Source organism: Novosphingobium sp. NPDC080210, from assembly GCF_050281025.1.
In the GTDB taxonomy this organism is placed as follows: Bacteria; Pseudomonadota; Alphaproteobacteria; order Sphingomonadales; family Sphingomonadaceae; genus Novosphingobium.
The window spans coordinates 1-43208 of sequence record NZ_JBNNWL010000009.1; the positions used below are offsets into that span (position 1 = coordinate 1).

Annotated in this window: 54 protein-coding genes and 3 tRNA genes; 12 read left to right on the plus strand and 45 right to left on the minus strand. The window is 61.7% G+C overall.

What is annotated here, in order from left to right; all coding sequences use genetic code 11:
* Positions 1-141 precede the first annotated feature (141 nt).
* The 12 genes from ACQKOE_RS15795 to ACQKOE_RS15850 all read right to left on the minus strand — a co-directional run bounded on the left by ACQKOE_RS15795 (position 142) and on the right by ACQKOE_RS15850 (position 11439).
* Complete coding sequence (locus tag ACQKOE_RS15795) at positions 142-1005, minus strand: tail fiber domain-containing protein (protein WP_427513671.1); 864 nt, start codon at positions 1003-1005, stop codon at positions 142-144.
* Entirely contained in the window at positions 1005-2546 is a 1542-nt protein-coding gene (locus ACQKOE_RS15800) for a hypothetical protein (RefSeq protein WP_427513672.1), read from the minus strand. Before ACQKOE_RS15800 ends, ACQKOE_RS15795 begins: the two co-directional genes overlap by 1 nt.
* The gene (locus tag ACQKOE_RS15805) at positions 2546-2806 is read right to left on the minus strand and encodes a hypothetical protein (protein ID WP_427513673.1); all 261 of its coding nucleotides are present in this window, start codon (positions 2804-2806) and stop codon (positions 2546-2548) included. The genes ACQKOE_RS15800 and ACQKOE_RS15805 overlap by 1 nt, the downstream gene beginning before the upstream one ends.
* Positions 2803-3114, minus strand: coding sequence for a hypothetical protein (locus ACQKOE_RS15810; protein ID WP_427513674.1), 312 nt, complete (start codon positions 3112-3114; stop codon positions 2803-2805). The genes ACQKOE_RS15805 and ACQKOE_RS15810 overlap by 4 nt, the downstream gene beginning before the upstream one ends.
* 55 nt (positions 3115-3169) lie before the next feature.
* The gene (locus ACQKOE_RS15815) at positions 3170-3364 is read right to left on the minus strand and encodes a hypothetical protein (RefSeq protein WP_427513675.1); all 195 of its coding nucleotides are present in this window, start codon (positions 3362-3364) and stop codon (positions 3170-3172) included.
* An 81-nt stretch (positions 3365-3445) separates the two neighbouring features.
* Positions 3446-3985: a TIGR02594 family protein gene (locus ACQKOE_RS15820; protein WP_427513676.1), complete on the minus strand. Its 540-nt coding sequence runs from the start codon at positions 3983-3985 to the stop codon at positions 3446-3448.
* Positions 3986-4108: 123 nt separating this feature from the next.
* Positions 4109-4324, minus strand: a complete 216-nt coding sequence (locus ACQKOE_RS15825; RefSeq protein WP_427513677.1) for a hypothetical protein — start codon at positions 4322-4324, stop codon at positions 4109-4111.
* A complete protein-coding gene (locus ACQKOE_RS15830) occupies positions 4317-5447 on the minus strand; it encodes a tail fiber domain-containing protein (RefSeq protein WP_427513678.1) in 1131 nt (376 codons plus the stop codon). Before ACQKOE_RS15830 ends, ACQKOE_RS15825 begins: the two co-directional genes overlap by 8 nt.
* A 43-nt stretch (positions 5448-5490) precedes the next feature.
* Positions 5491-6384 carry a hypothetical protein gene (locus ACQKOE_RS15835; RefSeq protein WP_427513679.1) on the minus strand — a complete coding sequence of 298 codons (894 nt, stop codon included), beginning with the start codon at positions 6382-6384 and terminating at the stop codon, positions 5491-5493.
* A complete protein-coding gene (locus tag ACQKOE_RS15840; protein WP_427513680.1) occupies positions 6381-10571 on the minus strand; it encodes a phage tail length tape measure family protein in 4191 nt (1396 codons plus the stop codon). Before ACQKOE_RS15840 ends, ACQKOE_RS15835 begins: the two co-directional genes overlap by 4 nt.
* Positions 10568-10915, minus strand: coding sequence for a phage tail assembly chaperone (locus ACQKOE_RS15845; RefSeq protein ID WP_427513681.1), 348 nt, complete (start codon positions 10913-10915; stop codon positions 10568-10570). The genes ACQKOE_RS15840 and ACQKOE_RS15845 overlap by 4 nt, the downstream gene beginning before the upstream one ends.
* Before the next feature lie 107 nt (positions 10916-11022).
* Positions 11023-11439, minus strand: coding sequence for a hypothetical protein (locus ACQKOE_RS15850; protein WP_427513682.1), 417 nt, complete (start codon positions 11437-11439; stop codon positions 11023-11025).
* A gap of 50 nt (positions 11440-11489) precedes the next feature.
* Between ACQKOE_RS15850 and ACQKOE_RS15855 the strand changes: the two genes are divergently transcribed.
* Together ACQKOE_RS15855 and ACQKOE_RS15860 are read left to right on the plus strand one after the other, a co-directional pair.
* Positions 11490-11574 (plus strand) — tRNA-Leu (locus ACQKOE_RS15855).
* Between the two features lie 15 nt (positions 11575-11589).
* Positions 11590-11675, plus strand: a tRNA-Leu gene (locus ACQKOE_RS15860).
* A 7-nt stretch (positions 11676-11682) separates the two neighbouring features.
* On the opposite strand, the gene ACQKOE_RS15865 is transcribed toward ACQKOE_RS15860, so the two are convergent.
* From ACQKOE_RS15865 to ACQKOE_RS15915, 11 genes are read right to left on the minus strand one after another with little or no spacing between them, the layout of a single operon-like run.
* Positions 11683-12144, minus strand: a complete 462-nt coding sequence (locus tag ACQKOE_RS15865; protein WP_427513683.1) for a hypothetical protein — start codon at positions 12142-12144, stop codon at positions 11683-11685.
* 28 nt (positions 12145-12172) lie between these two features.
* Positions 12173-12577, minus strand: coding sequence for a tail completion protein gp17 (gene gp17, locus ACQKOE_RS15870; RefSeq protein WP_427513684.1), 405 nt, complete (start codon positions 12575-12577; stop codon positions 12173-12175).
* A complete protein-coding gene (locus ACQKOE_RS15875) occupies positions 12574-13137 on the minus strand; it encodes an HK97-gp10 family putative phage morphogenesis protein (RefSeq protein ID WP_427513685.1) in 564 nt (187 codons plus the stop codon). Before ACQKOE_RS15875 ends, gp17 begins: the two co-directional genes overlap by 4 nt.
* On the minus strand, positions 13134-13481 hold the full coding sequence (locus tag ACQKOE_RS15880) for a phage head closure protein (RefSeq protein WP_427513686.1): 348 nt from the start codon (positions 13479-13481) through the stop codon (positions 13134-13136). Before ACQKOE_RS15880 ends, ACQKOE_RS15875 begins: the two co-directional genes overlap by 4 nt.
* Positions 13472-14014, minus strand: a complete 543-nt coding sequence (locus ACQKOE_RS15885; protein ID WP_427513687.1) for a head-tail connector protein — start codon at positions 14012-14014, stop codon at positions 13472-13474. The genes ACQKOE_RS15880 and ACQKOE_RS15885 overlap by 10 nt, the downstream gene beginning before the upstream one ends.
* The gene (locus tag ACQKOE_RS15890) at positions 14014-14259 is read right to left on the minus strand and encodes a hypothetical protein (RefSeq protein ID WP_427513688.1); all 246 of its coding nucleotides are present in this window, start codon (positions 14257-14259) and stop codon (positions 14014-14016) included. Before ACQKOE_RS15890 ends, ACQKOE_RS15885 begins: the two co-directional genes overlap by 1 nt.
* A gap of 60 nt (positions 14260-14319) precedes the next feature.
* A complete protein-coding gene (locus ACQKOE_RS15895) occupies positions 14320-15651 on the minus strand; it encodes a phage major capsid protein (RefSeq protein ID WP_427513689.1) in 1332 nt (443 codons plus the stop codon).
* 26 nt (positions 15652-15677) lie between these two features.
* Positions 15678-16304: an HK97 family phage prohead protease gene (locus tag ACQKOE_RS15900; RefSeq protein WP_427513690.1), complete on the minus strand. Its 627-nt coding sequence runs from the start codon at positions 16302-16304 to the stop codon at positions 15678-15680.
* Entirely contained in the window at positions 16301-17554 is a 1254-nt protein-coding gene (locus tag ACQKOE_RS15905; RefSeq protein ID WP_427513691.1) for a phage portal protein, read from the minus strand. The genes ACQKOE_RS15900 and ACQKOE_RS15905 overlap by 4 nt, the downstream gene beginning before the upstream one ends.
* Positions 17551-19278, minus strand: coding sequence for a terminase large subunit (locus ACQKOE_RS15910; protein WP_427513692.1), 1728 nt, complete (start codon positions 19276-19278; stop codon positions 17551-17553). The genes ACQKOE_RS15905 and ACQKOE_RS15910 overlap by 4 nt, the downstream gene beginning before the upstream one ends.
* Before the next feature lie 25 nt (positions 19279-19303).
* A complete protein-coding gene (locus ACQKOE_RS15915) occupies positions 19304-19906 on the minus strand; it encodes a phage terminase small subunit P27 family (RefSeq protein WP_427513693.1) in 603 nt (200 codons plus the stop codon).
* Between ACQKOE_RS15915 and ACQKOE_RS15920 the strand changes: the two genes are divergently transcribed.
* Positions 19842-20354 (plus strand): thermonuclease family protein, encoded by a 513-nt coding sequence (locus tag ACQKOE_RS15920; protein ID WP_427513694.1) that lies wholly within the window; start codon positions 19842-19844, stop codon positions 20352-20354. The two genes, ACQKOE_RS15915 and ACQKOE_RS15920, sit on opposite strands and share 65 nt — an antisense overlap.
* On the opposite strand, the gene ACQKOE_RS15925 is transcribed toward ACQKOE_RS15920, so the two are convergent.
* Complete coding sequence (locus tag ACQKOE_RS15925; protein ID WP_427513695.1) at positions 20351-22471, minus strand: DNA methyltransferase; 2121 nt, start codon at positions 22469-22471, stop codon at positions 20351-20353. The two genes, ACQKOE_RS15920 and ACQKOE_RS15925, sit on opposite strands and share 4 nt — an antisense overlap.
* A gap of 91 nt (positions 22472-22562) precedes the next feature.
* Here ACQKOE_RS15925 and ACQKOE_RS15930 point away from each other — a divergent pair.
* Positions 22563-22639 (plus strand) — tRNA-Ile (locus ACQKOE_RS15930).
* A 27-nt stretch (positions 22640-22666) separates the two neighbouring features.
* Here the strand turns inward: ACQKOE_RS15930 and ACQKOE_RS15935 are convergent.
* The 11 genes from ACQKOE_RS15935 to ACQKOE_RS15985 form a co-directional block, all read right to left on the minus strand.
* Positions 22667-23203 carry a hypothetical protein gene (locus tag ACQKOE_RS15935; RefSeq protein WP_427513696.1) on the minus strand — a complete coding sequence of 179 codons (537 nt, stop codon included), beginning with the start codon at positions 23201-23203 and terminating at the stop codon, positions 22667-22669.
* Between the two features lie 118 nt (positions 23204-23321).
* Positions 23322-23849, minus strand: a complete 528-nt coding sequence (locus tag ACQKOE_RS15940; RefSeq protein ID WP_427513697.1) for a hypothetical protein — start codon at positions 23847-23849, stop codon at positions 23322-23324.
* Between the two features lie 33 nt (positions 23850-23882).
* Positions 23883-24107, minus strand: a complete 225-nt coding sequence (locus ACQKOE_RS15945) for a hypothetical protein (protein ID WP_427513698.1) — start codon at positions 24105-24107, stop codon at positions 23883-23885.
* A complete protein-coding gene (locus tag ACQKOE_RS15950) occupies positions 24104-24466 on the minus strand; it encodes a hypothetical protein (RefSeq protein WP_427513699.1) in 363 nt (120 codons plus the stop codon). The genes ACQKOE_RS15945 and ACQKOE_RS15950 overlap by 4 nt, the downstream gene beginning before the upstream one ends.
* Before the next feature lie 163 nt (positions 24467-24629).
* Positions 24630-25124, minus strand: coding sequence for an HNH endonuclease (locus ACQKOE_RS15955; protein WP_427513700.1), 495 nt, complete (start codon positions 25122-25124; stop codon positions 24630-24632).
* Between the two features lie 281 nt (positions 25125-25405).
* Entirely contained in the window at positions 25406-25672 is a 267-nt protein-coding gene (locus ACQKOE_RS15960) for an HNH endonuclease (protein ID WP_427513701.1), read from the minus strand.
* Positions 25673-25689: 17 nt separating this feature from the next.
* Complete coding sequence (locus tag ACQKOE_RS15965; protein WP_427513702.1) at positions 25690-25857, minus strand: hypothetical protein; 168 nt, start codon at positions 25855-25857, stop codon at positions 25690-25692.
* Between the two features lie 212 nt (positions 25858-26069).
* Positions 26070-26651 carry a hypothetical protein gene (locus ACQKOE_RS15970; protein ID WP_427513703.1) on the minus strand — a complete coding sequence of 194 codons (582 nt, stop codon included), beginning with the start codon at positions 26649-26651 and terminating at the stop codon, positions 26070-26072.
* Entirely contained in the window at positions 26635-26823 is a 189-nt protein-coding gene (locus tag ACQKOE_RS15975) for a hypothetical protein (RefSeq protein ID WP_427513704.1), read from the minus strand. Before ACQKOE_RS15975 ends, ACQKOE_RS15970 begins: the two co-directional genes overlap by 17 nt.
* Positions 26820-27077 carry a DUF6378 domain-containing protein gene (locus ACQKOE_RS15980; RefSeq protein ID WP_427513705.1) on the minus strand — a complete coding sequence of 86 codons (258 nt, stop codon included), beginning with the start codon at positions 27075-27077 and terminating at the stop codon, positions 26820-26822. Before ACQKOE_RS15980 ends, ACQKOE_RS15975 begins: the two co-directional genes overlap by 4 nt.
* Complete coding sequence (locus ACQKOE_RS15985) at positions 27074-27544, minus strand: crossover junction endodeoxyribonuclease RuvC (protein ID WP_427513706.1); 471 nt, start codon at positions 27542-27544, stop codon at positions 27074-27076. Before ACQKOE_RS15985 ends, ACQKOE_RS15980 begins: the two co-directional genes overlap by 4 nt.
* Before the next feature lie 561 nt (positions 27545-28105).
* Between ACQKOE_RS15985 and ACQKOE_RS15990 the strand changes: the two genes are divergently transcribed.
* Both ACQKOE_RS15990 and ACQKOE_RS15995 read left to right on the plus strand, forming a co-directional pair.
* On the plus strand, positions 28106-28321 hold the full coding sequence (locus tag ACQKOE_RS15990; protein WP_427513707.1) for a helix-turn-helix domain-containing protein: 216 nt from the start codon (positions 28106-28108) through the stop codon (positions 28319-28321).
* A 2-nt stretch (positions 28322-28323) separates the two neighbouring features.
* Positions 28324-29649 (plus strand): type II toxin-antitoxin system HipA family toxin, encoded by a 1326-nt coding sequence (locus tag ACQKOE_RS15995; protein ID WP_427513708.1) that lies wholly within the window; start codon positions 28324-28326, stop codon positions 29647-29649.
* A 227-nt stretch (positions 29650-29876) separates the two neighbouring features.
* On the opposite strand, the gene ACQKOE_RS16000 is transcribed toward ACQKOE_RS15995, so the two are convergent.
* From ACQKOE_RS16000 to ACQKOE_RS16045, 10 genes are all read right to left on the minus strand, one after another.
* On the minus strand, positions 29877-30146 hold the full coding sequence (locus ACQKOE_RS16000; RefSeq protein ID WP_427513709.1) for a hypothetical protein: 270 nt from the start codon (positions 30144-30146) through the stop codon (positions 29877-29879).
* An 11-nt stretch (positions 30147-30157) separates the two neighbouring features.
* On the minus strand, positions 30158-32557 hold the full coding sequence (locus ACQKOE_RS16005) for a DUF3987 domain-containing protein (protein ID WP_427513710.1): 2400 nt from the start codon (positions 32555-32557) through the stop codon (positions 30158-30160).
* Positions 32557-32748 carry a DUF6511 domain-containing protein gene (locus tag ACQKOE_RS16010; RefSeq protein ID WP_427513711.1) on the minus strand — a complete coding sequence of 64 codons (192 nt, stop codon included), beginning with the start codon at positions 32746-32748 and terminating at the stop codon, positions 32557-32559. Before ACQKOE_RS16010 ends, ACQKOE_RS16005 begins: the two co-directional genes overlap by 1 nt.
* Before the next feature lie 134 nt (positions 32749-32882).
* The gene (locus tag ACQKOE_RS16015) at positions 32883-34487 is read right to left on the minus strand and encodes a DEAD/DEAH box helicase family protein (protein ID WP_427513712.1); all 1605 of its coding nucleotides are present in this window, start codon (positions 34485-34487) and stop codon (positions 32883-32885) included.
* Positions 34484-35587, minus strand: coding sequence for a hypothetical protein (locus tag ACQKOE_RS16020; RefSeq protein ID WP_427513713.1), 1104 nt, complete (start codon positions 35585-35587; stop codon positions 34484-34486). The genes ACQKOE_RS16015 and ACQKOE_RS16020 overlap by 4 nt, the downstream gene beginning before the upstream one ends.
* 76 nt (positions 35588-35663) lie before the next feature.
* Positions 35664-36188, minus strand: a complete 525-nt coding sequence (locus ACQKOE_RS16025; RefSeq protein WP_427513714.1) for a DUF669 domain-containing protein — start codon at positions 36186-36188, stop codon at positions 35664-35666.
* 30 nt (positions 36189-36218) lie between these two features.
* The gene (locus tag ACQKOE_RS16030) at positions 36219-37013 is read right to left on the minus strand and encodes an ATP-binding protein (RefSeq protein ID WP_427513715.1); all 795 of its coding nucleotides are present in this window, start codon (positions 37011-37013) and stop codon (positions 36219-36221) included.
* The gene (locus ACQKOE_RS16035; protein WP_427513716.1) at positions 37013-37459 is read right to left on the minus strand and encodes a hypothetical protein; all 447 of its coding nucleotides are present in this window, start codon (positions 37457-37459) and stop codon (positions 37013-37015) included. The genes ACQKOE_RS16030 and ACQKOE_RS16035 overlap by 1 nt, the downstream gene beginning before the upstream one ends.
* 133 nt (positions 37460-37592) lie before the next feature.
* On the minus strand, positions 37593-37937 hold the full coding sequence (locus ACQKOE_RS16040) for a hypothetical protein (RefSeq protein ID WP_427513717.1): 345 nt from the start codon (positions 37935-37937) through the stop codon (positions 37593-37595).
* Positions 37930-38157 carry a hypothetical protein gene (locus ACQKOE_RS16045; protein WP_427513718.1) on the minus strand — a complete coding sequence of 76 codons (228 nt, stop codon included), beginning with the start codon at positions 38155-38157 and terminating at the stop codon, positions 37930-37932. Before ACQKOE_RS16045 ends, ACQKOE_RS16040 begins: the two co-directional genes overlap by 8 nt.
* Positions 38158-38251: 94 nt before the next feature.
* On the opposite strand from ACQKOE_RS16045, the gene ACQKOE_RS16050 reads away from it, so the two are divergent.
* The 6 genes from ACQKOE_RS16050 to ACQKOE_RS16075 all read left to right on the plus strand — a co-directional run bounded on the left by ACQKOE_RS16050 (position 38252) and on the right by ACQKOE_RS16075 (position 43148).
* Positions 38252-38974: a LexA family protein gene (locus ACQKOE_RS16050; protein ID WP_427513719.1), complete on the plus strand. Its 723-nt coding sequence runs from the start codon at positions 38252-38254 to the stop codon at positions 38972-38974.
* Between the two features lie 353 nt (positions 38975-39327).
* Positions 39328-39789: a DUF2924 domain-containing protein gene (locus ACQKOE_RS16055; protein WP_427513720.1), complete on the plus strand. Its 462-nt coding sequence runs from the start codon at positions 39328-39330 to the stop codon at positions 39787-39789.
* Positions 39786-41093 carry a recombinase family protein gene (locus tag ACQKOE_RS16060; RefSeq protein ID WP_427513721.1) on the plus strand — a complete coding sequence of 436 codons (1308 nt, stop codon included), beginning with the start codon at positions 39786-39788 and terminating at the stop codon, positions 41091-41093. The genes ACQKOE_RS16055 and ACQKOE_RS16060 overlap by 4 nt, the downstream gene beginning before the upstream one ends.
* Positions 41090-41476, plus strand: a complete 387-nt coding sequence (locus ACQKOE_RS16065) for a hypothetical protein (protein WP_427513722.1) — start codon at positions 41090-41092, stop codon at positions 41474-41476. The genes ACQKOE_RS16060 and ACQKOE_RS16065 overlap by 4 nt, the downstream gene beginning before the upstream one ends.
* 104 nt (positions 41477-41580) lie before the next feature.
* Positions 41581-42789: a DUF262 domain-containing protein gene (locus ACQKOE_RS16070; protein ID WP_427513723.1), complete on the plus strand. Its 1209-nt coding sequence runs from the start codon at positions 41581-41583 to the stop codon at positions 42787-42789.
* Positions 42786-43148 (plus strand): hypothetical protein, encoded by a 363-nt coding sequence (locus ACQKOE_RS16075; RefSeq protein WP_427513724.1) that lies wholly within the window; start codon positions 42786-42788, stop codon positions 43146-43148. Before ACQKOE_RS16070 ends, ACQKOE_RS16075 begins: the two co-directional genes overlap by 4 nt.
* Positions 43149-43208 lie beyond the last annotated feature (60 nt).

The window sequence follows — 43208 nt, forward strand, 5'->3', positions numbered from 1 at the left end:
CTCCGGTTCCGCTTCGCTCCACCTGCGGTCACCCATGGCGCCGGAGGCAATCTTGCACTAACAATTAACGCGGACCACTCAGTGGGGGCCGGTCAAGTGCTGCCGGCGCACGGAACGCGTGCCAGTTCACGCAAATCGACCTCATTTGACCATATCCTCGAGCTGCTCAACCTTACCGGAGAGCTCCTTCACAGCTTCGATAAGAACACCGACGAGGTTGCCATAGGCAACAGACAAGAGCCCATCATCGTTGGCCTGCACAGCCTCAGGTACAACCGCGGCCAATTCCTGGGCGATCACACCGATGCCGCGATTGCCACTAGCGATGCGCTTGAATGACACACCGCGCAGGCTGTTCACCAAACCCAGCGCATTCGAGATCGTGGCAACATCGGTTTTGAGCGAGGCATCGGAATAGGCCGTGATGTCACCAGTTGCTGTAATAGTGCCCACAACTGAGATCGAGCCAGTGAAGCTCTCGCCTGCTTTGTTGGCAGGGGCGTAGCCCAGCGCCCCGGTTACATCCGCCGAGGCAAGCGACGCGCCAGTCGTGACCCGACCTTTCGCGTCGACTGTCACCTTTGTGTAGGTGCCCGCTGCAACACCGCTGTTGGCCAGCGTTGCCGCAAACGACAGGGCAGCAGATCCATCGAATGCCGTGCTGGTTCCCGTCACATCGCCGGTCAGCGCAATTGTACGGCCGGTCACCCACCTGGTCGCAGTGGCCGCATTGCCCGTGCAGGAGCCAGACGATCCGCTGATCGATCCGCTGGCCGTGATGTAGCCGCTCGGATTGGTTGAATTGTATGGCGTGAAGCCAAGCGCGGTCATCACCATGGCCGACGTCAGATTGCCAAAACCCACCTGCACGACGGTGCCGCTTGCGGTTTTCGAATAGAGCTTCTGGTCAGCCAGGTTGACCGCCAGTTCGCCCGCCTGCAGCGATGCGGCAGCAGGGACGCTGGACGCAGTTGAAGACCGTTTGAGCAGGATGGTGTTCGGCATCAGAAGGTTCCACCGTCCAGCGTCACGCCATCAATCGAGCCACCGGTGATGGCGACGTTGCTCGCTGCCTGCGTTGACATGGTGCCAAGGCCAGAAATGTCAGTATTGGGAATGGTCGCGGACGCCGTGAACGCCGCCGTGCCGTTGCCCTTGAGGTAGCCGGTGAGCGTGGTCGCGCCCGAGCCGCCCTTGGCCACGCCGAGCGTGCCGCCGATATTGCCCAGCGTCAGGTTGGCTTCGTTGACATCGACGGTAGGGTTGCCCGCCACACCATCGCCATTGGTGACTGCGATCTTGGTCGAACCGGCAGTCAGCGTGCGCGCTGCCACAGTCCCAGCGGCCGTGCGGGCGATAATCCCGTTGGTGCCAAGGTTGTGGAGCGCCAGCGCCTGACCGGTCAGTGCGACAGCGTCAGCGGCCACAGCAATGCCTGTGCCGGCCCCCACGTCGATCGTGTTGCCGGTCTTGGTGAGGCCATTGCCGGCAACGATCTGGCCTGCGCCATTGAACTGGACGAAAGTGATGGCTGTTGTGCCCAGCGTCCCACCAGCATCGACCGTGCAGAGGTAGCCCACATCGGCGTTCACTGTGCCCTGTTCGACAAACAGGTAAGCCGAGACATGCTCATCCCATGTCGAGAGATCGATCGCGCGCACCCAGGCGCCAGAGGCAACGACATAGACGCCGTTTTGGGATGGCGTAGTCTGGTCCTTCACCAGCACGCGGTCGCCCGCGGCTAGCGCCACGCCGTCGATGGTCATTGTGCCTGACAGCGAGGCAATATTGGCAGTCGATGCGGCTTTCACCGAAGCCTTGGGATCGAGCCCCTGAACGGTCAGATCGACGTAGTTCTTGGTGGCTGCGTCTTGGGCAGCCGTAGGGTCAGCAAGGCCGGTGATGCGCTGGCTGTTGAAGTCCACCGCAGCGGCAGGTGCAGCCAACTGGTCGACCCGGTTGGCGCGAACCCGGGCATCGGTGAAGTAGAGATTGGTGCCTTCAGAGACGTCGCTGGTGGAGAGCGTGATGGCACCGGTACGACCAGCCACCGAAGTCACCGGGAACGTGATGGCCACATTGCTGGCGGCCGTGACCCGCCCCTTAGCGTCTACCGTTACCTGGCCGACCTGTGTCGCAGAACCATAGGAGCCAGCAGTGACCCCACTATTCGCGAGCGTCGCCGTAATCGTCGCATTGGCTGTGCCGTTGAACGATGCGGAACCAGTCACATCGCCGGACAGGCCAAGCGAACGCGCCGTTGCCAGCGCGGTTGCAGTCCCGGCATTGCCCGAAATCGAACCCGCAATCGTGCTCGAGAAGGTCTTGATCCCGGCGACGGTCTGGTCGCCCGAGAGCCCGACGAAGGCGCCCGGGCCGCCAATCGCAATGACGGAAGTCGCCGTCCCGCCAGCACCGCCCGTGCCCGTGCCGTAGTAAAGCGTGTTATCCTGTTCGTTGAACGCGAGCTCAGCGTTGGCGAGAGACGCGGGGGCGCCTGCCGCACCGCCTGCGGCCCGGCGCTTGATACGAAGAGTATTGGCCATCAGAAATTACCTCCATCGACCAGCCTGGCCGAATTCGTGTTGGTCCACCGGTTGTCGGGAGACGAAAAAATGAGGACGTCGCCGCCCTCGGGCTGAGCCAGCTCGACATCCGAGAGATCATTGAGTGCGCTAAGCGGCCCGGGCGGACCTTGCGGCCCCTGTGGGCCGGTCGCGCCGGTTTCTCCGCGGGGGCCGGCAATGCCTTGGGGCTCGACGACGATGGTCTGTACCGTCTCGAGGATCTGGACGGTGCTGGTCATTCGACATCAAACGTGAAGGCCGGCAGGACCTCACGCTCCCCTTCACCATTTTCGAGGCCAATGATCAGCCAGACCCGCCCGGCCCCCGGTTTGAGGTGCGCGGTCTGTTCATCGCTCCAGATCACCTCAATCTCGCCAGCGCTTGGCGGGCTACGGACAGTGATAGCTGGAACCGCAATGTTGGGGCTCTGGTCGACCACGAGAGCGGAAAGCGCCGTGAGATCCCGGCGCAGCCCTGCGGCAAGGTTCGCAAACAAGGTGGCGCGCAGGCGCCGGGTGCCGCCGCGGCGGATAGTCAGCCTGGTCATGGGTGCACCTGTTGGAATGTGGATGGCGGGAGCCGCAGCTCCCGCCCATGTCGCGTCAGCCGATGCGGGCGGTTGCCGTTTTGCGGAACAAGACGCCGCCAATGCCGGTGAGAGCCAGCACGACAGTCAGGACATCGCTCTGCTCTAGGCCTTGCGGCAGAATGCCAAGCGTCCCGGCAATACCCCAGAGGCTGCCGATGACGCCGGTCCAGATGGCTTTCGAGGTCCACCACGGCTTCAAGTTTTCCATGTCACTTCTCCAATAAAAAAACCCGCCGGAAGCGGCGGGCGGCTGATCCGGCTGCTTGGGAACAGCGGATGGCTGGTGATGTCAGGATTCGTTCAGCGACAGAGCGCCGGTCGCGGCGAGTTCGACTGGCTTCGCGGTTGCAGGCGCGGCCTTGTAGACCGGCCGACGTACGGCGATGCAGCGATCCCTGGCGATACGGGTGATGGTCACGCCGTCGGACTGGTTGCCTCCCAGCACATGAAAGGCGCCGTAGTCCTCGCCGATGTAGATCCCGACATGGCCAGAGGTCTCCCCGCGGCGAAACACCAGCACATCGCCAAGCTGCGGCCTGGCGCTGCCGTCTTTGCCGAAATTAACCCAACTGCGCGCCCAGAGCGGCTGGGTGGGCAGCGCCTTGCCGGCGCGCTTGGCGACGATGGCCACGAACAGTCCGCACCATGGGATCTCGTCATGGTTGTAGACCTTGGCGAGCCCCAGCTCCTTGGCCCAGCCCAGGATCACGGGATTATCGCCAGATCCTTCGACCTCTGCGGTGCCGTAAAGCTTGCGGGCTTCTGCTACCATTCTGGGCAGCGGCTGCAGATCATCGATCCAGCGATAGGCCGGAGGAAGCGAGTTCATATAAATCTCCACTTGGTTACTTGACAAAGGAAGGATCGGACACCATCTGCGCCCTGCCTTTCAGGCATCCTCTCCCAAAACTTTCACGAGGCCGGCGCTGAGCAATCGCGCTGGCCTCTTTTTTTAGCGACCCGAGAAGCCCTTGAGTGCGGCAGTGAGCACCGCGAGTGCAGCAACCAAAGTCGAGAGCCATTTGACGAAGCGGACAACGCCAGTGGCGGTGTTCCAGGCATCGAGCAGGTCCTTGAGCTCCTTGCGCACAGCCTTGAGCTCCTCCTGAACGGCTTCGAGGTCAGCCCGAATGAGGGCCATTTCGACGGCGGGATCCTGCTCAGACATTGGCGCCTCCACCGCTGACCAGCGCCTGCCCAGCTGCGCGAAGGCCATCCACTTCTTGCTTGAGTTCAGCGATGGCCTGGAACGCGAGGGCCGCCAACTTGGCGTAGTCCACCGCAAGGAAGCCATCGGGCCGCATGCGCACGGCGAGCGGGAAGACCTGCTCTACATCCTGCGCAATCACCCCGAAGTCAGCCTTGCGCACGAACAAGCCATCTTCTCCGCCGCGGGCCTGCAGATGCGTTTCGTTCCAATCGAACGCCTTGCCGCCGATCGCGAGTACGATGCCGAGCGCTCCCTCGATCGGGCGGATATTTTCTTTGAGCCTGGCATCAGAGGCGAAGAAGGCAGTGACATCACCGGTGCTGCGGATTTCACCGGCCACGCCCGAAGCCGCAGTGCCGACCCCGAGCGAGCCCAGCTGATAATTGCCCGAAGTATTGAGCGCATTGGCAGTACCCGCAACCGTGGCGGTGGTTGCGGTGTTGGCGCTTGCGGCATTGCCGCTGATCGAGATCCCCCAGGTGCCTGATGCGCCAACACCGCTGCGTGAGGGAACATCGAGATTGGTGCGGGCATCTGCGCCTGTGGCAGCTCCCGTGCCGCCGGCAGCAATCGTGATTGTGCCGATAAGTTTGGAAGCAGAAAGCGAGGTGAGCCATGCTGGGTCAGCGTAACTCGAGGTTGAGAGCAGTGCCGCGCTCGACTGAGAGGGGGCGCTAAGGCCGATCGTCCAGGCGGCATATGTTCCGCTCCCGCCAACAGCGGTCACATTGACCGTGAGCGCGCCGGTGCCACTGGTGTAGGCGGTGATCTGGCCGTGCATCCAGTTGGCCGGCGTAGCCGTGCTTGTCACCGTCACCCATTGCCCGACCACAAACGCCTTGCCGGTCTGGACGGTCAGCGCCTTTGTGCCGGTGCCGATCGCGAGCGAGGTCGTGCTGGTAGCGCTGGTACCGGGCGCATTGGTCGCCGTTGCCGCGCTTGCTGCAGCATTGCTGGCATAGCCGTTTACTTCGCTGGCCAGCGAATTGGCTTCCGTAGCAAAGGTTGGCAGCGCCGAAAGGAAGGCATCAGCGCGCGCATTGAAGTTCGTCGCGTCCGACCGGGTGGGCGGCGCGGGCAAGGCCGTGATAGGCATGGCAGATCCTGCGCTGAGGGATGAAAGGTTAAGTGAGGCCTTCGATGGTCAGGCTGCAGTAGCTGACCGTCGGATAGGCAAGGTCGATCGAGAATTCTTTGTAGAAGCCAAAGACGGTGAGGCTCTCGAAGCTCTCCGAGCCAATCCACAGCACCGGCGTCGCGCGGATCGAAGCAAGCGTACGATACACATCATCGAGCGCATCGGTTTGCATGACGACCCGGGCTGACATGCGCTTGGCGAAGGCGCGCTCCACGACCGAAGTCACCCCGAACTGGTCGGTCTCTTTGCGCGAATAGTCGATGATCCCGAGATCCACCCCGTGCTCGGTATCGCCAATGTCAAACTGACGGCCAACCAGAAGGGTCCCGCATTTGACGGCGTCGGCCGGATTGTCCCGCGTCAGGGTCACAGTCAGGACCCCCGTCTCGTAAACGGGCACATCGAGGAACAGCAGCCCGGTCCTTTTGCCAAGCGGCTCGAAGAACCAGGCAAACCAGGTGTCGATCGCATTCCCGCCGATGTTGAGGCTCTGCGTCCGGTTGTAGATCTGATTACCAGAGACCGTAAGCGTAACGCTGGCACTTTCCGCCTCGATATCGATCAGCGCGAGACCATCAGCAGCGCCCGGAGCAAGCACGACCTGCAGCGAACCGGTACGTGTTGTTGCAGTGCCCACGCGCGCATCGAACATGGCCCAGCGGTTGGTCGGCCCCAAGTCGAGCCACTTGGTCGGATCAGTGGCCGGGTTCACGCCCGTAGATGCCGCGAGCGCTTCGTACTTGCGGTGCGTCGAGGTCAGGATGACCCGGGCGCCGACAGCATAGGCCGTACCTGAAGCCCAGACAGCATAATCGTTCTCCGGAGCCGTGCTGCTGGTCAGCATGGCGTCAGTCAGCGTGGTCGGCCGGATCAGTTTCATGCCGCAGTCCTCACTGCCAGAGCGTCACCATCCGGGGTCACGCGCTCGAGGATGCGGGCGGTCTTGCTCGTTCCGGAGGCAATGGTGGCAGAGGCAATCCGCTGCTCGTCGCGAAGGTCGGAGAGCTCCTGTTTGAGCGACGCCAGCCCTTCGATCAACACGGTCGCGCTGTCATTGGCCGAGGTGGTCGCTGTCGCCGTCTGGGTGGACGCGAACTGCTCCCACCAGCTCGGGCTGGTCGAAGCCGCCACAGTCGCCGCAGTATCGGTTGGCAGCCCGGCCATCGCCTTGATGATCGCCACCGTCTGCTCGAGGCTGGCTGCCGTCTGCCCCTGAATGCGGGCGAGATCCTGCGCAGAGGTGGCCGCATCGGCGGCTACGCTCAATAGGGTCTGGCTGAGCCCGGGGAGCGACTTGGCCGCTTCCTGGTCACCACTGCGAGCCGCAAGGGTTGCCGCGTTGAACTCGGAGAGCGCCTGAGCGTAGGTCTTGGTGCCGCCATCCATGCTGCCACGGATCCGGGCAACTTCCGCGAGCAGGCCGTCGGTGATCTGCGTCCAGGCCGAGCGCAGCTTTTCGGCAGCAGCTGCCGCTTCATCGGCGGCCTTCTGCTGGTCCTGCAGCGCCCAGATCTGTTCCTGCAACGCCCGGTTGCTCTCATCGAGTTGGGCAAGGTCGAGGGCGCGCAGGGCTGCTGTATTGCCTTGCAGTTCGAGCAGCTGGCGCTCGAGGCCAAGCCGCTCATCGACAATGGCGGCTGCGCTCGCCGCATCCTGCGCAGCGCTAATGAGATCAGCAAAGGCAGGCGCAAGCTGGATCAGCGCGACATAGGCCGCGCGCCCAGCCTCGGTGGTGAGGTCCTGCGCATCGACCAGCGCGCGGAAACCCGCGATGCTGTCGGGGAGCGTCAGGCCGAGGCTGCCAAACACCTCGTTCATCTGCGCCGTCAGCGCGGCGGTCTGCTCGGCCTTGGTGTAGAAGAGCGAGAAATAGTCGCTGGTGGCAGACGCCATGTCGCTCGCCGAGCCGAACAGGTCGAAGAGGTTCATCTTGGCCGTAAGGCTCAGCCCCTCGACCGAGGTGCCGAGCAATGAGAGCGAGGAAGTGACCGCCTCGATGCTGGAGGCGACCCGAACCAGCGTCTCGAAATAGCCTTCGCCGACCTTCTGGAACTGTTCGAGGCCCGGGATCGCTGCCCGCGCGATGCTGTCGGCAGCAGCCCCGAAGACGGCTGTCAGCTTCTCCTGGATCTGCTCGCCGGTAAGACCCTTCAAATCAATCTTGCCGATGTTGACGACAAAGCCAGCGAGCCGCGACTGCACCTCATCCAGTGACATGCCCAAGGGCCCGGCGGCAGCCGAAATGGCGTCATAGAAGCCTGAGAAAATCAGGCGGAATTGCTGCTCCAGTTCCGCACTCGCTGCGGCGTACTGCGTGGAGTAGCTTGAGCCCACGCTGATTCCGAAGAACTTCTTCGTCTTCTTGACGTCGGTGTAATAGCTCGCGTCAAAACCGCCCGAGAGGATCGAGCCGAGCGACTGCGCGCCGCCGTAGATGCCCTGGCCGATGATGCTGGTCTTGGTGCCAAAGAGCGCATTGACCACGCTGCCCAGCACCTTGCCGAGACCGCCGAGCAGCTTTGCACCGAGGAACCCGATGGCCGCACCAATGGGCCCGGCAATGGCAAGACCGATACCCGCGCCGATCAGCGATCCGGTTTTGCCACCGACGAAGTTCGAGACGCCGTTTAGGGCCGAGGTCAGCCCGCCGAGAATACCTGTCGCCTTGGTCCCGGCCTGGATGCCCGCAGCCGAGGCATCAAAGCCACCCGTGCGGATAATGAGATTGGTGAGCCCACCGATATTGGCCTCGATGTTCTTCAGCGAAGCCAGCATGGCGGCGGAATACCGCATGGTCAGTGTATCGACCTCGCGCAGGTGGTCGATGGATTTGGCAATGCTCTCGGACTTCGCCGTGCTGTCCCCGAACACCGTGCCGGTGCCGTCGTTGGTTACAGGCGGCTTGGCGGAACCGCCGAAGGCCCCGGAGATAGCGACACCAAGCGAGGCGATCACACCGGCCGTGACGGCGCCGGCAGCAATGTTGAGCGGGAACGGCAGCGAGCGGATGGCGTTCACTACCGCTTCGACCGCCTTGCTGCCGGTCGTAATAATCGAGTTGCCCTGTTCCACCCCGGCGCGTGCGGTGTCGGAGGCTGCCATGGCGGTGTCGCTGGTGACCTTGGCGGCGGTTTGCACGCCAATGAGGCCGATCTTCACCGCGGCATTCTTGATCGCGATGGCGAGCTCGAAAGCGCGGAAGACCTTCTCAGCCGCGAGCATTGCCTTGTAGCCGTCCGAGCCTTCCTCGAAGAACCCCTTGGCCGCCGAGGCAAGGTTGCCATAGTGGTTGATCTCGGCCGAAGCCTGCGCCGCACGCGCGTCAGCATACTGGAACGAGGTCTTGCCGTATTCGCGCTCCGCGTCTGCGGCTCGCTTGGCAGCTGCTGCCTGGGCCGAGGCAAAGCGCGTGATTTCCACAGTGATGCCGCCGATCGCGCCGCCGACCGAGCCGAAGGCATCGGCCATGTTGCTTGCGGCTGCCTGCGTTGCCGAGACCATGTCCTCGAGGCTTTGGAGGAACTGTTCCAGCTCCTTCACCTGAAAGTCTTGCTCGATAAGTGCGGACTTGGCCGCCCTGTATCGCTCCCAGGCGGCCGCGCCGCGTTCGAGCACGATCTGCTCTTTCTCGGCCTCGAGGTTCGCCAGCTCCTGCGCTTTGGTCGATTTGCCAAGCATCGCGACCTGCAGTTCGAGCGGGGCGACCGTATTCTTGATGAACTCCTTTTCGGCCTGCGCCTTTGTTGCCTTCTCCCAGGCATCGCCTGCCTCGAGGATCGCGATGCGCGCTTCGTCCGTCGGCGCCTTCAAGGCTGCCATGGCGACTTCCATGCGCTTGATCTCGATCGGGGTCTTGCCAATCTTGGCGGTCTCGAGCTCGAGATTGCGGGCAAAGTCCTGCGCGGCCTTGAGTGCCTTTTCGGCCTCGGTGGTCTTGGGCCCCTTGGCGGTCTTGTCCGTCTTGTCGCCTTTGATGTCGGCCGCTTTGGCTGCAAGGCGGGCCTTGGCGGCCGCGATGCTGTTTTCGCGCCACTTGGCCGAAAAAGCGTCCATCATCGACATGGCATCGCCAAAGGCCGCGCTGAACTGGTCTTTCATTTGGCCCGCCATGCGCGCGGTCGAGCCAGAAAAGCTGTTCTCCATGCGCGGCAGAGCTACGTTCTCAATTTTGGAAAATGTCGGAAGCCCAACGCGCTCAAGCAGCGGGTTCACCTGGCCGGCTAGCCAGTTGATCGCGGCAATCGCCTTGTTCGCCATGAACTCAATGCCGCTGATCGTAAGATTGGCAGCCCCGACGGTCGCCTCGCCAATGACGCCTGGCAGCGCCGCCCAGATGATCCGGACAGAATTGAACCACCCGACCCAGCCAGCATAAATGAACGCGATGACGTATTTGCCGGCCGTCAGCACGGCATCAAAGGCCGTCACGGCCCAATCCTTGAAGGTCGAGAAGACCGAGCCGAGGCTGAGACCATCCGAGACCGTCTTCCAAAGGCCCTTCATGGTGTCGCCCACGGTGATCCCGACGGGGCCAAGCTTCTCCATCTCCTTTTTGGTAAGGCCGAGGCTCTGAGCGTATTTGTCGAGCTCACCAGTCTGCTTGACGCTGGACTGGAACATCTTGAACGCGCCGAACGCCAGCGTTGCCGCAGCGGCGCCGGCCAGCAGGTATGGGTTGGTGAGCGCGGCGGCAGCTGAACTAGCGGCAAGCCCAACCAGCGCCCGCGCCATGCCGCCGATGCCCATGCCCGCCTGCATGCTGATCTGACCGATCTGGGTTCCCTGCTGCATGAATACGGTCAGCGGCTTTTGGCCCGAGAACAGGCCGACGACCATGTCATTGAGCTGGAAGACGAGGTTCTGCACATGGTGGCTGGCAAGTTTGGCTGAGCCGCCCATGCGGGTGAGCCCGCCGCCACCTGCCGATCCCAGCGCCTTGTCCGCGCGCGAGGCGGAGTCAGCAATATCGCCCATCGCACCCGCCACCGACCGCTTCATGTCAGCCATCTCCTTCTGGAGACGCGCGACATTGGTGATGAGTTCAATCTCGAGGGTGCCGGCCTTCATGGGTTTTGCTCCTTCGAGATCATGAGCGCCCGGAAAGCATTGGTGACTTTCCGGGAGACTTCATCACGGTTGAGGCTGGATGTTGCCGTCCAGGGCGGCGGGCAATCGGGCTCGCGGGCCCGCACCGTCTCGGCAACAAAGTCGATCGAGAGGCGGCGCAGCAGCAGCGATGTCCAGGGCGGAAGATCGTGTCCCGAACAGCGCTGCCAGTGATCGATCGACGCCCATGAGATGGGCACCGGCCCCATGGCGCCAGCCTCGCTCGGCCCAAGATCCATCAGATGGTCGATGATCCAGGGCGTGCGGATTGGCGGCATGTCGGGTGTGAGATCGTCCACTGCCATGCGCTGCATGCGGGTCAGTGGTTCGGGATCGGTGTTTGGCCGGGCTTTACTGCTGCTGCGGGGCTTGGGCGCAGTGCCGAGCCACGCCAATTGCCGGACGTAGAGGCTCAGCTCTCGGCCGAGCTCTTCGTAAAATTTGCCCAGTCATTGATGTGGCCGGCAACCTGGGCGGCGATGAAGCCGATCGAGGGGTCGGCATAGGCCTTGCGGAACAGCTCCTGGCCTTCGAGGCCGTCGGCGGGCGGATAGGCAAAGCCGTTGAAGCTGACCGTGCAGGCGGCGAGGAAATCAGCCTGTTCAGCAAGCTTTTCCTCGGCGGTCTGGTCCATCTTCCCGCGCTTCTTGATCTTGTCCATCAGCTGGTTCTGCTGGCGCTGCTGGGCCCGCTGGTAGACCTTCGTGCCCGGGCCGTAGACCGTGATCGTCAGCCGCTTGCCCTTGTCGTCATAGAGCGGGGCATCATCGCCGCCGACGAGCTCAACGATCGAGGTCTCGGTGGCGGCAAGCATAGTGATATCGAACATGCATGTTCTCCTTGGCAATTTGGGAGGGATCTGGGAAAGGCGCTGGCCGTGCGGGCGTGGCGAAATTGGTAGACGCACCAGATTTAGGTTCTGGCGCCTAACAGCGTGGGGGTTCGAGTCCCTTCGCCCGCACCATTCAGATCTGACGGCGCGGATGTGGCGGAATGGTAGACGCCCGAGACTTAAAATCTTGTGAGGGTATCCTCGTGCGGGTTCGAGTCCCGCCATCCGCACCACACCGGATTACGGCGCCAGCACCTCGACAATGCCCACACCGGCGGAGTTGGTGGTGAGTTCGAGGGTCACGGTGGCGGTGGTGATCTGATCGACCGAACCGACATTGACCTTGAAGCTCATGACCTGTGCCTGGAAGTAGTACTTGTCGCCGTTCTGGGTGGTGACGAGGAAGCTGTGGTCGCTGTCCGAGAGCGAGGCGGATTTGAGCACGATCTGTCCGGCATCGTCGGTATCGAGGCCGAGCTGAATGGTCATCGCGCCCTGGTTGAAGCTGCCTTTCTTCTTGACCACACCGCGGCTGCCCACGGGATTGAAGGTAACGAGGTTGAACTCGCGGCCGAACTCACCAAGGTCGGAGACTTCGCCGACCACTGTCATGGTGAGCGCGTTGTAGCCGGTGGCGTCAAAAGTCGCAGGGGTAGAAGCCGACACCTTCAAGGTGGTGCCGGCGGAAGTCCGAACGGTCATGGCATTAGGTCCTTATGAAGGTGAGGCTTCAACGCGCCTCGTTGAATGAGACGCGGAAGTCCTGCGTCTGCATGTGGATGCCGGTCTCGTCGTCGAGGAAATCAGGACCGGCAGAATCTGTGTGAACGGTGACCTCGGAGAGCCCGTCGATTACGGGCATCTGGTCAGCAGCGGCCGCGCGAATGGCAGCAATTATGGCCTTGGCCTCTGCGTAGGCCCGCGCGAGCACGGTCACCTGCACCCGTTCAGTCACTCGGCGCTTCGGTCCTGGGGACGGGACGTTCCGGTCGACGCTGCTGATCCTCATCAGGGCGATGGCGGGAAGCGAGGTGCCCTGCGGCAAGGTTCCGGCCGCAATACGTGCTTCAGGCACGAGCCCAGTTACGCGCAAGTCCCCCACCAGGAGGCTGCGAACCGCAATCACGCCGTTCATTCGTCGTCGACCTCGAGTGCAGGCGCCTTGAGATCGCCAATCTGGACCCGGTGGGCGATGTAGGCACCCATGGCGGTGACCGCTTCCTCGGCTTTTTGCTCCAAAGCAGGGCGCAGGAAAGGTTTGGCGGCGTGACCCGGGTGCATGACCACGCGGCCGACGAAGTTCTCGCCAATCTTGAGACTGCCGCGCTTCAGCATCTTGTTCATCGTGCCAATGCTGACTTTGCGCGGGCCATGGCGGGTCTGGCGCACCGGGACATCAGCCTCCGTCACCGAGATCAGGTGGGGCGCGACGCCGTATTCGATGAAGAGCCCGAGATAGGAGCCTTTGCCGCGGAGTTTGACGTAAGAACTGAGCTTCGCGCCATCGGTCCTTGTGCCGATCCCGATCGCGCGCTTCAGCTGTCCGGTCTTCACCGGCACATTGGCCTTGGCTTGCTGCTGGATCACCTTGGCACCTGCGCGGAGGCCACCACGGATGACGTTACGCTCGAGGTTTTTGGGAAGCTGATCGAGCAATTGCAGCAGTTCGGGGCCGCCTTTGAGCCTGAAGGTCATGGCGCGGCTACTTCACTTGAGTGTTCTTCGACCATCAGCTCGATGGCTTCGCGCCGACCGAGCATAGAGGGTCCGGCAATGATCTGGTGGATGCGGCCCGCGATGATCACTCGCATGTCAGGCGTGATGCCGGCCAGATAGCGGATGCGGATCCGGGCCGGACGGCGCGCAATCTGGATCTGTTCGGCCATGCGCTCGGCGCGCGATGGCAGAATGTCCTTCACCTCGGCCCAGACACAGGCAAACGGCGCCCATGTCACGGCTTCAGTCCCGTATTGGGGGTCATGGGTGACAGACTTGCGCTCGATCCGGATCCGGACCGAGAGCTTTGAGGCTAGATCCATCGCGATTGCAGCTGGGCGACCAGCGTATCAAAGGCGAGACAGGCCGCGCCTTCACGGTTTTCGAACATCGAGGCGGTTTTGACGAGGATCGCCGCCCGCGCGATCGCAAGATCGGGGTCATTCTCGGCAAATCCGGCCGAAAACGTCACTTCAATGAGGCCATCAGGCCCAAGCTCGGGCCAAGACCTACCTGATGCCGGACGAATGCGGGTGAACCCATGCCGTTTGCGGGCAAGATAGTGGCTCTCCGGCAGGGTGACGGTGGAGCCATTGGCCGCCGTGTAGCGGATCTCGGCAACCACGCAGGGCCTGACCGGCACCGTGATCTCCTGGCTCCAGCTTTCCAGCTGTAACTCGAGGGTCTGTTCGCACAGCTTAAGGCCAGTCTGCTGCTCCAGTTCAGCTTGGGCTGCATCGAGCTTGGCCCCGAGCAGCAGATCCTCGTCGTGCCCATCAAGGCGCAGCTGCTGGCGTGCTTCCTCGAGCGTCACGGCGCGATCCTGAGGCGGTTCCACCGTGACGATCTCGGACATCAGGCTGCCTTCGTACGAACGCTAGCGCCGGCCTTGTTGGCAATCGGCGTCTGTTCGGCGGCTTCCGGCTCAGCCTTCACGGCGGGTTCTGTCTTGGCCGCAGCAGCCGCATCGACCTCGATCGCAAGGCCGCGCTCGATGAGGCTGCGGCCCGCCTGGTCATCGACCTCGAAGGTCTGACCGGTGGTGATGTTCTCCGAGCTCACCGAGCTCACGTGAATGGTATCGAGTGCCTGAAGGATCATGGCTGTCTCCTGGAAAATGGAAAAGGAGAACTGGCCATCAGACCAGCCCTCCCCAAATCATCAGACCTTGGTGGCCGCCGTCGCAGCCGCCGCGAAGTCGCCCTTCACAAAGGCCTCCGGGCGGTAGACCGCAAGCGCAAGACGCTCTTCGGCCAGCACCGTCACCAGGTTCTTGCGGAAGTTCTGGTCGTCCTCGGTCGAGATTTCGACCACTGCGTCCATCCGGTCGAAGATCTGCGCGCCCAGCTGGAAAGCACCAGTCAGGAACTTGCCGGTCGCCATCGACTGGGTGGAAACCACTGGCTGCCCCCAAAGCGTCGGGGTGATCGTCCCTTGCGGATTGCCAACGATGAACTGGCCTTGTCCGTCTTTGAGAAGCTCGATCGCCGCCCAGTCTGCCGGGTGGAGCACCACGCCGGTCGACATCAGCTCAGACAGCGCCGTCTGCAGCATGGCCAGGCGCAGGACATCGATCCGGGTTACCGTTGCCGGAATGGTGATCGGCGGGGTGAACGCGGTTGCCTGCGTGTAAATGCCGGCAAGATCCGTGCCCGTGCCGCTGCCATTCAGGAGCTGGTTTTCTTCTACCAGTGCTAGTCCGTAGCGCAGACGCCCGTCCACATAGGACTTGAGCATCGGCACATCGTCGAGGATCTGGCGGGTGGCCAGAACCCAGTGCGCGATCGTGGTGACATTGCTGGTCACCACATCGAACTTGATGTCGGACTGCGGCTTGGCGGGGCCAGTCGTTTCCGAGACGGTCGCAGCCGCATTGGTGAAGCCGGTTTCCTTCACATACTGCACCGAGTTGCTGGCGGTCCGGCCCGGGGTAAGCAGATCGCGCACCGTCATGCGGCGCTGGCCCGGGGTGATGATGCCGGGAATGCGGTCCGGCACAATCAGGTCGCCCGCCGAACCATTGGCATCTGTAGTGAGCGAGGAGATGATCGATTTCACCTCGACGCTGGCACGCCCGCGCACGGTGTTGTTGCCAAGGAATGCGCGAATGGCTTCGTCAGCCACGACCTGTTCGCCGATAGTCTTGAACGAAGGCGCACCCTCGTCCGCCACGCGGCGGGCCATCTTCTGCTCGACCTCATCGAGGCGGGCCTTGGCTTCATTGAGCGCGGTCAGCGCCTCGTCGGCCAGTTGCTTGGTGGCGTTGGAGAGGTCTTCGCCGCGCTGCGCTTTGCCCAGCGCTTCTTCGGCAAGTTCCTTCACCTTGTCGTGCTTGGCATCGAGGTCCGACTTGATCTCGTCGTACCGGGCATCAAGGCTGCTGCGCAGTTCGCTCTGGCGTGCCTCGAGGCTGGACTTCACTTCACTAAGACGCGCATCGAGCACGCCTTTCACTTCGCCGGCAAGCTGCTCGGCGCTCTTGGTATCGGTCATGGGATATTCCTGAACTGGAGTGGGGGTCAGGCGCCGATTTGCGCCATCAAGGCCGACAGGAAGTCGGAAGAGGTGCTGCCAGACTCACTCCGGAACAGCGGCGCCAGGCCTTTGCCCGCGATTGCGGTGGCCTGACTTTTCGAGAACCCTGCCTCGCGCAGGAAATTCTCAAATTCTGGCAAGGTCGGAAGCCGGCCATCCTCAACCAGCGATTTCACCGAAGTGATAACCGCGCGCTCGTTCATCGGGATGGTAACAAGGCTGACCTCGTAAAGGGCAAGTTCAAGCAGTTGACGGGTTTTGCCCACGACCTGCTCACGAATGGTTTTATAGCCGATCGACAGCCCGCCAATTGCGCCGTCGCGAACGAGGGCGTGGGCTTCCTGCCCGATCTGGGAGGAAAGCGAGAGCTGGCCTTTTACGACAAGACCGTCGCGGCTCTCTGCAAAGTCAGTCCAGATCCCGGCAGGGCGGGTCTGGTCGTGATACATCAGCATTGGAACCGAGGTGCGGCCCCTCAAGGAACGGGCCAGGGCGCCGGGTACGATCACATCGCCGCCGGCATCTACGTTGCCGTAACCGGCAGCCAGCCCCTCGATCTGGCCATCTTCGGTGACGGCCTTGGTATCGAGGATGAAGTCGAGATGGTTCATGGGGTAGCTCCGGGATCTGCAGGCAGGAGCGCTGCTGGCGCTGCGCCTGATCCAGTCTGGGTGATGGGCACGTTCTGCATCTGCATGCGGGGGACATCGCCGCCTTCGACCGGCGGCAGGTTTTCAAGAGCGCGGACCTCGTTGATGGTCATCACGCCATTGGTCAGCATCTGCTGGTAGAAGGAGGCACGAGCCGCGCTGTCACCGCGCAGCAAGCCTTCGAGGTTGAACTCAATCACGAGCCCTGCCTGCCGGTCGGCTGGCGAGAGCAGCTGCTTGGCGAGCGCCTGTTCGATGCGCTTCAGGCGCCGGCGCAGCGTGAACTTCTGGAACCCCAGGGTCTGTTGTTCGAGCCCGGTGCCCCAGCTGGTGGTCTTCTCGGTATGGCCGACCATAAAGGGCGGAACGCCGAAGAACCGGCAAACCTCCTCGACCGAGAAGGCCCGACTTTGCAGCATCTGGGCGTCTTCCGGGCTGATCGAGAGCTGGACCCAGTCCATGCCCCGGTCGAGCAGCATCGGCCGCCCGGCATTGATTGCGCCCGCAAACTTCTCCTGCAGCAGTTCCTCGGCCTGCTTACGCTGGTCGAGGGTCAGGCTGTCGGCGGTCTTGAGCAGGCCCGACGGCCGCACTCCATTGCGGAAGGTGTCTCCTGAGGCCCGTTCGATGGCCTGCGCCAATCCGAAGGTTTGGCGGCCGAAGCTGAGGGTCGAAAGACCGCCCAGCGGATTGCCACCGAAGCCCCGGATGTGGAGCATGTTGTCCTGGCTGACGCTCGAGCGAACACCGCCATCCGACCACTCATATTCAAGGCTGCCGTCGCGCAGACGGCGCACCGTCATGAGCTCAGGCGCGATGGGAACACTGAGCGCGACCACCCGGCCATTACTGCCCCGGATGATCTCGGCATAAGCATTGCCGCTGAGTTCAATCGAGGCGCAGATAAACTCCCAGAAGTCGACCGCGGTCTGGTCGGCGTTCGGGCTGTCGTGCAGGATCCGGTAGAGCGGATGGTCTGCTGCGACTGTCCGCGCTCCGCCTTTGGTCCGGTAGACCATGAGCGGAAGTGATGCGATGGTGCCGGCGAGCAAGTTGACGCAGGCCCAGGCTGAGGCGAGCCCGAGCACGGAGCTGGTCGATACCAGTTCACCGGTCGTGGTTGTGCGGCCACCCGCCGCCTGCACAAGCCGCGGGTCGGTGAGGCCGATGGAGCGCGCGAGGTAACCCAGCGCCTTTTGCAGAAGGTTCATGATGCCAGGCTCTTCAGCCAGTCATCGATGGAGCCGGAGGTGTCGCCTGCCATTGCCGCCCCCACTGCCATGCACAGCGCCACGGCTGCGTCGATCTTGTTGATGGCCCGCTGTTTGGAGAGCCACTTGTTGTCCCAGCGGTCGGTCTCGGTGACTGCCGACATCATCGCGGAGATGAGGACCGGATTGCGTTTGAGCCGGATGCGGCCCTCAAGGATCAGTTCTTCGAGGTGCCGGAGCGAACCCGGCATCCAGAGGCCTTCGGTCATCCCGCCCGCAGGCTTCGCCCGCTTGGTGCCGCCCTGCGGGTGTTCGACGAAGGCCAGGTCGAGACCAAGCTCGGCGACCTCCTCCTCGAAGCGCCGGAAAGCGTAACGGTCGTAGGCGACTGCCTCGACCCGGTAGTCCGAGGCCATCTCAGCCAGTGCCTGCGCCACATGGCGAAAGCTGATGTTCTCGCCTGCTGGCGCGTTCAGAAATCCGTCGGCAACCCAGAGGTCGTAGGGCTGCTTGTCGCGCAGCACCCGCGCGGCGAGCGTATCGCCCGGCGTCCAGACCTCGACCCATGCATCAAAGCAGGGTTTGCCGTCCTTCTCGCCACTGCGCTGAACAGCCGCCAGTGCGGTCAAATCCCGGTTCTGGCTCAGATCGAGCCCGAGCCACACAGACTGCCCAGCCTTGGGTTCGAACTCCGCCAGCAGCGGTTCAAGCGTTGCCCGCGCCATCCAGGCGGTCTCGGCATCGGTCCACACGCAGAAGTGAAGTCGAAGGATGCCGTTCATTTGCCCCGGGATGGCCTTGGCCTGGGCCACGACTTCCGATAGGTATTGCTCGGTGATCGTGACGCCCAGCAGCGGGTTCGCCTTGATCCAGCAGCTGGGGTCGGTCAGCGGATCGTCGCCCTCGTCGAGCGCACAAACATAGCTGAACGTGGTGTCGTCGAGGACCTGACCCAGAAAGGTCGGGTCGGTCACGGCATCGGGATTACCGGCCGCCACCCGGATCGCGTGTTCGTGTTCCTCCCATGCGACCGAATTGCGGTCCGAGCCCGAGTTCGTAATCATGAACAGCAGCGGATCGCGGCGAAACTTGAAGCCGCGCTCCAGCATCTCGATGATCGAACGGTCCGGAAGCTCGTGGACCTCGTCCGCCAGCACGAAATAGGGCCTCGGGCCCGAGCCGGTCTTGCCGGTATCGCGCGACACTGGCCGAAAGAAACTGCCTGATGCCAGATGCGCGATGTTGAACTCGCGTCCCGGACCGCCCGAGAACTCCAGCCGCCGCGCCAGAGCCGGGGATTGCCGGACCATGCGCACCGCATCGCGAAACAGGATGTTGGCCTGCTCCTTCTTGGCTGCAGCCGCATAGATCTGAGCGCCAGCTTCCTGGCAGGCGGTCATCCCGTAAATGCCAATGCCGCCAGCAACCGGCGATTTGCCGTTGCCTTTGCCTTGCTCAATATAGGCGCGGCGGAACCGGCGGCGGCCGTCCTTGCGCTTCCAGCCGAACAGCGAGCCGACGATGAAGGCCTGGCTGGGCTGCAGTTCGAAGGGCTCGCCCTCGAACTGGCCCTCGGAAAGCTTCAGCACCTCCTCGAAAAAGGCGAAGGCGTGATTGGCGGCCGTCTGGTCGAACCAGATCCCATCCTTGCGCTTGAGATCAGCGATGTGCCGGTTGCAGGCGTTGCGAACATGTGGTCCCGCGACAATCTCGCCTGCGACCACGGCCTTGGCATAGGCCAGTGTCCGGTCAGGCGAAGAAGCGGTCGGCGGGGTCCGTGCCTTCTTCTGGCGGCTGAGCCGCGATCCTGCTCCTGGCACTCGGCGTCATCCCGAATTCTGCGGCGTAACGCATCATGTCCGCAGCCGCCTTGTTGGCGGTGCCCACCAGCGGGTTCTGGATCGCGTTGCCGTTCGATGTCTTGATCATGAGGCCGCCGGTCAGCTGGTCCTTTTCGGCCATCCTGGCGATCGCGCGTTCAGCCTGGACCCAGCGGCCGTAAGCCATGGCGTAAGCGGCGAGCGCCGCCCGATCGATCTCGGAGAGGATCCCGAGATTGTAGAGCTCGGTTGCGACCCGGTTCCATTCCTCGACTGCATCGGCGCTCAGGTGGTGGGGAGGAGCCGGAATAGCCGCCTTGGTCTTGGCCTCCTTACGGTTCAGGCTCCGCTTACCGGGATTGCCCGTGACCAGCTTCAGATGGGTCGGCTTGGGTTTGGTTCCTGGTTTCATGAAATCTGCGATCTGGTAACTTGTCCTTAGTGACTGCTGCAGTGATATTGCGGCCATGAGGAACAGGGGGCGCCGGGCGCCAAACAACGTCACACAGCTACGCGGCTGGAAGCCTGCCAAGGCAAAGCCACGCCGGAAGCGGCGCCTACGTCACTTGCCATGGATAATTGGCGGCCTGATCGTTGGGGGCTTCGCAGGCTTTGGCCTGGTCGGCGGATTGCCGTCTGCTTCATCTGCTGAGGCGGCGGATATCGTGTGCTCTTCCGCCGAAGTGACAGATGGCGATACCATCCGCTGCGGTCCGAACCGCATCAGGCTAGAAGGGATCGATGCCCCTGAAATGCCCGGCCACTGCCGCCCGGGCCGCCAATGTACTCCCGGTGATCCCTACGCCAGCCAGGCAAATCTTGAACAGCTGATCGGCGGATCAAAGGTCCACTGCGTGCAAACCGACACCGATCGGTACGGCCGAATTGTAGCCCGCTGCACAGCAAAGGGAGAAGACCTCTCCTGCGCTCAAGTCCGCGATGGGCATGCCGTAAAGCGTTATGGATGGATCTCCTGTTAACCGGCGCAGACCGCCTCAATCGGCCCTGAAATTGAATTGAACGTTCGGCCATTCTCTTCAAGCACAGCGTCAAGGCCCGTAAAATCCTGCCAGCGCTTGATCGCAACATCGACGTAGGCCGGATTGAGCTCAATCGCATGGACCGAACGGCCTGTCATTTCACCGGCGATGATGGTGGTGCCTGAGCCTGAGAACGGCTCGTAGACCGCCTGGCCGGGGCTGGAATTGTTTTCGATCGGGCGCTTCATGCACTCGACCGGCTTCTGGGTCCCATGACCCGTTTCGTTCTTCTTGGGCTTGGCGATGTGCCAGACGGTCGTCTGCTTGCGGTCTCCGGCCCAGTGCCCTTTCGCGCCCTTTTTTACGGCATACCAGCAGTTGTGGGTTATCACGCCGTCTGCGACGTAGTGCTGATCCCCCTCGACATCCATGGAGTAGACCAGGCCACTGAATGGGGTGGCATCGTTTCCGGTGAGCGTTACCCATTCGAAATCATCACCCGATGTCGGCATCGGAATTTGCATGATTCCTGCGAACAGATTGCAGGCTCGCATGCGGCGCGTAGACTTACGCGAAAACATCAACTGTTCGCCGCCGCGGATCAACGGATGCGCACGTTCAAGCCGATGATCCTGCAGTAGCAAGGTCGCCCGAGCGTCAAGGGCACTCAGGTTCAGGCTGGCATATATCCCAGCGATCTGATCCCGGGAGCGCTGACTTTCCGGCGACAGGGCCCAGTCATCGATTTCCCAATGGGTTGTCGGGATCCCATATTTGCAGGACAGCACTTGCTCGGCACATTGCGCATCGGTCGTGGTGTCATGGACGGAAATAATCCAGGCCTCTTCGGCCTTGTTATCGGCGATCCGGGTCGCAAGGCCAAAGCCGCGACTGTTGAACAGCCTGACTCGGCCGACCCGCCACCAATTGCCTCGGCGCATAAGATAGACGACATTCTTATCCGCTGCGCCCGGGTTCAGACGCACAGAGAACTGATGTTCCGGGGTCGCCCGCGTGGCGCGTCCTCCGGCGGATATCGTGTGCATGAGGCCATCGAACTGCCGCTCGCCGAACCGGGTGATTTCGCGGCCGCGCCGTAGAACCACGCTGGAATACGAGTTGTAGGATACGACGTAATCACCGGCTTGCAGCGTTTCGATCGGTACTTCTGCAATTTGGGCCGGTTGTGAACCAGCACCGCGCGCAACGACCTTCTGCACCATGGTCCCGGCAGGTTGGCACGGCTCATGCTCCCAGTGATAATCGCCGCGCGAGAGCACTAGCTGCCCTTTGTCCCAGATGATCTGGGAGCGGAGCATCAAATCGCATGCCGCTAGGCTGTCACCCACTACACCCGCATAGAGCCCAGCGTGCCAGACGTAGGCAACGTCACCCGGGAACAGCGCCCACGCCTCGCGCCAATCGGCCTTGTCATCGTTCAGCACCTTGCCTTTGGCAGTGCCGGAGGCGGCCACGCCCGCCTTTTCACGCCAGGCGGGGTCATACTCGACGCCGTAGGGCGGATCAGTGACCATCAGGTGCGGCGTGATGCCATTGAGCGCCTTGGCCACCGTGTCCGCATCGGTGCTGTCGCCGCAAACAAGCCGATGCTTTCCCAGCAGCCAGACGTCGCCGGGTTTGGCGATGGGGTTGATGGGCGCTTCGGGGATCTCGTCGGGGTCAGTTTTGCCTTCTGTCTTTTCGGCCAGCAGCTTCGACAGTTCGTCATCCGAAAAACCGGTCAGCATCAGGTCGAAGTCGAAGCCCTGTAGGTCGCCGAGTTCAACGGCCAGCAGCTCGAGATCCCAGCCGGCGTTCAGCGCCAGCTTGTTGTCGGCGATGACGTAGGCCTTCTTCTGCGCCTCGCTCCAGCCCTTGGCGACCATTGTGGGGATTTGGGTCAGGCCCAGCTTGCGGGCCGCCAACAGTCGGCCGTGGCCGGCGATCAGGCCACCGTCTTCGTCGACCAGGATCGGATTGGTCCAGCCCCATTCGCGGATCGAGGCCGCGATCTGCGCGACCTGTTCGTCCGAGTGCGTGCGGGAATTGCGCGCATAAGGGGTGATCTTCTCTATCGGCCAGAGCTCGCTGCTCTGGGCCGGCCAGTCCTGATCCATAGATGTCCTTGAAACGGGCTTGACCGCAAAAGCTTAATGGCTCGCGGCTCTTGTTTGCGATGTCGGTAAGCCGCTATGGGCGCTGGTGGTGGGGCCTGTAGCTCAGTTGGTTAGAGCTGGCCGCTCATAACGGCTAGGTCGCGGGTTCGAGTCCTGCCGGGCCCACCAATACCCTGATTGAGGCGTTAATGGCCCTTATCGGACCAGCAGGATGTCGCCGGTTCCGGTAATCGACAGGTCCAGCTCACGGGGACGAAAATAGGCGAGTTGCTCGGCTGTCTTGCCGTCGCATGCAAATGACCCGCGCGCGACAACAAAGCCCCATCCGGCCGGCAGGGTGCTCTCCCCATCAACACGGAGATGTTGGATTTCGCGCTCATCGCTGTTGTTGCGCGACAAGCAAACCCATCTGGCGCCCTGCTCACCAGCCTTGATGGTCATCGGTTCGTGTCCGACTTCATCATTGGACCAGCCATGATCACTGCCATTGGGGAGCCAGTGGCCGACATAGTTGAAGGCACGGCCCGGCACTGCCCCAGCAGTGAGGGTCGTGACTTCATGCTCGGCTGGATCAGTAACTTCGGTAGCATCGTCGGCGCTGCGGGTGCCGCCAAGCGCAAATATGCCATAGCTCGAGCTTGCCGGCTTTTGCTGGAAGGTAAAACTTTCTCCCGGTTCAAGGTGAACCAGATCAACGGACAGCGCCGAGTAGCGCATCGATTTGTTTAGCATCACAGCTCTTCAGGCTCATGGTGGGTTTCGATGCGGTAAGTGCCCCCTTCATATTCCCCTTCTCGCACCACTGGCAGTGGGGTTGGAGGCAATTGGTCGTCCTGCTCGGCTTGTGTCGTCATCGCAGTACCACTGTTGAGGAACCAACCCCGTCAAAACCTGTGACCTGGAAGGTGTAAGTCGTAATGTTTAGGTTCGAATTGTAGGAACCGGCAGGAACGGCTCCCAAGCTGGTTCCGTTAATCGTCACACTCGTCAGGAACGACGAATTTCCAGTCTGATTGCCAGCAAAGTCTAGGCTGGTTGATCCAGAGTTCACGGACCAGATTCCCTTGATGGCGACCGATTTGTAAATCGTTGGCGACGCGCTGCCCAACACGTATGCGCAGCTGCTACCCGATGCTGAATAACCAGCGTACACGAAAGGAACTTTTCCGCCGGTGTCATACTGGCCTTCGGTGACAGTTATGGTTGTCCCCGTCACCAGGCTCTTGCCGTATAGGTTGCTTAGCGAAATTGCGCCGCTGGCAATGCCGGCCAGATTGCGAACGGCCGTTTCGCCGAGCGAAATTGCCGCGGTGCTCGCTCGTCCAAGCTCGACATTCACTGCGGACAAGGAAATCGCACCGGAAGACGGTAGCGTCATGCGTACTGCTCCCGTCTTTTCATTACTTCCACGTCAGATGAGTTCGAGCTCGGTCAGCACCTGCGCCGTATCGAGCAACTGGTCACTCCGCACTGTGATCTCGATGGTGAAGCTGTCAGCAGTCGCGCTGGCATAGATGCCGCCCTCGTAAAGTTCCTGTTCGATCGTCTCGATCACCGAGGCGATCCGGCCGCGGTCGAAATTCTCTGGCAGCGTGCGGATCGCAAGACGGATCGTACTGGTGATGTCCGGGCTCATGCGGCCTGCGCCTTAAGGCTGAAATAGAGGACGAAGCCCGTCAGGTAGGGCAGCCCCTTGGGCATCGCCATCTCGCGCGCCGTTTTGCGGTCGATAGTCCAACCCATCCAGCGGGTGACGGCCGCATGGGTGGCTGCGGTCAGGTCAAGTCCTACATGGACGCCGTTGTGGACGTCATCAGCGAAGTGGCGGCCGTGGCGGCTGTCGAGAAAGTCCCGCACCCCTTCGGCCGTGCCTTCAGTTGCTGCCAGCACCGCCAGGAAGGCAATCTCCCAGGCTGCGTCAGCATCTGCGAACGCGCCGCTGGTGCCGTAAAAACCCCAGGCTTCGTTGGCAGTTGGCAAGGTCGGGTTGGTCATCTGCGTCGCTTTCGTGTTCGTGAAGCGACTACCGCTCTTATTGGGGCGACTATCCAGTCAAATCGACGGAAATCTGAGACTTTCTGCTTTCTGACCCCCGGTTGCTAACTCGCGGTTGCGTGAAGTTTGGTTCGGGGGCGGTGTCCGCCCCGCAGGTGCCAAACTATGCGATCCCCCCCGAACCCCGGTGGACCCAGAGGCGCTGCGGATCGGCCCATCCTGGTGGTAGCGCATCACCCTTTTCCAGGTTGCAGGAGCGATGGGCGCAGGCAACATTGTCGTAGGTATGCGATCCACCAGCGGACAGCGGGATGATGTGATCAAGTTCCGGAGCGTTCCAACGCATCGTTCCGCGCAGTTCCCGAGGAGCTTCCTCGCCGCAAATGTGACAGGTCCATCCGTCGCGATCCATGACCGCTATGGGATTGATGGGTTCAGCTTCGGCGCCATAAGACCTCGCGCGGACCACGCCCTTGGTGACACGTTTGAAATGGCGTTTGGCGCAAAATTCCGAACAGAAATTGCGTCGCTTGTCTCCATACGCCGGCAGAAATGTACTGCCGCACTCCTCACAGGTGCATTCTGTCTTTCGGGCTGCCTTGCTGCGCGCCGAGCACTGATACGAGCAAAACTTTGCACTCGCCTGTGCTTCGAACACTCCGCCGCATTCAATGCACTCGCGTTGACGCGCAGCCTTCCTGACTTCGGAAAGGAGAGCCAGCCTAGCAGCCCGTGAGGCAGATCGTTCACGCCGCATCATCTCAAAGCCGCAGGCGCGCGAGCAGCACCGGCCACTGTCGTGCGACTTTCGGATACGCCTTGTGATTGGCTGAGAGCAGATCTGGCACAGACGGGTAGTGCCCGCCGAGGCGAATTGTGCCATGGCGATCTCCCTGTCAGTTTCAGATTTTATCCCGCCTTGAACGACGGCGGATTAGCTCACCCGATCGGCCACCCGTCCGCCCCAATCCGCACCTTCCGGCGCAGCCCGAACTGCTCGGCGGTGCGCCGAAGATGGCACTCGGCGCAGAGGCAGCGGATGTTACTGTCCTCGTCCGATCCGCCATGGGCGAGCGGCACAATGTGGTCAGGCACGGTCGCCTCGCGGACTATCCCGGCAAAGGCACAATCACGGCAGAGGGGTTCGAACCGTAAACGGCGGAGGCGCTGGGCGACTGCACGGCGTCCGCGCAATCGTTCAGCCATCACCGTTGTCCTCGGTGTTAGCTAGCCGCGCGCAGCTCTTCGAGCGCCAGAGCAATCTTGGCAGCGACAACCTCTTCCGCGCTTTGGCGAATGGCAGGATCGCGGGAGGCCAGATCAGCCCGCAGGAGGTCTGGAAGCTTGCTCACGACTTCCTCGATGATTGCTCTGGAATCGATGCTGCTCATGGGTTGCGCAATGCTCCAAGAACCCAGTTGAGACAAGCACGAGGCATTCTCTGCCCCCGAAAAACGAACAACGCCCGGAAACATGTGCCCCGGGCGCAGTTCTGAACTCTCTATTTCGGAAGCCCTACGCTTCAGCAACAGTCCCGTCAATCACTTCATTGCACTTTACCGTTCAGAATCATGTTTTTATTTTATCTTGCTTACCAAGAGTCTTAAAAACTGTCTCGCCTGATCCGGAAGAACCGGCATAGGGTATCAAGCCCAAGACGTAGGTTATGCAGGTCCGCAGCAGACCAGCGCAGGGCCTCGACGTCATGACAGGCGAGGATATGCACCAGCACGCTGGGACGCCGTCCTGCCCTGCCCGTGACGTCCTGGTCGCAGCCCCGCAGCATGAGCGCTGCGCCTGCTGCCTGGCGCCGGATCTTGTCGACCAGCTCGGGATCAGGATCGGGCGCACCGCCCCCAAAGATCCCTTCGTTGATGAGCAGACCCGTGACCGAACGCGGCTGGTCGATGGGCAATCCCATGACCGCATTGTGGCGCGCCATGAGCTCTCCATAGAGCTCGCCGGCTGCATACTGATCGGGCGTGATCTTGCCCGCGAAGGAGAGGCGACCGAGCGCTGTACCAAGGCGTTCGTCCCGCGCCTGCTTGGCACCGATCCCGTAGTGGCGCTGCCGGGCGTCCAGGGCCGTGCCCATGATGTCGCTCTGGCTTTCGCCGCGGCGCGGCTGGACCAGCTTGCCGGACGGGTGGCGCTTGCCCGCCTTGCGCTTACGCCCCCTTGCCACGGCCACCTCCGTAAAGCCGCTCACCAATTGCCAGGATCGCCTCACGCTCCATAGTGGTTAGCCGCTGGTCGCTGACCGAGATCGCAAGGATGCCGCTGCGCCAACCATCGCGGCGCAGCTGCTCACCATCGCGCTGATTGCCGTGATGGTAGATCCGGGAGGTCATGCTCATGCTCGGACCTCCTTGAGCAACGCGGCATAGCCGATGACATCCACCATGCTGTCGACATGGCGGGGATCGTAAGCGAGCCGGGTGAGCTTGAGATCAATCATGCACAGCACGACCTGGTCAGCAGTGACGGGCGTGCCCAGTGTGATCGACCAGCGCTCTGCGATGGCACGGAATTGCTCGGCCGGATCGCCATAGTCGTCGCGGCGTTCTTCGAGCACCTTGGCGGTGTGGCCGAGAATAGACCAGGTGGTCATCGCACACCTCCCCGGGTCTCGATGGCCCAGTGCAGGATGGCGAGCGCATCAGCCTCGTTGTCGTCGACCGGGGCATGTCCTCGGGCCCGCATCGCATCGATCACCGCGGCCTTGTCGGCATTGCCCTTGCCAGTGGCGAAGCGCTTGATGGTCCCGACCGGCACGCCCTGATAGGCAATCAACCGATCTTCACACCATGCGGTGAGCACCGCCAGAAAGCCGCCCTGGACCTGCGCAGAGTCATTGCTTGCGTGCCGGCGGATTTCCTCGAAGTAGACTACCCCGATCGGCCCTGCGTCCTCGTCGATCTGTTCCAGCCAGCGCTGGAAGCGCAGGTAGCGCATCCCACCGCCATCATAGCGGCTGTTCTTGTACGATACCGTCCCGCTGGCGATATACCCGTCCGTGCCCTCCAGGGCCCAGCCGGTCGTCGTGGCGATGTCGAGCGCAAGGGTCGCGCCGCGCATAGGGCCTGCAGCTGCAGATCCGAGGGGCACGCGCGCATCCAATCCATCGGATGCGGCAGGGGCTGTCTGGTTCAAAGCAATCCTCCGTTTTCGAGGATCGCCGCGTCAGGGGCCTTCTACCGTGCGCTATGGGCGGCGGGAAATAGGACGGCTCCCACAAATGATTTGGTTCAATGAGTTTTGAACTTTGGAGCTTTTGTTCAAACGCCAGAAATGTCAGATTTCTGCGGGTTTGGGATATTTGTTCAATACTTCAATATATATATATGGGTAAGATATCTCTTTCCCTTACCCCTCCCCCCTCTTCGCGCGCGCGAGGAACAAATGATTTTTTGAACAAATGCCAAAAACCCCCAGAAGTCTGCGAACTTTGGGTGATTGAACTTTATCATTGAACAATTGCCGGCCTTGACCAAATAGCCAAGCGCTGCACCCGAAAACTTCCTGATCGGTAAGAAAAATAGGTGCAGCATCCCGATAAGATAAGATTCTTCCCGAACGGGAAGAAAGTGCCTTGAAGTTCGGACATTCATGTGCAATCTTCCCGAACGGGAAGTAATCATGATTGAAAACGCACTTCAGTTCGGCACCGCTGTCGCCTCCGCCCGCAAGGCCTTAGGGCTCACACAGCGGGAGTTGGCGCTTGCCATAAACAGTGGTGAGCGCTTCATTGTCGACTTGGAAGCAGGTAAGCCCACTGCCCAACTGGGCAAGGCGTTAGCTGCTGCTCAGGCAGTGGGTCTACGCCTCGTCGCCACGGGCGGTTCACAAGGCTGATCGTGGAACTCCCGATCCTCTACGAAGACCACGCGGTCGCAACGATCAGCGCAGATCGGCATACAACGCGCCTCGTCTATGCCGATGCCTGGCGTAATTCACCCGACAGCTTCCCGGTTTCGCTAACGATGCCGATCCGCCCGGAACCGTATGATGGCGAACTGGTCCTTCCCTGGCTAATGAACCTCCTTCCGGAGGGTGAGCCACTACGCGCCATGACACGGGCGCTTGGAGCGGCGCCCGAAGACGCGCTCGGCCTGATAGCGCAAACCGGTAATGACTTGGCTGGCGCACTCAACATTGTTCCGCAGCAGCCTAATGGCGCGCCGGGCTATCGTCCAATTCCAGACGCAGAAGCGTTGGAACGGATCCTCAACGAACTGCCATCGCGTCCATTCCTGATCGGCGAAGACGGCGTCTCGATGAGCCTTGCCGGTGCGCAGGACAAGTTACCCGTCGCCCTGATCGACGGGCAGATTGCCGTGCCCGTTAATGGCGCACCCTCCACCCACATTCTCAAGCCCGACAATCCGCGTCTGCCCGGCAGTGTCCAGAATGAGGCGCTATGCATGGTCCTCGCCCGGCGTATGAACCTCAATGTCGCCCCGGTCACAGCCGGCGTCGCCGGGGCACGAAGCTACCTCCTGGTCTCCCGCTATGATCGGATCGGCACCGCAGGCAAGGTCCAGCGCCTCCACCAAGAGGACTTCTGCCAGGCACTCGGCTACCCTCCCGCTGCAAAGTACGAATTCAATGGGACCGGCTCACGCGGACCTTCGATCGCCGACATGTTCATGCTCGTCCGCCAGCACATGACCGCGCGCGACATAACCCGCCTCCTCGACGCCGTCATCTTCAACGTGGCCATCGGCAACGTCGATTCCCATGCGAAGAATTACTCGATCCTCCTGGGTCCCAGCTCCCCGCGACTGGCCCCGCTCTACGACCTCATGTCCGGACTTGCCTGGGCAAACATCACTCAGAACCATGCCCAGGCCATCGGGGGGCAGCGACGAGGTCGCCACATCTACGGCCGCCACTGGCGCCGCATGGCCGAATCTGCCGGGCTCGCTGCACGCGGAACGATCCAGCGCATCGAACAAGTGACAACAAAACTGCTACGCGAGCTACCGGCCGCCGTAGAAGAAGTTGCTGCTCTGCCCACAGGGGCAAACATGCTCGACATTTTCGCCAAAGAGATCGCTGAGCGCGCAACCGAGGTCAGGGCGCATGCCGCGCAGGAAGGCGTTCCAGACGCCGGTGAAGCGCAAACCGACAAGTCTCCTGCAATCGGAGCTAGTGCTTATTCCGCAGACGGAACAAACTGAGACGGTTCTATTGTCGCCTGATCGAGCCAGAGCGCTGGACGCCGTCATCGGCGACAATGCGGGTCTAAGCTGATCTGCCATTTCATACCGGATAATTGGAAGTCAACGACCGGATAATTGGGAATCAGAACCCTGGAATTTGGAAGTTTGGGGCACTCATGGGCTGCCCCTGAGCCTCCCAAAGCCATGGCAGGATATGTAAGGAAAACCCCGTTTCCTTTGCACATTCACCCGATCTGCAAAGGAATATCTGCTTCCTTTACAGGTTCGCCCAATCCCTCGGCATTATGGCGCTGCTCAAACGCACCGCACCAGTCTTCCTCATCGACCACCGGGAAGACCGTGTGGGATGCAACCTGCGGTATCGGCTCGGCGGAATGGGCTGACATGTCCCATTCAAATGGCAAAACCACGGGCGGGTTACGGCGACACTGCCCCAGGCCCGGTCGATAGGCGAATGAGTAAAAACGGCACGCGGAGCAAATCTCTTCAGTCATTTTTCGTCCTTTCACGCGATATCAAAATAGATGGTGCGGGGCCGCCCGCGCTCTCCAGCAGGTTGCGGAAAGACCTGGCCGCGGATCATCCCGGCCTCCTCCAGATGGGCTACGACGTCGGCACGCTTACGACGGTCTAGGAACTGGCTCTTGCGGCTGAGCTCCTTGCCATCGATCCCCGCACTTCCAGCATCTGCGATCACTTTGTGAACCCGCTTGACCAGAGCTTCATACTCATTGTCGGCAACCCGCTCCTTCACCGCCTGCATCAGGGTCTGCACGCTCCGGCTTGCGATCCCCATGCCCCAGTCGAGGTCTGCTGCCGTGATCTGCGGGCTGCCCGGATTGTCGGTGATCGCCTTGATCAGCGCGACCTTCGCCGCATTCTCGGCAAGCCGCGCGATGATGCCGGTCAAATGGGTGCCCTGGTGCCGGCGCAGCATGTCGATCTGCTCCTCGCGCATAGCCCGAGCCCGGGCTTCCGCCTGCGGCGTTGAATAAGGCACCGTCCAGGGCTTCGGGATCGCGGACGCCGCATTGCCCAGCGGGAAAGGCGTCGAGCCATCAGCCCCCTTCGCCACCGCCTCCATCAACGCCACCAGATCGGCAGGCGGTTCGTTCGAGATCAGATCATGCTGCGGATCAGGGTAGTGGTTCTCACTCTCGAAGATCAGCATGCGCGCCAGGCTGCCATCGATCACGTTGTCGCTGGAGAGCGAACCCCAGAACACACCCGGCGTCGTCACCCCAAACAGACACAGGCACGGCTGCTCGATGACCTCGCGCGGCTTCTCCTTGTCGTTGGCATAGGCAATGCCGAGGAAGGTGCTGTCAGCCAGGCTGTAAAACTCGGTCAGGTTATCGATGATCTCGGTGAGGTGCTTGGGCGCGCGTTTGCGGTCGGCGGCCGAGGAAATCAGGAACCCGACCTCATCAAGCGGGAAGTAGATCGATGGGTTGCGCGTAATCGCGGTCAGAAGCCCAGCGCCTGAGGCGATCTTTGACGAACCCACATGGTTGGCGAGCCCTGCGGCAATCATCAGCCGGGTTGAGGCACGCAAAGGATGGTCCTTGCCGCCGCCGGAGTCTGCAATGCCAATCGCATAGAGATTGGTGCGCAGGTTCGTCGGCCCGGCATAGCGCCGGCCGGCAGCTGCCCCGAACATGGCAAGCCCTGCCCCCAGCGTCAGCCACGGCTGCGGCGAAGGCGCCGAGGCACAGGTGTGGGCCACGAACTGTGCCAGCGCGCCATCGCCAAGATCACGTTGCCAGCCCGGTATGCCGATCATCGGCATCGGTTGTTCATGATCAAGGCCATGGCCATGGTCATGCTGGTGATGATGATCATGGCCATGCTCGTCGCGCAGCGTGGCCGGCACCATGACGTGGCGGACCTTAGCCTTCTCGTTGGCGACAAACATGGCGAAGTCGGCGTAGGACATGATCGGCGCGTGCAGTGTCACGCCCTCGGGCGGACTGTCCTGGCGCACCAACTGGATCGCGCGTGCGGCAGCGCGGCGCGGATCGCGCTGGTCGAGGAAGTGGCCAGAGACTGCATTGGCCGGATTGAGCAGCACGCCCACAATCTGAGCGTCAGCATAACCCGCGTTGGCCATCAGCCGGGCTACCGCCAACCCATCACCGGAGCGATCCTGCCCGGGCGGAGCTTCGATAGCGAGGCGCAGCGGATCGAGCACGCTGAGCGCAAGTTCATCCGGTGTCAGCAGCGCGACATCGGCCGGAAGCGTGGGGGACGCGCGCGCAGTGCCTGGTTCCGGTGTGCGCGCTGGCGGAAAGCTCGCGGCCAAATCTTCTGGCGGATAGGATATCCCGTCATCCGCCATGGCCCAGCCTGCAAGCCGCGGGGTGCGACCTCGTGCCACCTTGCGCTTGTCAGGATAGTTCACCGATCCCGGCACCCGCATCAGCCGGTCGATATTCTGACAAGCATCCGCCTCGAACCAGTCGCGCACTTGCAGGTTGATCGCCTCGATGCTGGCAAGGTTGGCGCACGGGGCTTCAAGCCGCCAGAAGGCCTGAAGCCCGCCACCGGAATCGATGATGAAACTCGGCGGGCAGACAATCTCCTGCAGCGCTGCGGTGATCTCCGCTCTGTCGAACGCCCCTCCAGACTTGGGCGGATCGATATCGACATGCACAAAGCGTGCGGCGCGTATGTCATACTTGGCAGGCTTTTTGTTCAGCCCGGTCGCAACCCGGTTCACTGTCCAGTAGATGTTGAACCCGTTGGCATTGGCCTTTTCGGCATCGGCCAATGCCTCCTCGACGCGCTCGCCAAAATCGCGTCCATGCACGCCCACCCCGTTGGGATGAATGTAGACGAGGTGGATCTGATCAAGGCTCTCGAACAGGGACCGGGCAATATCAGGATCAAAGGCGAGCGATGCCATCAGAACGGCACCTCGTTTTCCCAGATCTTGCGCACCTCAGTGCAGATGCTGGCGTATACGTGGGCGAGGAAGCTGAGCCATTCGCCTTCCGTCATCTGCGCCAGATCGGTCTTACCGAGCGCGTCTAGCCACTCCCCGATCGCCGGGCTTGCGGTGTTTACGGCGCGCTTTTCATCAACGTTCAACTGCATTTTTCCGCGCCTTTTGGTCGGGATATCAAGGCACGCCATCGAACAGGCGTGGACGGTTGGGAGACGCTCAAAAGCCGCGCTCTTGAAGTCGTGCCAGGCGAACCCGCGTGCGGCGCGGCCACAAAAGCACGCCCTCACGCCGCCAGCTGGCCGGGTTCAAACCGGAAGGCCGTGATCTCATGGTATCGGCCCGAGGGCTTGACCCGGATGTGGCTGGGCACCGCGAGCTGGTGCTGGCGGGCAAGCGCCTCACCGACGGACTTGGGCACAGGGGTCGGCCCCCGCCGCATCCACCAGCTTTCTGCCTTGGTGCGGGCATAGCCTTGGTGCTCGAAGCAGATCCATTCGCGGTGGACGGTGAGGCCAGCTTTGTAGGTCACCCGCAGTGACGGCGGTGAGCCCTCTTTTTCATGGCGCTGGAAGGAAACCCCCTCCACCTCAATCCAGTCAGTCTCGACTGCCAGAACCGAGGTTTGCTCAGGACGGGTCGTGACGCGCCGATCGGGCGGCGGAAACTCAAACCCGCATGCAGGACAAAAAGCCGTCATGGTGCCGCAAACGCACTCGCATTCGGGGCAGGTCTTGTAGGGTGCAGGCCCCTCCCCCTTGCTCTTCTTGTCCGGGATCGCCGGGTCATCGAAGGGGCCGTGCCGGGCAATGTTGCCGCCAAAGTCCAAGATCAGACAGTTGGCCTTGCCGGTTTCGGGCGAGAGCCGCGTGCCGCGCCCGATCATCTGGATATAGAGCCCGGTCGACTTGGTGGGCCGCGCCAAGGCAATCAGATCCACATGACGCGCGTTGAACCCGGTCGTGAGCACGCCCTGGCTGACGAGGAACCGCAGCCGCTCTGCCTTGAAGTCGGCAATGATCCGGTCGCGCTCGCGCTTGTCGGTGTGGCCATAGACCCCGGCACCTGCAAATCCCCGCTCGGTAAGCGCATCGCACAGCGCATCGCAGTGCTTGATCGTACAGCCGAATACCAGCCAGCCGCGCCGGTCGGCACCTTGCTCGGCAATCCGGTCAGCAATCCGGTTGATCACACTCTGGTCGAGCGCCGCGGCTTCGAGCTGCGACGAGATAAACTCGCCGCCGCGCGTACCAACCCCGGTCGTGTCGATCTGGGCGGCCTGGCGGTAACTGATCGGAGGGCAGAGAAAGCCATCGTCAATCAGCCCACGCACCTTCGTCTCGTGGGCGATGCCATCAAACATCGCGTCCTCGCCCTTGTCGAGCCGGCCGCTGTCGAGCCGGAATGGGGTGGCGGTCAGCCCGATGATCTTTAGGGCGGGGTTGATGGTTTTGAGATCGGCCAGGAACTTGCCGTACATGGTGTCAGCATTGCGCGGGATCATGTGGGCTTCATCGATCAGCACCATGTCGACCCGGCGCGGCAGGTTGTAGGCCTTCTTGTGGATCGACTGGATCGAGGCGAAGAGCAGCTGCGCGCCAATGTCGCGCCGGCCAAGCCCCGCTGAATAGATCCCCCACGGCGCCTCGGGCCACAGCCCGACCAGCTCGGCTGCGTTCTGTGCCACGAGCTCGCGCACATGGGTCAGCACAAGGATGCAGGCGCTGGGATCGGTCTCGAACACCAGCTTCGACCACTCGGCGATGATCAGACTTTTGCCCGCACCGGTGGGCAAAATTACCAATGGGTTGCCTTCTCGGTTCGTAAACCATCCCCACAGGTCGGTAAGCGCAGCCTCCTGATAAGGCCGCAGGGTAAGCGGCGCGCTCATGCTGCCACCTCGGATTTCGGAAGCCAGCCACCGCTCGCATTGCAGCCCGTGCAGCGCAGCCCAGCTGCGTGCGGCCCTTTTCCGTCGGTCACAGTCCAGGAGAACGAGCCGCACGAGCGGCAGACATGCCGGTCGATGACATCGCCCGGAGCATACTTGTAGGGACTGTCATCGATCCACTGCGAGCCGTCAGTCCTACGGTAGATGATCCGCCCATACTCGACATCGACCTGTTCGCCTGCGACCAAATCAGGGAGATATCGGTGATCAGCGCATCCTGCTTCCTGATCGGTGCGCGACAGCTCATGGCCGTAGCGGACGCAGAACCAATAGCCATCATGGGCTACTCCTGCATCCATGCAGGTGCGGCAATTTCGCTCAGCGCGCGCACCTTCATGGCATAGCGGCGCAAGGTCGCAGAACCGGCAGGCAAAGCTGTCCGGACCGCCGATCCGGCTAGGTGCATAGTCGGAAAAGATGATGCTCTCGGCCTTCGCCTTCAGGACCCCCGCAAAGGCCGGGTCGGCATTGGTGCGCACCGCCGTCCAGCGCCGGCCGCCTGGCGAAACGCATACCAGCCAGTGCCGGTCGAGCCCTGCATAGTCCATGTAGAGGACGGCCTGCGCGTAATAGACTGGGTTCCACTCGGCGAGTGCGGACTTCTCGCCCACCTTGCGCCGCGCCTTGTCGAGGTCCTGCCACTTCTCCGAGGCCTTGATCTCGAGCACGTGCCAGGTCTTGGGCGCCTGCACGAGGCCCAGGCACACCCCGTCCATGTGGCCAGAAAAGTGCCCGCCAAAATCCTTGAAGCCCCACTGGCTGCCAGCTTCATCGGTTTCATGGACGGTAAGGCCGGGAAGCTGCTTGAGGCGCGCAACCGCAAGATCTTCGCTGCGGTGCCCATCTTCAAAGCGCTTCAGCGTCGTCGCATCGAAACGCACACTCCAGGCCCAGCGAAACTGGTACCAGAGCGCACGCGAACACGCGCTGCCGATTGCCGACATGCCAAGATAGGCACGCCGGCGCATATCCTGTCCATCCACCAGCGCCCTGTCGGCAGAGGCTAGCGTGGGACACACAAATTCAGGTAGAGCGGCCATTGCCTGCTCCTTCGATCTTTCGGTCAGGGGAATGGGTGGCAGGGGGCGGGCTCAATCGACCCCCTGCCCTCCAGGCTCACGCTGCGCTGCGCTTCCAGGGCGCCGAAGCAGATTGGCCGCTACCGGCAGCAGGCGCGGTATTAGCGGGCTTCATACCGCCACTGCCAAAGCTGGTTGCCTGCCCAGATCCAAGCGCCTTGTACGTCTGGACCTCGTTGGAGGCGGCATAGGTCCGTCCATCTTTACCGGTGCGCTCGGGTTTGACGATCACGACCGCGATCATCGGCAGCATGTGCAGCTCTTCGCTGTCCTGAACCGACAGCTTGCCCACCGCATGGCAGATCGCCGACAGCGTCCGCTGGGCGATCTCGACCGCCTGAGCATTGGGATTGTCGAGGTTGAGCCGGTCATAAAGCCGGCGGCCGGCCTGATCGCCTTCGAGGATTTCCATCTCGAGCTTGAGCTGGTGCCCGTTGCCAGTCGAGGTCTGGCAGAACTCGGACGAGGTAATCTGCACTTTGTATTCGCCGGGCGGCACCGGCCGGTAATCGCCCTTGGGTTCAACTTGCGAGGCGTCGAACGAGCCTCCGAGGAAAGCCATACTTCAATCCTTTCTGTCTGACTGTGATGATCAGGCTGCTTCGCTCATGCGGGCAGCCTCGCTCGCAGCGGCCATGGAGGAAGCAAGCGCCTCCCATGACAGCGGGAGTTCGGGGGGCAGGTTGTGCCGGTTCTTGGCGAGGAAGGCAGGGCGCTCTTCGGTGTAGAGCACGCGCGTGCCCGCCCCGACGCCGCGAGCGACCTTCTTCATACCAACATCAGACTTGGTGACGCTGGTCTTAAAGTTGGCGAACAGCACCATGTCGGCGTGCTCCTGAACGAGCGCCGAGGCCATCTTGTGGAGCTTGATCTGGTAGCGATCGAACGGCTCCGTCTCGGGGCTGTCGAACCGCTTCACCTCGGCATGCGCAGTCTGGATGACCGCCATACCCTTGTCGTTCCGGAGCGCATTAATGCCATCGAGGTATTCCCGCCAGACATCGAGGGTGGCGATATAGCCCTTCCCGTAGCCGGCATCCTCAATCGAGGACCACTGTTTGGACGGGTTCGCCTCATTGTTGCGGCGGATGGTTTCCGCCCAGACGAGCGGCTCCAGCCAGTCGAGGCTGTCGATCACCAGCGTCTGGAAGTCATGGTCCTCGTTGTAGAGAGCCTGCATCGCCTCCATGACCTCGGCAAAGCTCTCGGCGCGCGGGAAAGCGTCGATCGGCTGGCCGGCGGGTTGGCCGTCTTCGAGGTTGATCAGTACCGGGCGCGGCGCAGCGCCGGCAAAGGTGTTCTTGCCGATCCCGTGCGGGCCGTAGATCACAATGCGCGGGGGTTTCGGTACGGAGAGGCGATTGAGCAAAGAAAGCGAAATAGCCATTACGCTGCCTCCTTCATCCCGAGCGCGATCTCGAACTTCGCCTTGCCCGGCTTCACCGTGCGCGCGGGCGTGAACAGGTCGCGGATCGCAGGCGGCCAGGCCTTGTAGCTGGTCTCCGAGACCGAGAGCCTGGTCTCGACATAGTCGGCGGGGTTCTCGCCCCAGCTGCGGATCGTCTCGATCGCGCTAGCAAGCTTGTCCTGATCCCAAGAGACGTTCTTGGGCACCTCGATGCGGATTTCGTATTCGCCATCAGCGCGCCGATGGGTACCGGTCTCGTTGAGACTCTGTGCATAGCGACGGGTCAGGACGCCATGGAGAATGGCGACCATTTGTGATGCGCCGGCAAGGCGGGTCTGAGCCTGCCCCTGCAAGCGGGCCAGCACTTCCACTGGCAATGCATCAAGGGTAGCAGGGGTCTGGGTTGGCAGATCCTCAAGTGTCATCGGGTGATCCTTTCGTCTGTGATTTCAAGCGATCAGTCGTCAGCAATCCCGCCAGCAAAGGCGGGGCAGTGGTTGACGCGGCGATCGAATATCCGTGGGCGCCTCGCGGTTAGCCCCCACTGCCCCTGTTCCGTCAGGCCGCCTGGGGCAGCGTGAGTGCGGCAATCATCGATCGGACCTTCCGGCTCTTGGGCCTTGCGATCGCGACGTAGCTGAAATCGCCCGCACCCCGGCGGATCTGCACGAGGTGCACCACCCCATTCTCGGCAGCCCAGCGGGCACGGGCGGCAAGACGCATCAGCGATTGGCGGCGCCATTCCGGCAGGCGCTGGGGCTTTGCCGTATCGACATCACGCGCCAGAAACCCGCGGTGGTATTCAAGACGCTCGCCCGCTTCGGCTGCATCAAGCCAGGCACAGAGCAGATCTTCGTTGGGCAGGCTTGCCTGCTGCCTCGCGGCAGTGAGGTCCTCAACCATGGTTTGCAGCTCCCGCCACGCCGGCACTGCGCTCCCCGCGCGGGCGGTAGCTGGCCATGAAGTCGCGAATACGCTGTTCGGTCTGGGGCCAAAGGCGCCTGCCCTTCCTGAGCTGGCTGATCAGCTTCCAGTCGTTGGCCGCCTGGCGGCCGAAATAGGTCTCCGAAAGGTTGGTGCGGCGGAGGAAGGCGTCGATGTCATGAAGGATAGGATGCGTCATAGCTCCGTTATTGACGTTCAAATCCTACACCACAAGTAGGGATCAATCCCACATTTGTATTGACCAGCAATATCCACAGAGCTAGGCACAGCGCATGACCCAACGCTCACTCGTCAACATCGAGCACCTCAGAAAGGTTCTCGAGACTGCCACTGCTCCTGGAACCGAGTGGAATGCCCGCTCGCTTTCGCTGGCCGCGACTGGCGGGAAATCGCCGCATATCGTGCGCGAGATCCTGCGTGGCCGCAGCAACAACCCGACCCTCGAAACCCTGGTTGGGCTCTCTCGCGCCCTTGGCATCGACATTTCCCGCCTGGTTTCTGGCGGCGAAGGCGTAATGCCCCGCGTTGGCGGCGTTGCGCCTTACGAACGCCTGCAGGTTCTGGGCGCGGTAGCGGCAGGCGTCTGGCGCGAGCAGACTGAATGGCCCGAGGAAGATCGCTACTTCATTGAGGTCGGCCCAAGCCCGGTTGTTGGCGGCGAGCGCTTTGCCCTGCGTATGGAAGGCAATTCCATGGACAAGCTCATTCCGCCCGGGTCTGACCTGGAGTGTCTGCGCACGATATTTGGCGAAATAGAGCCGGTTCCGGGCGACATCGTTATCGTCCAGCGCGACCGTCACGACATGCACGAGCTCACCTGCAAGCGCCTCGATCACGACGGGAAGAATTACATCCTGCGCGCCGAGTCCACGCGGCCAGAGTTTCAGGAGCCAATTGTCATCGGCAGGCCCGATGCTGACAACTTCAGCGACGACGGCGTTCAAATCATTGGGATCGTCCTGCGCGCGCACCAGCGGCTTTACAGCCGCCGCTGAGTGCCGCCGCGTCGATTGTGGGATTTTACCCTACTCGTTCTCGTTGACGACGTTTATATCCCGCACATATTCTTCCTGACATGATCAGGGAGACAGTTCGCCTGATCGCCTTGCCAGCCATCAGGTTCTACAAACATGCACGACAACTCCGCGGGCAATAGCTCGCAACTCATCAACAATATGACGGACGACGAGCGCTTCACCGAGTTGGGGCAAATTATCGCCGCCGGCATCATCCGCATGCTCGAGAAGTCCAGTTCTATATCTGCGCCTGGCGCAGATAGTTCACTTGGCTCATCGCCCGTCAAGAGCGTGTGTCGAACCCGGGGACGCCCCCGAGTTGGAGAACGCTGATGCAAAAATATGACGATCCGCAGGTCATTGCCCGCCTTGCTGCGCTGAAGACCATGACTGTGAAAGAGCTCAAGGCGGAATGGTCGAAGCTGATGGGCAGCGACGCCCCTAACAACAGCAGCCAGTTCATGATCCAGCGCCTGTCCTACCGGATTCAGGAACTGGCCTTTGGCGGCATGAGCAAGCCGCTGGTCAGGACGCTCGATGCCCTGGCCGACGAATACGAAGGCAAGAAGGTCCGCAAATCCGTGATTGCTGATCCACGCAACCCGATCATCGGCACCCGCCTTGTGCGAGGGTGGAATGGCACCGAGCATACGGTGACGGTGATGAAAGACGGGTTCGACTGGAATGGGCAGCGGTTCAAATCGCTCTCGGCAATCGCCAAGACCATTACCGGAACCAACTGGAACGGATATCGTTTCTTCGGCCTCCGCGCGGCCGAGCGAGGTGCACGATGAGCGACGCCCCCCGCCGCATTCGCTGCGCCATCTACACCCGCAAATCATCCGAAGAAGGCCTCGAGCAGGAGTTCAACAGCCTCGATGCCCAGCGCGAGGCCTGCGAGGCCTACATCGCCAGCCAGCGCGCTGAAGGCTGGCGGGCGATGCGCGAAGGCTACGACGACGGCGGGTACTCCGGTGGCAATCTCGACCGCCCGGGCCTCCGGAACCTGCTGGAGGACATCCGGGATGGGCTCGTCGATGTGATTGTCGTCTACAAGATTGACCGTCTTTCGCGCTCGCTGATGGACTTTGCCAAGCTGGTCGAGGTGTTCGACGAGCACAAGGTAACATTCGTCTCGGTCACTCAGTCGTTCAACACGACAACCAGCATGGGACGTCTGACCCTCAATGTTCTGCTGTCATTTGCGCAGTTCGAGCGCGAGGTGACCGGTGAGCGCATTCGCGACAAGATTGCAGCCAGCCGCGCCAAGGGTATGTGGATGGGCGGGTTCGTGCCGTGGGGATATGATGCTGTCGACCGCAAGCTTGTGATCAACGAGGCGGAAGCGGCACAGATCCGCTACATCTTCGAGCGCTTTGTCGAGTTGGGCTCGGCCACCAGGCTGACCCGCGAGCTCGTCCGCAAGGGCATCACCAACAAGCGCGGCCGCCCGATCGACAAGGGGTTCCTCTACAAGCTGTTCCGCAACCGGGTTTACCTCGGCGAAGCCGTGCACAAGGGCACCAGCTATCCCGGCGAGCATCAGGCTATCATCGACCAGCCGCTCTGGGACAAAGTCCATGCCGTCCTGAAAATCAGTCCCCGCACCCGCGCCAACAATACCCGGGCGCAGACACCAGCCATGCTGAAAGGATTGCTGTTCACTGAAACCGGCGTTGCGATGACACCGACCCACACCCGCAAGGGAGAGCGGCTTTACCGCTATTACGTATCGATGGACGCGGTCCACAATCGCATCGGTGAAAATGATGCCCTGCCGCGGCGGCTCAACGCCGGAATGGTCGAAAGCGTGGTAATCCAGGAACTGCGCCGAATGCTGACCACCCCCGTAATCGTTGCCCGCGCCATTGAAGCCGCGCGAGAGCTAAAGCCCAACATTAACGAAAATGATGTAATTGCCGCCCTCTCCGGTTTTGGTGAGCTCTGGCAGACCCTGTTTCCGGCCGAGCAGGCACGCATCGCCCGGCTGCTGATCCAGCGGGTCATCGTGAATGACAACAGCATCGATGTAGACCTCTGCACCAAAGGACTGGGGCCAATCATCCATGACATGCTGGCGCCGCGGAAGGCTGCATGAGCACTGCGCAGGACACCTTGCGGGTCAGGATCCCGATCGCACAACGGTCCCGTAATGGACGGCCGCGCATCCAGCCGCCGGCCGACTATATCCCAGAGACCGATAACGGGACCGATCCGCACGTCCTGCGCAACTTTGCCCAGGCCTGGTCCTGGCGGCGCAGGCTCGAAAGCGGCGAGGTCGACACCATTGAGGACATAGCGCGGTCAGCAGGCGTCACCCACCGCATGGTCGGCAGAATGTTGAAGCTGACTTACCTTGCTCCGGCGTTGCTCGAAAAGCTGCTGCTTGAGCGCGTGCCGCCGACCGTACCAGTCAAGGAACTGGCAATCGTGGCGGACATGGATTGGCCGGCTCAGGCACGAGTGCTGATAACCGGTTAGTCGACTTACTGGAAAGTCTACTTTCAGGAACGCTAGTCGAGACAACGGACATCCCGAACGCTATAAGCCTGCTGCTAGCCCTCATAGCTTTAACGGAAAATCGAATGAGCGAAGTGCAAGATCTCAGTCAGGACCAGGGCGAGGAAGACGAACCCATCGTTTCCGTCTTGCCGCAAAGTGCGACCGATCGAATGATCGAGCGTGAATATGAGCAGGGTCGTCTGCGCGTAGTTCAGGATAAGAATGACTTTTTTCTTCCACACGTCGTGGATTTTATCCGCGGTCGTCGATGGGGAAATCTTCGACCGGAGTACCAACGTCGATTGCGTTGGGACAATCAAAAAAAATCCCGGCTGATAGAGAGCTTCATCATGAATGTACCGGTGCCGCCGGTGTTCCTCTACGAAAGCAGTCTTGGTGCCTACGAGGTAATGGACGGCCAGCAGCGTCTGAACGCCGTGGTGGAGTTTCTTGCTGGCGAGTTCAGTCTCTCTGGTCTCAAAATCTGGCCTTCGCTCAATGGCCGTTCATTCGCACAGCTTCCACCACTTATCCGCCGCGGCTTGGAGCGTGCGAAAATTTCTGCAATTACGCTTACCTCCGATCTCGCCGGCGGGGGCGATGACAGCATCGACTTGCGGGCGCAGGTTTTCGACCGCCTGAACACTGGCGGCGAGCGACTTAACCAGCAGGAATTGCGAAACTCCCTTTACGCCGGGCGGTTCAACAAAATGATCGTTGATTTGGCGGGGCACCCGACGTTCACCGCGGTTTGGGACATCCCTGCGTATGCTGACAATATGCTGAGCGATCGCACGCCATCGCGTGAGCTAAAAGACAATAATCTGTTCAAACGCATGCTCGATTGCGAGATTGTTTTGCGGTTCTTTGCCTTTCGAGATCATAAGCATGTTCAGGGAGCCGTACGATCAATCCTTGACAATAGCATGAAGCGAAATCGTGATCTCGGAGAGGTCGAGGTCATAGCCTTGCGGGAGCGCTTCGTCGAAGCACTCGAAACCGCCCGGTTAATATTCGGTACAGAAACATTTCGCCTCCCGCCGGCCGCAGGAAAGGCGCAAGGACTCTTGTCACGCCCGCTGTACGACGCGCAGATGGTCGCCATCGATCAGCTTATCGACCGCAAGCAGGAGCTCTTGGATCAAGCACCTAAGATTAGGGAGAGCATCCAAGCTCTAGCAAGTCCGGGCAGCGAGGCATATGAATTAATCGTCGGGCGCGCCAACACCGCTTCTGCAATTCTCGCTCGAATTAACTTGGTCAGGGAGGCGATCGCAAGCGCAATTGCATGAGTCCTTTCGCTACCGTCCGCTCCGCCGCTCAAGCCGCGATCGAGGAGATCGTCGCGAACGCTACCGTGCGCCAGCGATTTCCGGCATTTGTGCTTGGTCAGGCCCAAGACCTTTTTACCTACGCTAACGACAAGGCGCACGTGAAGGGCGAGTTGCAGAAGCTGCTCAAGCTAGGATCGCCCGATCCGGCAGCCGTCCATCGCGGCCTGCTCATTCAGCTAAATGGTGTTTTTGAAGGTTTCATCAAATCTTTAGTGAGCACCCATATATCTCAAATTGCGTCCCGAGTAAGCCGCTTCGACGAGCTTGAGCCCTCGTTACAAAGTAACCGCTGCAAGGAGCCCACGTATTCGGGTTGAGTTTGGTGGGATATGACGACGCCTTGTTGGATTGGAGGCGTGCGCGGTGGATTTGGATGG

Coding starts and splice junctions, on each gene's coding strand:
- ACQKOE_RS15795 (WP_427513671.1), bottom strand. CDS start 1,005: ATGCCGAACACCATCCTGCTCAAACGGTCTTCAACTGCGTCCAGCGTC.
- ACQKOE_RS15800 (WP_427513672.1), bottom strand. CDS start 2,546: ATGGCCAATACTCTTCGTATCAAGCGCCGGGCCGCAGGCGGTGCGGCA.
- ACQKOE_RS15805 (WP_427513673.1), bottom strand. CDS start 2,806: ATGACCAGCACCGTCCAGATCCTCGAGACGGTACAGACCATCGTCGTC.
- ACQKOE_RS15810 (WP_427513674.1), bottom strand. CDS start 3,114: ATGACCAGGCTGACTATCCGCCGCGGCGGCACCCGGCGCCTGCGCGCC.
- ACQKOE_RS15815 (WP_427513675.1), bottom strand. CDS start 3,364: ATGGAAAACTTGAAGCCGTGGTGGACCTCGAAAGCCATCTGGACCGGC.
- ACQKOE_RS15820 (WP_427513676.1), bottom strand. CDS start 3,985: ATGAACTCGCTTCCTCCGGCCTATCGCTGGATCGATGATCTGCAGCCG.
- ACQKOE_RS15825 (WP_427513677.1), bottom strand. CDS start 4,324: ATGTCTGAGCAGGATCCCGCCGTCGAAATGGCCCTCATTCGGGCTGAC.
- ACQKOE_RS15835 (WP_427513679.1), bottom strand. CDS start 6,384: ATGAAACTGATCCGGCCGACCACGCTGACTGACGCCATGCTGACCAGC.
- ACQKOE_RS15840 (WP_427513680.1), bottom strand. CDS start 10,571: ATGAAGGCCGGCACCCTCGAGATTGAACTCATCACCAATGTCGCGCGT.
- ACQKOE_RS15845 (WP_427513681.1), bottom strand. CDS start 10,915: ATGGCAGTGGACGATCTCACACCCGACATGCCGCCAATCCGCACGCCC.
- ACQKOE_RS15850 (WP_427513682.1), bottom strand. CDS start 11,439: ATGTTCGATATCACTATGCTTGCCGCCACCGAGACCTCGATCGTTGAG.
- ACQKOE_RS15865 (WP_427513683.1), bottom strand. CDS start 12,144: ATGACCGTTCGGACTTCCGCCGGCACCACCTTGAAGGTGTCGGCTTCT.
- gp17 (WP_427513684.1), bottom strand. CDS start 12,577: ATGAACGGCGTGATTGCGGTTCGCAGCCTCCTGGTGGGGGACTTGCGC.
- ACQKOE_RS15875 (WP_427513685.1), bottom strand. CDS start 13,137: ATGACCTTCAGGCTCAAAGGCGGCCCCGAACTGCTGCAATTGCTCGAT.
- ACQKOE_RS15880 (WP_427513686.1), bottom strand. CDS start 13,481: ATGGATCTAGCCTCAAAGCTCTCGGTCCGGATCCGGATCGAGCGCAAG.
- ACQKOE_RS15885 (WP_427513687.1), bottom strand. CDS start 14,014: ATGTCCGAGATCGTCACGGTGGAACCGCCTCAGGATCGCGCCGTGACG.
- ACQKOE_RS15890 (WP_427513688.1), bottom strand. CDS start 14,259: ATGATCCTTCAGGCACTCGATACCATTCACGTGAGCTCGGTGAGCTCG.
- ACQKOE_RS15895 (WP_427513689.1), bottom strand. CDS start 15,651: ATGACCGATACCAAGAGCGCCGAGCAGCTTGCCGGCGAAGTGAAAGGC.
- ACQKOE_RS15900 (WP_427513690.1), bottom strand. CDS start 16,304: ATGAACCATCTCGACTTCATCCTCGATACCAAGGCCGTCACCGAAGAT.
- ACQKOE_RS15905 (WP_427513691.1), bottom strand. CDS start 17,554: ATGAACCTTCTGCAAAAGGCGCTGGGTTACCTCGCGCGCTCCATCGGC.
- ACQKOE_RS15920 (WP_427513694.1), top strand. CDS start 19,842: ATGAGGAACAGGGGGCGCCGGGCGCCAAACAACGTCACACAGCTACGC.
- ACQKOE_RS15925 (WP_427513695.1), bottom strand. CDS start 22,471: ATGGATCAGGACTGGCCGGCCCAGAGCAGCGAGCTCTGGCCGATAGAG.
- ACQKOE_RS15935 (WP_427513696.1), bottom strand. CDS start 23,203: ATGCTAAACAAATCGATGCGCTACTCGGCGCTGTCCGTTGATCTGGTT.
- ACQKOE_RS15940 (WP_427513697.1), bottom strand. CDS start 23,849: ATGACGCTACCGTCTTCCGGTGCGATTTCCTTGTCCGCAGTGAATGTC.
- ACQKOE_RS15945 (WP_427513698.1), bottom strand. CDS start 24,107: ATGAGCCCGGACATCACCAGTACGATCCGTCTTGCGATCCGCACGCTG.
- ACQKOE_RS15950 (WP_427513699.1), bottom strand. CDS start 24,466: ATGACCAACCCGACCTTGCCAACTGCCAACGAAGCCTGGGGTTTTTAC.
- ACQKOE_RS15960 (WP_427513701.1), bottom strand. CDS start 25,672: ATGGCTGAACGATTGCGCGGACGCCGTGCAGTCGCCCAGCGCCTCCGC.
- ACQKOE_RS15965 (WP_427513702.1), bottom strand. CDS start 25,857: ATGAGCAGCATCGATTCCAGAGCAATCATCGAGGAAGTCGTGAGCAAG.
- ACQKOE_RS15975 (WP_427513704.1), bottom strand. CDS start 26,823: ATGAGCATGACCTCCCGGATCTACCATCACGGCAATCAGCGCGATGGT.
- ACQKOE_RS15980 (WP_427513705.1), bottom strand. CDS start 27,077: ATGACCACCTGGTCTATTCTCGGCCACACCGCCAAGGTGCTCGAAGAA.
- ACQKOE_RS15985 (WP_427513706.1), bottom strand. CDS start 27,544: ATGCGCGGCGCGACCCTTGCGCTCGACATCGCCACGACGACCGGCTGG.
- ACQKOE_RS15990 (WP_427513707.1), top strand. CDS start 28,106: ATGATTGAAAACGCACTTCAGTTCGGCACCGCTGTCGCCTCCGCCCGC.
- ACQKOE_RS16000 (WP_427513709.1), bottom strand. CDS start 30,146: ATGACTGAAGAGATTTGCTCCGCGTGCCGTTTTTACTCATTCGCCTAT.
- ACQKOE_RS16005 (WP_427513710.1), bottom strand. CDS start 32,557: ATGGCATCGCTCGCCTTTGATCCTGATATTGCCCGGTCCCTGTTCGAG.
- ACQKOE_RS16010 (WP_427513711.1), bottom strand. CDS start 32,748: ATGCAGTTGAACGTTGATGAAAAGCGCGCCGTAAACACCGCAAGCCCG.
- ACQKOE_RS16015 (WP_427513712.1), bottom strand. CDS start 34,487: ATGAGCGCGCCGCTTACCCTGCGGCCTTATCAGGAGGCTGCGCTTACC.
- ACQKOE_RS16020 (WP_427513713.1), bottom strand. CDS start 35,587: ATGGCCGCTCTACCTGAATTTGTGTGTCCCACGCTAGCCTCTGCCGAC.
- ACQKOE_RS16025 (WP_427513714.1), bottom strand. CDS start 36,188: ATGGCTTTCCTCGGAGGCTCGTTCGACGCCTCGCAAGTTGAACCCAAG.
- ACQKOE_RS16030 (WP_427513715.1), bottom strand. CDS start 37,013: ATGGCTATTTCGCTTTCTTTGCTCAATCGCCTCTCCGTACCGAAACCC.
- ACQKOE_RS16035 (WP_427513716.1), bottom strand. CDS start 37,459: ATGACACTTGAGGATCTGCCAACCCAGACCCCTGCTACCCTTGATGCA.
- ACQKOE_RS16040 (WP_427513717.1), bottom strand. CDS start 37,937: ATGGTTGAGGACCTCACTGCCGCGAGGCAGCAGGCAAGCCTGCCCAAC.
- ACQKOE_RS16045 (WP_427513718.1), bottom strand. CDS start 38,157: ATGACGCATCCTATCCTTCATGACATCGACGCCTTCCTCCGCCGCACC.
- ACQKOE_RS16050 (WP_427513719.1), top strand. CDS start 38,252: ATGACCCAACGCTCACTCGTCAACATCGAGCACCTCAGAAAGGTTCTC.
- ACQKOE_RS16055 (WP_427513720.1), top strand. CDS start 39,328: ATGCAAAAATATGACGATCCGCAGGTCATTGCCCGCCTTGCTGCGCTG.
- ACQKOE_RS16060 (WP_427513721.1), top strand. CDS start 39,786: ATGAGCGACGCCCCCCGCCGCATTCGCTGCGCCATCTACACCCGCAAA.
- ACQKOE_RS16065 (WP_427513722.1), top strand. CDS start 41,090: ATGAGCACTGCGCAGGACACCTTGCGGGTCAGGATCCCGATCGCACAA.
- ACQKOE_RS16070 (WP_427513723.1), top strand. CDS start 41,581: ATGAGCGAAGTGCAAGATCTCAGTCAGGACCAGGGCGAGGAAGACGAA.
- ACQKOE_RS16075 (WP_427513724.1), top strand. CDS start 42,786: ATGAGTCCTTTCGCTACCGTCCGCTCCGCCGCTCAAGCCGCGATCGAG.